At 70.3% G+C, this 56,516-nt stretch carries 51 protein-coding genes (1 of these 51 running past the window's edge); 32 read left to right on the top strand and 19 right to left on the bottom strand.

Annotation, left to right across the window (positions count from 1 at the left end; genetic code table 11):
* Positions 1–563: the final stretch of an acetyl-CoA carboxylase biotin carboxylase subunit family protein gene (locus ACFYOY_RS27395; RefSeq protein ID WP_388590228.1), read on the top strand. The gene continues 625 nt to the left of window position 1, outside the view; the window shows 563 of its 1,188 coding nt (coding positions 626–1,188); its start codon lies off the left edge, out of view; the stop codon is at positions 561–563.
* Between the two features lie 81 nt (positions 564–644).
* Positions 645–1,502 (top strand): class I SAM-dependent methyltransferase, encoded by an 858-nt coding sequence (locus ACFYOY_RS27390; RefSeq protein ID WP_388590226.1) that lies wholly within the window; start codon positions 645–647, stop codon positions 1,500–1,502.
* Positions 1,503–1,548: 46 nt separating this feature from the next.
* Here the strand turns inward: ACFYOY_RS27390 and ACFYOY_RS27385 are convergent, their stop codons facing one another.
* Positions 1,549–2,040, bottom strand: coding sequence for a GNAT family N-acetyltransferase (locus tag ACFYOY_RS27385; RefSeq protein WP_351901827.1), 492 nt, complete (start codon positions 2,038–2,040; stop codon positions 1,549–1,551).
* A 276-nt stretch (positions 2,041–2,316) separates the two neighbouring features.
* On the opposite strand from ACFYOY_RS27385, the gene ACFYOY_RS27380 reads away from it, so the two are divergent.
* Positions 2,317–4,098, top strand: coding sequence for a carbamoyltransferase (locus ACFYOY_RS27380; RefSeq protein ID WP_388590224.1), 1,782 nt, complete (start codon positions 2,317–2,319; stop codon positions 4,096–4,098).
* Positions 4,099–4,153: 55 nt separating this feature from the next.
* Here the strand turns inward: ACFYOY_RS27380 and ACFYOY_RS27375 are convergent, their stop codons facing one another.
* The 8 genes from ACFYOY_RS27375 to ACFYOY_RS27340 form a co-directional block, all read right to left on the bottom strand.
* Positions 4,154–4,582, bottom strand: coding sequence for a hypothetical protein (locus ACFYOY_RS27375; protein WP_351901823.1), 429 nt, complete (start codon positions 4,580–4,582; stop codon positions 4,154–4,156).
* A 31-nt stretch (positions 4,583–4,613) separates the two neighbouring features.
* Entirely contained in the window at positions 4,614–6,578 is a 1,965-nt protein-coding gene (locus ACFYOY_RS27370) for an aminotransferase class I/II-fold pyridoxal phosphate-dependent enzyme (RefSeq protein WP_388590222.1), read from the bottom strand.
* 22 nt (positions 6,579–6,600) lie between these two features.
* Entirely contained in the window at positions 6,601–7,557 is a 957-nt protein-coding gene (locus tag ACFYOY_RS27365) for an NAD-dependent epimerase/dehydratase family protein (protein ID WP_388590220.1), read from the bottom strand.
* 44 nt (positions 7,558–7,601) lie between these two features.
* Positions 7,602–10,340 (bottom strand): alpha/beta fold hydrolase, encoded by a 2,739-nt coding sequence (locus ACFYOY_RS27360; RefSeq protein WP_388590218.1) that lies wholly within the window; start codon positions 10,338–10,340, stop codon positions 7,602–7,604.
* Positions 10,341–10,611: 271 nt separating this feature from the next.
* Complete coding sequence (locus ACFYOY_RS27355; protein ID WP_388590216.1) at positions 10,612–11,781, bottom strand: acetyl-CoA carboxylase biotin carboxylase subunit family protein; 1,170 nt, start codon at positions 11,779–11,781, stop codon at positions 10,612–10,614.
* A gap of 382 nt (positions 11,782–12,163) precedes the next feature.
* Positions 12,164–12,931, bottom strand: coding sequence for an SDR family NAD(P)-dependent oxidoreductase (locus ACFYOY_RS27350; RefSeq protein WP_388590214.1), 768 nt, complete (start codon positions 12,929–12,931; stop codon positions 12,164–12,166).
* Positions 12,906–14,438 carry an MFS transporter gene (locus tag ACFYOY_RS27345; RefSeq protein ID WP_388590212.1) on the bottom strand — a complete coding sequence of 511 codons (1,533 nt, stop codon included), beginning with the start codon at positions 14,436–14,438 and terminating at the stop codon, positions 12,906–12,908. Before ACFYOY_RS27345 ends, ACFYOY_RS27350 begins: the two co-directional genes overlap by 26 nt.
* A gap of 90 nt (positions 14,439–14,528) precedes the next feature.
* Positions 14,529–14,798 carry an Atu4866 domain-containing protein gene (locus tag ACFYOY_RS27340; protein WP_388590210.1) on the bottom strand — a complete coding sequence of 90 codons (270 nt, stop codon included), beginning with the start codon at positions 14,796–14,798 and terminating at the stop codon, positions 14,529–14,531.
* A gap of 132 nt (positions 14,799–14,930) precedes the next feature.
* Between ACFYOY_RS27340 and ACFYOY_RS27335 the strand changes: the two genes are divergently transcribed.
* Entirely contained in the window at positions 14,931–15,782 is an 852-nt protein-coding gene (locus tag ACFYOY_RS27335; protein WP_388590208.1) for a helix-turn-helix transcriptional regulator, read from the top strand.
* Between the two features lie 76 nt (positions 15,783–15,858).
* On the opposite strand, the gene gap is transcribed toward ACFYOY_RS27335, so the two are convergent.
* From gap to ACFYOY_RS27320, 3 genes are all read right to left on the bottom strand, one after another.
* Positions 15,859–16,857, bottom strand: a complete 999-nt coding sequence (gene gap / locus ACFYOY_RS27330) for a type I glyceraldehyde-3-phosphate dehydrogenase (RefSeq protein WP_351901808.1) — start codon at positions 16,855–16,857, stop codon at positions 15,859–15,861.
* 121 nt (positions 16,858–16,978) lie between these two features.
* Positions 16,979–17,926, bottom strand: coding sequence for a GlxA family transcriptional regulator (locus ACFYOY_RS27325; RefSeq protein WP_093470917.1), 948 nt, complete (start codon positions 17,924–17,926; stop codon positions 16,979–16,981).
* A 63-nt stretch (positions 17,927–17,989) separates the two neighbouring features.
* Positions 17,990–22,555, bottom strand: coding sequence for a hypothetical protein (locus ACFYOY_RS27320; RefSeq protein WP_388590206.1), 4,566 nt, complete (start codon positions 22,553–22,555; stop codon positions 17,990–17,992).
* A gap of 154 nt (positions 22,556–22,709) precedes the next feature.
* Between ACFYOY_RS27320 and ACFYOY_RS27315 the strand changes: the two genes are divergently transcribed.
* The 7 genes from ACFYOY_RS27315 to ACFYOY_RS27285 all read left to right on the top strand — a co-directional run bounded on the left by ACFYOY_RS27315 (position 22,710) and on the right by ACFYOY_RS27285 (position 32,162).
* Positions 22,710–23,807, top strand: coding sequence for an alpha/beta hydrolase (locus ACFYOY_RS27315; RefSeq protein ID WP_388590204.1), 1,098 nt, complete (start codon positions 22,710–22,712; stop codon positions 23,805–23,807).
* Between the two features lie 11 nt (positions 23,808–23,818).
* Complete coding sequence (locus ACFYOY_RS27310) at positions 23,819–24,559, top strand: class I SAM-dependent methyltransferase (protein ID WP_351901802.1); 741 nt, start codon at positions 23,819–23,821, stop codon at positions 24,557–24,559.
* Positions 24,560–24,725: 166 nt separating this feature from the next.
* Positions 24,726–25,073 (top strand): hypothetical protein, encoded by a 348-nt coding sequence (locus tag ACFYOY_RS27305; RefSeq protein WP_351901800.1) that lies wholly within the window; start codon positions 24,726–24,728, stop codon positions 25,071–25,073.
* A gap of 983 nt (positions 25,074–26,056) precedes the next feature.
* A complete protein-coding gene (locus ACFYOY_RS27300; RefSeq protein WP_388590201.1) occupies positions 26,057–29,179 on the top strand; it encodes a CHAT domain-containing protein in 3,123 nt (1,040 codons plus the stop codon).
* Positions 29,180–29,182: 3 nt separating this feature from the next.
* Positions 29,183–29,623: a hypothetical protein gene (locus tag ACFYOY_RS27295; protein WP_351901794.1), complete on the top strand. Its 441-nt coding sequence runs from the start codon at positions 29,183–29,185 to the stop codon at positions 29,621–29,623.
* Positions 29,617–30,549, top strand: a complete 933-nt coding sequence (locus ACFYOY_RS27290; protein ID WP_351901792.1) for a hypothetical protein — start codon at positions 29,617–29,619, stop codon at positions 30,547–30,549. The genes ACFYOY_RS27295 and ACFYOY_RS27290 overlap by 7 nt, the downstream gene beginning before the upstream one ends.
* On the top strand, positions 30,546–32,162 hold the full coding sequence (locus ACFYOY_RS27285) for a type VII secretion system-associated protein (protein WP_388590199.1): 1,617 nt from the start codon (positions 30,546–30,548) through the stop codon (positions 32,160–32,162). The genes ACFYOY_RS27290 and ACFYOY_RS27285 overlap by 4 nt, the downstream gene beginning before the upstream one ends.
* A 305-nt stretch (positions 32,163–32,467) precedes the next feature.
* Here ACFYOY_RS27285 and ACFYOY_RS27280 read toward each other — a convergent pair whose 3' ends face one another.
* Positions 32,468–32,818, bottom strand: coding sequence for a winged helix-turn-helix transcriptional regulator (locus ACFYOY_RS27280; protein WP_388590197.1), 351 nt, complete (start codon positions 32,816–32,818; stop codon positions 32,468–32,470).
* A 61-nt stretch (positions 32,819–32,879) separates the two neighbouring features.
* On the opposite strand from ACFYOY_RS27280, the gene ACFYOY_RS27275 reads away from it, so the two are divergent.
* Both ACFYOY_RS27275 and ACFYOY_RS27270 read left to right on the top strand, forming a co-directional pair.
* On the top strand, positions 32,880–33,773 hold the full coding sequence (locus tag ACFYOY_RS27275; RefSeq protein WP_351901786.1) for an NAD(P)-binding domain-containing protein: 894 nt from the start codon (positions 32,880–32,882) through the stop codon (positions 33,771–33,773).
* Positions 33,774–33,850: 77 nt separating this feature from the next.
* On the top strand, positions 33,851–34,372 hold the full coding sequence (locus tag ACFYOY_RS27270) for a YceI family protein (RefSeq protein WP_351901784.1): 522 nt from the start codon (positions 33,851–33,853) through the stop codon (positions 34,370–34,372).
* Between the two features lie 44 nt (positions 34,373–34,416).
* Here ACFYOY_RS27270 and tpg read toward each other — a convergent pair whose 3' ends face one another.
* The 3 genes from tpg to ACFYOY_RS27255 form a co-directional block, all read right to left on the bottom strand.
* Complete coding sequence (gene tpg, locus ACFYOY_RS27265; RefSeq protein ID WP_388590195.1) at positions 34,417–34,971, bottom strand: telomere-protecting terminal protein Tpg; 555 nt, start codon at positions 34,969–34,971, stop codon at positions 34,417–34,419.
* 5 nt (positions 34,972–34,976) lie between these two features.
* On the bottom strand, positions 34,977–37,184 hold the full coding sequence (tap, locus tag ACFYOY_RS27260; RefSeq protein ID WP_388590193.1) for a telomere-associated protein Tap: 2,208 nt from the start codon (positions 37,182–37,184) through the stop codon (positions 34,977–34,979).
* A 213-nt stretch (positions 37,185–37,397) separates the two neighbouring features.
* Positions 37,398–37,637: a hypothetical protein gene (locus tag ACFYOY_RS27255; protein ID WP_014057972.1), complete on the bottom strand. Its 240-nt coding sequence runs from the start codon at positions 37,635–37,637 to the stop codon at positions 37,398–37,400.
* 580 nt (positions 37,638–38,217) lie between these two features.
* Between ACFYOY_RS27255 and ACFYOY_RS27250 the strand changes: the two genes are divergently transcribed.
* A complete protein-coding gene (locus tag ACFYOY_RS27250) occupies positions 38,218–38,409 on the top strand; it encodes a hypothetical protein (RefSeq protein ID WP_388590190.1) in 192 nt (63 codons plus the stop codon).
* Between the two features lie 90 nt (positions 38,410–38,499).
* Here ACFYOY_RS27250 and ACFYOY_RS27245 read toward each other — a convergent pair whose 3' ends face one another.
* Positions 38,500–38,991, bottom strand: a complete 492-nt coding sequence (locus ACFYOY_RS27245; protein ID WP_351901776.1) for an FBP domain-containing protein — start codon at positions 38,989–38,991, stop codon at positions 38,500–38,502.
* Between the two features lie 71 nt (positions 38,992–39,062).
* Between ACFYOY_RS27245 and ACFYOY_RS27240 the strand changes: the two genes are divergently transcribed.
* The 6 genes from ACFYOY_RS27240 to ACFYOY_RS27215 all read left to right on the top strand — a co-directional run bounded on the left by ACFYOY_RS27240 (position 39,063) and on the right by ACFYOY_RS27215 (position 44,171).
* Entirely contained in the window at positions 39,063–39,632 is a 570-nt protein-coding gene (locus ACFYOY_RS27240) for a TetR-like C-terminal domain-containing protein (RefSeq protein ID WP_351901774.1), read from the top strand.
* Between the two features lie 129 nt (positions 39,633–39,761).
* Entirely contained in the window at positions 39,762–40,949 is a 1,188-nt protein-coding gene (locus ACFYOY_RS27235) for a GDSL-type esterase/lipase family protein (RefSeq protein ID WP_351901772.1), read from the top strand.
* Between the two features lie 141 nt (positions 40,950–41,090).
* A complete protein-coding gene (locus tag ACFYOY_RS27230) occupies positions 41,091–41,555 on the top strand; it encodes a low molecular weight protein-tyrosine-phosphatase (RefSeq protein ID WP_351901770.1) in 465 nt (154 codons plus the stop codon).
* Positions 41,552–42,433 carry a fructosamine kinase family protein gene (locus tag ACFYOY_RS27225; protein WP_351901768.1) on the top strand — a complete coding sequence of 294 codons (882 nt, stop codon included), beginning with the start codon at positions 41,552–41,554 and terminating at the stop codon, positions 42,431–42,433. The genes ACFYOY_RS27230 and ACFYOY_RS27225 overlap by 4 nt, the downstream gene beginning before the upstream one ends.
* A gap of 220 nt (positions 42,434–42,653) precedes the next feature.
* On the top strand, positions 42,654–43,676 hold the full coding sequence (locus ACFYOY_RS27220) for an endonuclease/exonuclease/phosphatase family protein (RefSeq protein ID WP_388590187.1): 1,023 nt from the start codon (positions 42,654–42,656) through the stop codon (positions 43,674–43,676).
* A 123-nt stretch (positions 43,677–43,799) separates the two neighbouring features.
* Positions 43,800–44,171 carry a hypothetical protein gene (locus tag ACFYOY_RS27215; protein WP_351901764.1) on the top strand — a complete coding sequence of 124 codons (372 nt, stop codon included), beginning with the start codon at positions 43,800–43,802 and terminating at the stop codon, positions 44,169–44,171.
* 46 nt (positions 44,172–44,217) lie between these two features.
* On the opposite strand, the gene ACFYOY_RS27210 is transcribed toward ACFYOY_RS27215, so the two are convergent.
* Positions 44,218–44,643, bottom strand: a complete 426-nt coding sequence (locus ACFYOY_RS27210) for a MarR family winged helix-turn-helix transcriptional regulator (RefSeq protein ID WP_351901762.1) — start codon at positions 44,641–44,643, stop codon at positions 44,218–44,220.
* A 106-nt stretch (positions 44,644–44,749) separates the two neighbouring features.
* On the opposite strand from ACFYOY_RS27210, the gene ACFYOY_RS27205 reads away from it, so the two are divergent.
* From ACFYOY_RS27205 to ACFYOY_RS27155, 11 genes are all read left to right on the top strand, one after another.
* A complete protein-coding gene (locus tag ACFYOY_RS27205) occupies positions 44,750–45,391 on the top strand; it encodes an MBL fold metallo-hydrolase (RefSeq protein WP_388590184.1) in 642 nt (213 codons plus the stop codon).
* A 138-nt stretch (positions 45,392–45,529) separates the two neighbouring features.
* Positions 45,530–45,811, top strand: a complete 282-nt coding sequence (locus ACFYOY_RS27200; protein WP_351901758.1) for a hypothetical protein — start codon at positions 45,530–45,532, stop codon at positions 45,809–45,811.
* The gene (locus tag ACFYOY_RS27195) at positions 45,808–46,785 is read left to right on the top strand and encodes a D-2-hydroxyacid dehydrogenase (protein WP_388590182.1); all 978 of its coding nucleotides are present in this window, start codon (positions 45,808–45,810) and stop codon (positions 46,783–46,785) included. The genes ACFYOY_RS27200 and ACFYOY_RS27195 overlap by 4 nt, the downstream gene beginning before the upstream one ends.
* 35 nt (positions 46,786–46,820) lie before the next feature.
* Positions 46,821–47,300 (top strand): polysaccharide lyase family 7 protein, encoded by a 480-nt coding sequence (locus ACFYOY_RS27190; protein ID WP_351901754.1) that lies wholly within the window; start codon positions 46,821–46,823, stop codon positions 47,298–47,300.
* Positions 47,301–47,733: 433 nt separating this feature from the next.
* Entirely contained in the window at positions 47,734–48,651 is a 918-nt protein-coding gene (gene ltnD / locus ACFYOY_RS27185) for an L-threonate dehydrogenase (RefSeq protein ID WP_351901752.1), read from the top strand.
* 1 nt (position 48,652) lies between these two features.
* Complete coding sequence (otnK, locus tag ACFYOY_RS27180; RefSeq protein ID WP_388590180.1) at positions 48,653–49,933, top strand: 3-oxo-tetronate kinase; 1,281 nt, start codon at positions 48,653–48,655, stop codon at positions 49,931–49,933.
* Positions 49,930–50,604, top strand: coding sequence for an aldolase (locus tag ACFYOY_RS27175; RefSeq protein WP_351901748.1), 675 nt, complete (start codon positions 49,930–49,932; stop codon positions 50,602–50,604). The genes otnK and ACFYOY_RS27175 overlap by 4 nt, the downstream gene beginning before the upstream one ends.
* Positions 50,605–50,659: 55 nt before the next feature.
* Positions 50,660–51,967 (top strand): MFS transporter, encoded by a 1,308-nt coding sequence (locus ACFYOY_RS27170; protein WP_351901746.1) that lies wholly within the window; start codon positions 50,660–50,662, stop codon positions 51,965–51,967.
* A 34-nt stretch (positions 51,968–52,001) separates the two neighbouring features.
* Positions 52,002–52,796 carry a 2-oxo-tetronate isomerase gene (gene otnI / locus ACFYOY_RS27165; RefSeq protein WP_351901744.1) on the top strand — a complete coding sequence of 265 codons (795 nt, stop codon included), beginning with the start codon at positions 52,002–52,004 and terminating at the stop codon, positions 52,794–52,796.
* The gene (denD, locus tag ACFYOY_RS27160; protein ID WP_351901742.1) at positions 52,793–53,845 is read left to right on the top strand and encodes a D-erythronate dehydrogenase; all 1,053 of its coding nucleotides are present in this window, start codon (positions 52,793–52,795) and stop codon (positions 53,843–53,845) included. Before otnI ends, denD begins: the two co-directional genes overlap by 4 nt.
* A gap of 5 nt (positions 53,846–53,850) precedes the next feature.
* On the top strand, positions 53,851–54,606 hold the full coding sequence (locus tag ACFYOY_RS27155; protein WP_351901740.1) for a FadR/GntR family transcriptional regulator: 756 nt from the start codon (positions 53,851–53,853) through the stop codon (positions 54,604–54,606).
* 50 nt (positions 54,607–54,656) lie between these two features.
* Here the strand turns inward: ACFYOY_RS27155 and ACFYOY_RS27150 are convergent, their stop codons facing one another.
* Complete coding sequence (locus ACFYOY_RS27150) at positions 54,657–55,691, bottom strand: WYL domain-containing protein (RefSeq protein ID WP_351901738.1); 1,035 nt, start codon at positions 55,689–55,691, stop codon at positions 54,657–54,659.
* A 99-nt stretch (positions 55,692–55,790) separates the two neighbouring features.
* On the opposite strand from ACFYOY_RS27150, the gene ACFYOY_RS27145 reads away from it, so the two are divergent.
* On the top strand, positions 55,791–56,369 hold the full coding sequence (locus ACFYOY_RS27145) for a DinB family protein (protein WP_351901736.1): 579 nt from the start codon (positions 55,791–55,793) through the stop codon (positions 56,367–56,369).
* Positions 56,370–56,516: the final 147 nt, after the last annotated feature.

Raw genomic sequence — 56,516 nt, 5'->3', positions numbered from 1 at the left:
CGCTGAGCGCCGTACAGGGCGGCGTCCTGGCTGCCCACATATTGGACAGAAAGCGGTATTCATCGCTGTTCCAGCAAGCGGAGACGCTCGCCGGGCAAGCGCTCACAAGCCTCGACGCACCGGATTGCGTGTTCCATCTGGAAGCGTTTACGGAGGACTCGGGACTGACCTTCGGTGAGTGCGCCATCCGTCTCCCGGGTGCGCTCTCCCCTCAGGTCAACAAGCTGACATTCGGCGTCGATCTCTTCGACGTCGAAATCAGCCTCGCGCTCGGGGAAGAGGTGACCCAGTCACTGGACAGCGGTGACCCGGATCGCTTCTACGGCTACGTCCTTCTCCGTCGCCCGAAGAGCGGCAATCTGACGCAGAGCGATTTCGAACGCCGCTTCCTTTTCGATGAGATCCAGTATTCCTCGTCACCTGATGCCCCGGTCGGGCCGTATGGCCGCGTGGGGCAGGCGATCGTATCCGATGAGGATGAGCTGAAGCTGCAGCAGACGATCGAGGAAATCGTGCGATTCAACGAAGCCGGCAGCGGATATCCCGAGCCTCCGGGCGAGTAGTCTCCGACGGTGTCGGCGAAGCGGGAAACGCCGGACGCGTCGCGAGCGGCGAGGGCGCTTCCGGGAAGGAGAGGGAAGACCATGGCAGCCGAGCAGGCCAAGGCGCCGGACAGCACCGCCGTGCGGGTCGCCCTCTGGCGGGCGATGCATGTCCAGGTCGACCCGCCGCCGCACGTGCTCGACGACGAGATCGGCCTGCGGCTGGCGGCCCCCGACGACGGCTGGCGCCGCCGCCCCGATATGGATCCGCACGCCACCAGCGGGTTCCGGGCGGCCATTGTGGCCCGCGCCCGTTTCATCGAGGACCTGGTCGCCGAGCAGGCCGACCGCGGCGTCACCCAGTACGTCACCCTGGGAGCCGGTCTGGACACCTTCGCCCAGCGCAAGCCGGAGATCGCCTCCCGCCTGCAGCTCTTCGAGGTCGACCAGCCCGGCCCCCAGGAGTGGAAGCGCCACCGCCTGGTTGAGCTCGGCTACGGCATTCCCGACTGGCTGCACCTGGTACCGGTCGACTTCGAGGCAAGCGAGTCCTGGCTGGAGCGGCTGACCGCTGCCGGCTTCGACTCCGGCCGGCCGGCCGTCATCGTCTCCACCGGCGTCACCATGTACCTCACCGAAGACGCCACCGCGGCCACCCTGCGTCAGATCGCCGGGCTCGCCCCCGGCTCGACGCTCGCCATGACCTTCCTGCTGCCGGCCGAACTTCTCGACGACACCGATCGCCCTGGCCTCAGCGCGAGCAAGGAAGGCGCGCAAGCGGCCGGAACGCCGTTCATCAGCTTCTACACCCCGCAGGACATGCTGGCGCTGGCCCGCGAATCCGGCTTCGAGGACGCCCGGCATGTGCCGGGAGCTTCGCTCGCCGAGCGCTACTTCGCCGGTCGTACCGACGGCCTTCGTCCGTCCAGCGGGGAGGACCTGTTGCTGGCCACCACCTGACCTCTCGTCAACGCCACCCGCTGCTGCAGGACGACCGCGGGTGGAATCAGCGCGCCGCAACGAGCTTGCGGCGATAGCGCGTACCGGCGCGCCCGGCCACGGTGACGTCCCCCACGGCGGTGAATCCATTACGTTCGAGCACGGTCTGCGAGGCCACGTTGTCGAGGGTGGTGACCGCGGTGAGGGTGGAGAGGCGGTACTCCGTGGCGGCCAGGCGGCACACTTCTTGCACCGCGGCGGTTGCCACCCCACGGCCCGCGGCACGCTCGCCGATCCGGTATCCGAGTTCGGCGTCGCCTTCCTCGACGTCCACGAGATTGACGCGGCCGATCAACTCCCCCTGGTCGTCCACGACGACATGGAAGTGACACACACCGGCGTCCTGCTCGGCGAGCCGGGCACGGTGAAGGGAAGCGAACCCCGCAAAGTACGCATCCCCGCGGTCGGAGATCGACCGGGCGAAGTACTCGCGGTTCTCGCGCTCAAAGGCCAGTAGGGCAGGCGCGTGGTCCGCCCGGAGCCGTTCCAACTTCAGCATGACCCCAAGCATACGTACCCGTGGCCGCGTTCAGCCGTGGCCGGGCGCGCCGAGGAGGCAAACCATATGGAAACCGGTCCAGTTCCCCCCTCAGCCCCAAGAGCGCGCTGTGCGGATATCGAGCCGCAGGGCATTCGGTGGGGAATTCTCCCCGGGTGTCGCACCCGGGGAAAGAAAACCACACTCTGCCTGTGCATCACGCCTATCCCCCAAGTATGCGGGCCCAGTAGCCTGTTGTTCCTGACGCGACTGTCGTGCTTGGGAGGCTGAGAGCCAGTGATCGTACTCGGTTACAACGGATTCAGCAGAGGTGCGGAACTTTTCGGGCGTCTCTACGGGGCAACTGGTGTCGGCCGAAATCTCTTGGTGGGTCACGACGCCGCGGCGGCTCTGGTGATCGACGGCGAGTTGGTGGCGGCGGTCGAGGAGGAGCGGCTGAGCCGGGTCAAGAAGACCTCCGATTTCCCGGCGAACGCAATCGCGTGGTGTCTGAACTCCGCCGGCGTCGACATCGACCAGGTGGACGTTTTCGCTTTCCCCTGGCGGTTTTCGCCGGCCGTGGCCGGGCAGATGATTTCGGAGATATGCGACTCCGACATGCCGGTCACGGCCAAGTTCGACGCTCTGCGCAGCACGGGCGAGCTCTACACCGACATGCTCGGCCGGGAGGCGGTGTACAACGACTTCGTCCAGCGGACCGGGTACGAGCTGGATCCCAACAAGCTCACCCTGGTGCCCCATCATCTGGCGCATCTCATGTGCGGCGCCTACCTGGCCGGCGGGGGCGACGCCGCCTTTCTGGTGAGCGACGGCCGGGCGGAGACGCTGTCCGCCGTCATGGGCGAGCTGCGGAACGGTGTGGTCCGCCTGTTCGACGAGAGCGCGGTCCCCATGACCAGCTCGCTCGGGGTGGCGTTCGGGAGGATCACCCGGTACCTGGGGTTCGTACCGAACAACGACGAGTACAAGGTGATGGGCTTGGCCGCGTACGGCCCGCCGCCGCGCCACAACCCGCTGCTCGAACGCGTGGTGCGGCTGCACGAGAACGGCTCGTACACCATCTCCATCCCCCGGGATATTGGGGCCTACTACGCGCTGTTCGACAGCCTGTTCGGCGGCGACAGCGAGAAGCGCGAGCAGTTCGACTTCCGCGTGAAGGTCGCAGGGCTCGCCCAGCACATGGTCGAGGCCATCACCGCTCATCAGCTGCGGACGCTGACCGCGGCCTCCAGCCTGGACACCCTGCTCTTCGAGGGCGGTCTGGCGCTCAACTGCGTGGCCAATACGAAGATGCTGGAGAGGTCGCCGTTCACCGGTATGGAGGTCAGCTTCGGGGCCAGCGACCCGGGGGTCGCCATGGGCGCGGCCGTGTACACCGCCGGTCTCAGGAACCGGCCCGCCGACGCGGTCACCACCCCCTACCTGGGGCCTTCGTACGACGAGAGGCAGGTCCTGGACACCCTCGCGGAGTACGCCGACCGCGTCGAGTGGCAGGAGGAGCCCGACGCCACGTCGGTCGCCGACAGGACTGCGGAGCTGCTGGCCGGGAAGAACGTCGTGGGCTGGTTCCAGGGCCGGGCCGAGTTCGGGCCACGTGCCCTGGGCAACCGCAGCATCCTCGCCAATCCATCCTTCCCCGACATCAAGGACATCATCAATCTCCGGGTGAAACACCGGGAGCCCTTCCGCCCGTTCGCGCCGGTCATCCTCGAATCCGAGGCCCCGCGCGTCTTCGAGATGGGCAAGAAGACCTCGTCCCCCTATATGACGTTCGTCTTCCCGGTGCGAAAGGAGTACCAGGAGCGGATCCCCGGTGCCTGTCACGTGGACGGCACCGCGCGGACCCAGACGGTGAACGAGCGGCAGAACCCCGCGCTCGCTCGGCTGTTGCGCGCCTTCACGGCGCGGACGGATGTGCCCTGCCTCCTCAACACCTCGTTCAACGTGGCCGGTGAGCCCATCGTCTGCTCGCCGCGGGACGCGTTGGAGTGCTTCCTCGCCACCGAAATCGACTGCCTGGTCATCGACCGGTTCGTGGTCACCAAGAAGGAGAGCTGAGCGGCCGGCCCGCGGGAACTCACCTCCCCCGCGGGCCGCCCCCCCCTCACGCCATTCAGAGCTGAATGGGCTCGTTCGGTCCACCCTTTGTCTCGATGGTCAGGAACGACAGAACCTCATCGCCGATATTCTTCAAGTCATGAAGGTGGTATCGCCCATCGGGGCAGCAAAAATGCCGAGACTCTCCTCGGACATAAGAGATCTCGTGAGTGGTGCCGTCGCTTGAATGCTGGCGGGCCCGGCCGCTTGTGAGCGCTATCCAGAAGTAGTCCAGCACATGCCGATGGACGGGGATCCGCTCTCCCGGTTGAAGGGAGGTCTGCCAGATGCGCAGCGAATCGGTCTCCTTCACCAACGACTGGCCGATCCTGCCGTTCTGAGCGTTGTTGTCGAATTCCTTCCGCAGCTCCGGACTCCAGCGAGCAAACGCTTCGGCCACGACGGTGCTCGACAGGGAGAGACCGGAGCGAGATTCATTACCCACGAATCGGATCCTTTCGGCTGAACGATGTGGCTCACACGGCGGAGGAGAGTGCGTCGAGCAGGGCGGTGTTCGCATGCCGATCGCCGATGGTGATGCGGCAGGTGTCCGGGATCGCGCGCCCGGTGTCGGCGACGACTATCCCCGCGTCCCGAAGCTGCTCCATGACGCGCTCGTGCTTGTGCAGTCTGACGAACAGGAAGTTGGTCTCCGAGGGGAAGACCCGGTCCACCGCGGGGTGTTCGGCCAGCACCGAGGCCATCCGGTCACGCTCGGCGCGGATGCGCCGAATGCCGTCGAGCACCGGCCGCGAGTTGGTCAGCCGATCCCGCACGGCGTGCTGGGAGGCGTTGGTGAACCCGAAGGGCACCTGCACCCGCCGCAGCGCTTCGACGATGCCAGGCTGGGCCAGGGCGATTCCGCACCGCGCGGCGGCGAGTCCCCATGCCTTGGAGAGCGTCCTGAGCACGATGAGGTTGCCGTGTTCTTCGACCAGCCCGGCGTACGAGGGCTTCTCGCTGAACTCGACATAGGCTTCGTCGATCACCACCAGCCCGCGGCCCCGGACCACCAGGTCGAGTACCTGCTCCGGATCGAGCCTGGTCCCTGCGGGGTTATTGGGATCGCACAGGATGGTCACCCGTGGATCGGCCGCGAGGATGGCCTCGGTGTCGAGCCGGGACAGGTCGTCACCGCGCAGCGGCACGTCGACCACGGGCAGGCGCAGGAGGTGGGCGAAGTGGGCGTAGAGCGGAAAGGTGGGCGGTGTGACGCAGACGCGCTCGCCGGGTGACGCCAGCGCCGCCAGGAGGAGCATGACGCCGTCGACCGCGCCGCTGGTGAAGAGCAGGTGATCCGCGCTCAGCGCATCGACACCCTCGTGGCCGGGCAGCGTCGAGATCGTGCTGAGGTAGGTGTCGGCCAGCTCCGCCGTATCGAGGTGGGGATACTCGGCCGCGGCGCCCAGGAACGGACTGGTGTTGCTGGACAGGTCGATCGTGTCGAACCGCGGCACCTGGCGGAAGCGGGCCGGGCCCGGGACCGGTACGCCCGTGACGGGGGGAGCCGCGAACTCCGACACCGCCTGCTCCGCTCCCTCGGCCGCCGGGGCCGCGAGGCCGGGTGCCCGCAGCCAGTGGTCGAGGGGGAGGAACAGATCGGCTCCGAGAGGGCGCATGCCCTGGGCATCCCCCCGGCCGAGGTGGACCCAGTCCAGGCCGGAGTGCCGGGCGTGGCGGTACAGCTCGTACAGGGTCGCGACGTGGAGGTGGTGCCGCGCGGCGGGATCGTCGTGGTCAGTGGCCTGGGTGAGGTAGTAGAGACCCCGGCCGTTGTGGGATGTGGTGATGAGTCCGGCCTGGACGACGGTCTTCTCGCTACGGCGCACGAGCATCTCCGTGCGGTCCGCCAGCGCGCCGTGTGCGAGGGCGTCGAGGGCGTCGGCGTTGTACAGGTTGTCGTGGCCGTCGCGTTCCGTCCGGCGCCGGTGGAGTTCCACGAAGGCGTCTTTCGCCCAGGGATTCCCGTCGAGCTCGGTCAGCGGGATCCGCTCCCAGGTGATGTCACAGGAGAGCGCGTGGTGGTGGCGGCGGAGATCGTGGAGTCGCCCGGCACCGACGCGGGTCCGCAGGACCTCGTCCACCTCGCCGGGCAATCGGACGACACACTCGCTCTCGGTGGCGAGGGGTACGAGCCCTGCTGCCCGCAGCGCGCTGGTGTCCTCACTGCGGCGCACGTTGGGCACGAGGATCTGGGGCACGTCCAGTGCCTCGGCGCGGCGGGCCAGCTCATCGAGGGTGTGGGGGGCTGGGGCGGGGCTGGTCGGGTGGTACGGGGACCCGCCGCCCACCAGGGTGGGGCGCTCGAGCACGGCGGGGTCCAGGACGGCGAACGCGTGGGCGTCCCGGCCTAGTCGGGCCAGGGAGCACACCGGCTCGTGGGACCCGAGGGCAGCGGACAGCACCTGCTGAAGCGCGTCGATATCTGTGGACCTGCGCATGCTCGTTCTCCACTCCTCTTCGTCACTGGGATGTCTCGGCTCCGTGCGCATCGATGTAGTCATCGATGCGGTCGCGGTACTCCTCGAACAAGTCGGCCAGGGTGCGGGCGATACCGGTCTTCCAGCCGACGGAGCAGTCCCCGATCAGGTCGTGGCGGAGGCCGTGATCGAAGATGGCCGTCTCCCGGCTGTAGTCGCCGCGGTCCAGTTGGACCGGTACGCCGGTGAGCGCGGACATGTACTCCAGCAGATCGGTCATGCCGACCGCCTCGTCACCGCCCCAGTTCACGACCCGCGCGGGCGCCTGCGCCACGTCCCACAACAGCGGTACCTGCCGGACGACGTCATCGGTGTGCAGCAGGTCGCAGTAGTTCTGCCCCTCGCGGGGTACCGCGCAGGGCTGCCCCTTGCGCATCTGGTTGAAGAGGATCATGGGCACGCCGCCGTGGCCGTACGGGCCGTAGGCGATGTTGAGGCGGGCTATCACCGTCGGCAGAGCGAGTGCTTCGGCCAGACCGCGCGCCACCCCCTCGGCGGTGATCTTGGCGATGGGGTAGGTCGGCAGCCACGGCGCCGCCCCGCCGAGAGGATCGCTCTCCCGGTACCGGTGGGTTCGATCGGCCCGGTTGTAGACCACCCCGGACGAGACGTACACGAACGACTCGGCCGCGGCACAGTGTGTCATCAGCCTTGCGGTGCCGACGGCGTTGATGCGCGCGGTTTCCTCGAAGTCCTTGCCGTCGCCGCGGTGCACTGCCGAGTGCAGCACATGGGTGAAGTCGCGCGGCAGGCCCGTCAGGTCATCGGTGGCCATGTCCCAGACGGCGGTGCGGGTGCCCACTTCCTGGAGGGCCTTGCGGGCGCTGTGGTCGCCGAACCGGCCCAGGCACCACACCTCGTTGTCGGCGGCGAGCGATGCGGCGACGGGCCTCGCGACCTGTCCTGTCCCACCGGTGATGAGAATCTTCTTGCCTTGCATGATCGGCGGCTCCTGGTGGTGTCAGCGGTTGCCTTCTGCCCGTCTCAGCCGAGCGCGCGGGCCAGTTCCTGCCGCAAGGTCGCCTGGAAGGTCTGCACATGCTGCGGGCTCATCAGGGTGTAGTGCTCCCCGTCGACCTCGATGTAGGTGTTGGGGTCACGGGTGAACTGGTCCCAGTGGCTGAGCTGGCCCTCCAGCCATTCCTCTTTGGTGCCGCGCAGCGGGGTGCAGTAGAAGACCTTCACCTGGCCGACCGAGCCCGACGGTTCGTAGGTGCGGCCCAGGTGCACCATGCTCTGCGCGAGGTGTACCCAGGCGGTGAACCGTTCGACGGAGAGGTCCAGTTCGGTCAGGCGCCGCTTGGGCGCGTGGTCGATCAGATAGGCCAGCTGATCGGCCTCGGGCAGCGGTCGGAGGGTGGCGGTAAGCCGCTCGATGTCGGAGGCGTCGATCAGCTCGAGGAACAGCGCCAGGTTGATCGCGCCGTCGGTGAAGGTGATCTCGTTCATGCGGTCGGAGATCCGCGGCGGCAGGTTGAAGACACCCACGAAGTCGACTTGGTCGCCGTCGGCTTCCAACCGCTTGGCGATCTCGAACGCCACCGCCCCGCCGTAGGAGTACCCCGCGACGGCGTAGGGGCCGCTGGGCTGCGCTCGCCGGATGGCCTCGACGTAGGTGGAGACCATGTCGGCGAACGACTCGAAGTGGGTCTCGCCCTCCCCGAAGCCCCGGGCCCGCAGTGCGTAGAAGGGCCGCTCGCCGGTGAAGTACTTGGCGAGGTTGACGAACACCAGCACCTCCCCCAGGCCGGGATGGACGCAGAAGAGTGGCGTCCCGTCTCCGGTGACCTGCAGTGGCACCAGCGGATCGTAGGTGGCGTCCCCGGTGGCACCCTGTCCGGCGGTCAGGCGGCCGGCCAGCGCTCGTACGGCCGGGGCCTGGAGGAGCGTGGACATCGGTACATCCTCGATGCCGAACTCGGCCTGGATCTCCAGCTTGAGCCGCAATACGTCCAGCGAGGTTCCGCCCAGGTCGAAGAAGCTGGCGGTCGACGACACCGTCCTGGTGTCCAGGACGCGGGCGTAGATGGCGGCCAGTGCGGTCTCGACATCGCCCTCGGGGGCCACGTGGCCGCCGAGGAACCGGGCGGTCACCTCGTCCGACCGACGGGCCGCCTCGTCCAGGCTTCCGTCCTCGACGGCCGCGCGCAGCCGCGACCGCTGGATCTTGCCGAGGTTGCCGCGGGGGATCTCGTCCTCGGTGACGGGAAGGATCAGCTGAGGACGGAATCCCCAGTGCATCACCGTGGAGCTGCGGATCGCCACGATGGCCCGGTACACCGCGGTCTCGTCCGCGGGGCCGCCCGCCGGGACGAACGCGATGGCGAGCTGTTCGGTGTCGGCTCCCTCGGGTCGTATCGGGAACGCGGCGACCTGTCCGCGCTTCACCCCGTCCAGTTCGTCCAGGACCGCTTCCAGGTCGTGGCTGTAGTAGTTGACGCCGCTGACGATGATGGAGTCCTTGGTGCGGCCGACCAGCATCAACCGGCCCTCGGAGTCGAGGTGGCCCAGGTCTCCGGTGCGGAACCAGCCGTCCGGGGTGAACGCCTGTGCGGTGGCCCGCTCGTTGCCGAAGTAGCCGTCGAAGACCATCGGGCCGTGCAGCTGCACCTCCCCCGGCTCGGCCGATCCGGGCTGGTCGGTGGCGGCCAGCACCTTACCGTCGTCGTCGGTGATGCGAATCCGCAGGCCCCGCACCGGGCGGCCCAGCGGGGGGAACTCCGTCTCCAGGTCATGGGTGGCGAAGTCGCGGTTGAACACGCTGCCCGCACATGTCTCGGTCATCCCGAACGCGGGCACGATCACGTCTCCGCGCAACCCATAGCGGGAGAGCGTGTCCAGGAACGCCCGTACGGTGGCGGTCACGGTGGCCTCACCGCCGGAGATGATGTGCCGCACGTGTGACAGGTCCACCTCCTGCCGCGAGGCGGGCCGCCCGGCGAGGGCCTGGTTGATCTGCCCGAACAGGAAGTTGGGGGTGAACGTCACTCGCACCCGATGAGCCGTGAGCAGCCGGAGGAACTCCACGGGGTCCGCCAGCACCGTGGCCGGTGTCGTCATGACCTGGCCGGCGCCGTTGAACATCGGCAGCAGATGTGCCTCGATGGCGGCGATGTGATCGACCGAGATCCAGTTCAACGAGGTGTCGTCGGGCCCGAGTTCCAGCGCTCCCGCCTTACCGGCCTGGGCCGCCAGCAGATTGGCGTGGGTGAGCCTGACCGCCTTGCTCGATCCGGTGGACCCGGAGGTGAGCATCAGCAGGGCGAGATCGTCCGGGGCAGGCACATGGTGCTGATCGGGTCCGGCCACGGCATGGCTCAGCTCCTCGACCGTCACGCTCCGCAGCCCGGCATCGGGCAGGTCTCCGTGGGCCGTCTTGGACATGACCACCAACGGGTCGCCCAGGAGTGTGCGCAGGTGCCCCAGCTGAGCGTGCCACCGGGAGGGGTCGGCCGGCGGTGCGATCGGGCACGGCACGGCGCCGGCGAGTACGCACCCCCAGAAGGCGCGGAAGAAGGGCTCCGGATCGTTGGCCGCGATGAGTACCCGGTCACCCGGGACGGTGCCGCGGTCGCGCAGCCCCTGCGCGATCCGGCAGGCGCACTCCCGCAACTCCGCGTAGGACAGGACCGGGCCGCCGATGAAGACAACGCCTCGAGTCGTGTCGGATGCCGCGCGATCGAGCAGCTGCGGCAGTGTCGAGGCATGACGTTGATCCGGCATGGGGGAAGTCCTCCGATCAGAAGGGACGGAAAACCATGGCGAGCGGAGCTTGGGGCGCACCGCGCCGCAGAGAGGCAACCGGAGTCGGGTTCGCATATTTCGGGTTCGCACATCGACGCCGACGGGGGTGCGGATCCTGGGCGGGGCACGGTTGAATGCGGCTGGGGCGGGCGGAGCCAGGGGCGCCCGCAGCACGCGTGATGGAGACGACGCGATTCCCTTGGTGCCGGGGTATCCCCGGCCGGTGGCTCGGTCCGGACTGGCCGGAAGGTCAGATGGAGCCAACCTCGTTGAATCGCACGATGTCCTCGATGGTCTTCTGCAGTTTCAGCTCATCCGGGTCGGATAAGATGGCCTGCCCCACGCGGCCATACGGCCCGATCGGCGCATCGGGCGATGAATCGTAATCGATCTCATCGAAGAGGAAGTTGCGCTCGAAATCCTTTTGGGTCAAATCGCAGCCGTCGGGGCGGCGCAGCAGAATGTATCCATAGAAGCGCTCCGGCGCACTGTGGCCCCGCAGGGCTCCAGCCGCCCCCTCCCCCAGCGCGAGACTGATTTCGACGTCAAAGAGATCGACACCGAAGGTCAACTTATTGACCTGAGGGGAAAGCGCCCCCGGGAGGCGGATGGCACACTCGCCGAAGGTCAGTCCCTCTTCTTCCATGAACGCTTCCAGATGGAATACACAGTCAGGCGCGTTCAGACTGGTGAGTGCTTCCCTCGCGAGCGTCTCCGCCTGCTGGAACAAAGGCGAATGCCGCCCCCTGTCCAGTACGTACGCGGACAGGATGCCGCCCTGTGCGGCCGTGAGCGGTGAGGAGTGGTAGCTGCTCATGGACGACCATTGAAGGTCTCCGTTCTCCCAGACGCCGTCGAGGTAGACCTCCGGGGCACCCACGAAGGACTCGGCGACGATCTCGACATCCGACTGACCGGAGAACAGCGCCAGGGCCTGTGCGTACTCTTCCGGAGAGCGGATGATGTTCGTACGGAGAGCGCCGGCTCCGGTCGCCGGCTTGACCACGAAGACTTTTCCCAGGTCATCGGCGAGGTCGGTGAACGACGTACCTACGGACACATGCCGGCAGCGCGCTCGCTTCACCCGAGACGGCAGCTTGCTCTTCTGGAGATACTTGTCCCGGAAGTAGAGGGCCGTCTTTGAATCCGTGTTCCCGGGAAGGTTCAGCTGCTGCCGCAGATAGGTTGCCCCGAAGACGCCCATTTCATGGACGCTCAGCACCCCTGCCACATCGTCAAGGCGCGCGGAGAGCACCGCTCGGAATATCTCCTGGGCGTTCTCCATGTCGGCGACCCGAATGGACCTCCGGCCCTTCGGCGGGCTCGCGGGCGCCTGGACGATATAGAAGGGATCCACGTCTCGGCGCCGCAGTGCCTGATCGAGATCGTCTCTATATCCGATAACAATCATCGTTGGCATTGGCGCCTCCCCGTTACGGCTAGCCAAAACTTGAAGAAGTCATTTGCCGTACTGCCACCCGATATGGATTCGGGCGGTCCCGTGGATCGGTGTTGTCTCGCGATGATCTACTTCGTCGAGGCCAGCACCGATGCATCGTTTCACAGGGATACGAAAATGTGATCCATTGCGGCTGAGCTTGTGATGCAAGTCACAAGTTGCGCAATGGAGTTGAAATGGAATTGCTCATTCCATTCGTGTTCGCGGAGCGCATTCACCATGCCGGTCATGCCTCATATAGCACTACATGGAGAAATTGGGACCGGCCGTACGGTTCCCGCAATGGCGGTTGGGCGCTTATGCCGCTGCCGCTGCGTAAGCGCCCACTGTGCGGGGCCGCCGCTCAGATCGCGGTGAAGCCGCCGTCCGCCGCGACCACGGCGCCCGTGATGAAGCTGGAGCGCGGCGAGACGAGGAAGCAGAGCACTTCGGCGATCTCCTCGGGCTGGGCCACCCGGCCGAGCGGCTGGGCGTCGGCGAAGGACGCCAGGTACTCACGGCTGTCGGACCGGAACGTGTCGAGGAAGTCCGTCTCGATGACACCCGCGGCCACGATGTTCGCCCGGATGCCCAGCGGCCCGCCTTCGACGGCGAGGACCTTGGTCAGCTGAGCCAGGGCACCTTTGGAGGCGCTGTACGCGGCGCCGTGTGGCAGTGCGACGGTGCACGTGTAGGAACCCGTGCTCACGATGGCTCCACCACCGCTTTCCCTCATCGCGCGGAACGCCTCACGGGAGAAGAGGAAGGACCCCCGGGCGTTCACCGCCATCACGGTGTCCCAGTCCTCCGCCGTCGTCTCCGTGATCGGCTTGTTGAGGGTGCGCCCGGCGTTGTTGACCAGGATGTCCAGTCCGCCGAAGGCATCGACGGCCGACCGCACCGCGCGGTGGGCGGTCGCCTCCTCCGTGATGTCGCCGACCAGCGGGTGAACGCCCGGGAAGTCCTCGGCCAGTTCCCTCACCTCGTGGCGCTGGTCGACGGCGACGATCCGTGCGCCGCGGCTGTGCAGAAGCCGGACGGTCTCCTTGCCAACGCCGCGTGCCGCCCCGGTGACCAGGGCGGTCTTGCCCGTGAACGCCCGGGAATCAGCGGGATGAGTGGGTGTCGTCATGGCGCTGTCCTTCTTCGATGCCACCGCGGGAAGCGGCGGTGGCGGGGAGGGTGGTGTGCGCTCGGGCGTTGCGGATGAGCGTGGTGGCGGCCAGCCCCGCGAGGACGCCGCCGACGATGACCGCGGTGGCCGGGACGTATCCGGCCAGCGGATCCGTGCCGTTCGCCCGCTGACCGGCGTCGGCCACCGCGGTGACGACGGCCAGCACCACGGCACCGCCGATCTGCATGGAGGTGTTGAGCAGCGCCCCGGCGAGGCCCTGGTCCCGGTCGGGTACACCGGTGACGGCGCTCATGTTCAGGGCGGGGAACGTGGCGGCGGTGCCGAGGCCGTTGAGGACCATGACGGGCAGGACCACGGAGACGAAGGAGGAGTCGGGTCCGATCCGGAAGAACATCGCGTACGAGCCGGCCAGCAGCAGCATTCCGGCCGCGATCATGCGGTGGGCGCCGAACCGGGCCGCGAGACGCCCCGCGAAGGGCGCCACCGCGCCGTTGACCACGCCGAGGGGGACAAAGGCACCGGCCGTCTCCAGGGGTGTCCAGCCCAGCACGTGCTGCAGATAGAGAGTGGCGAGGAACGCGAAGGAGGTGTACGCGCCCCACATCGCGAAGATCGTCAGGTTGGCGCCCACGCTCTGGCGGCGGGTGAGGAAGGACAGGGGGACCAGGGGTGTGCCGGCCCTGGCTTCGATACGCACGAACAGGGCGAGCAGGATGGCTGTCGCCGCGAACAGGGCGATGGTGCGCACCGAGGTCCAGCCGTGCTCCGGCGCCTGTGCGATGGCATAGACACACAGCACAAGCCCGCCGGTGACGGTCAGCGCCCCGGCCACATCGACCCTGCCCCGCCCGGTCGGCGGCGGGTCAGGCGGCAGCAGACGGCTGCCCGCGATGAGCGCGGCCACCGCGATGGGCACCGGCAGCGCGAACACCAGCCGCCAGGAGACCTCGGTGAGCACACCGCCGAGTACCAGGCCGCCGACGAATCCGCACGCGCCCGCGGTGGCGTACCAGCCCAGGGCTCTGCCGCGCTCGGGGCCCTCCGGCCAGTTGGTGGTGATCAAAGACAGTGCCGCCGGGGCGAGGAACCCGGCGGCCACGCCCTTGACCAGCCGGGCCACGATGAGCGGCCCGCCACTGGGAGCGATCGCCCCCGCCACGCTGACCACCGCGAACACGCCGACGGCCGCCAGGAAGGTACGCCGGCGGCCGAGCAGGTCGGCCGCCCTGCCGCCCAGCAGCAGGAACCCGCCGTAGCCGAGGGCGTACGCGGACATCACCCACTGCAGGGACGCCGGTGACATGTCCAGGTCGTCCTGGATGACGGGCAGGGCGACACCCACGTCGGACAGGTCGATGGCGTCCATGAAGTGGGCGGCGCACAGGGTCAGCAGGGCGAGCGCGCCGGGCGTCGCACCGACGGGCCCGGCGGGCCGGGGACCGGTCCGGCCTTCGCGGGCCGGTGGGGTCTGTGCTGAGAGGGGGCCGCTGGCCTCCTGCATCATTCTTGCTCTCTCTTTCGATGGGGGTCGCCCGAGCCGAGTCCGTGCTCTGTGGTTCGGGGTCCGTGGTTCGGGGTCCGTGGTTCGGGTACGTCAGGAGCCGGGCCGCTCGCGGTACAGCACCAGGTGCTCGTGGTAGAGCACGCCGTCGCGTACGTCACCCGTCGCGGTGAAGCCGGTGTCGTCGACGTAGTCGATATGGCTGCCCGTGACGGAGTAGCGGCCGGTGAACGCACTGGCACGCCTGCCACGCGCCTCGTCGTACCGGCCGTCCGCACGCAGCTCCTGGCGGATGTGGCCGTCTGCGGTGACCCACATGCCGATGACGTCGATGTCCGGGGCGTCCGCCGAATCCGCGGTCATGGCAAACCTCTCGTTGGTGGGGTTGTCCTGCGCCACCGAGTCTGGGCAGTGCCCGACAGGTCAACCAGGACGCCTTCTGCCTGGGTGCGGCACACCCAGGCACCTGGTGGAGGCGCCACGTAGCCTGAGGTCATGGCTGACAACGACCTGGGAGATTTCCTGCGAAGCAGCAGGTCGGGGCTACGGCCCGAAGAGGTGGGGATGGCGAGCTACGGCACCCGCCGCGTTCCCGGGCTGCGCCGCGAGGAGGTCGCGGTGCTCGCCGGCATCAACGCCGACTACTACACCCGCCTGGAACAGGGCCGGGAGCGCCACCCCTCCGCGCAGGTGCTCGACGCGCTCAGCCGTGCGCTGCGCCTCGACGACGACACCCGGGCCCATCTGTACCGGCTCGCCGGCACGGTGCCCGACGACCCCGCCGGCCGCGTGCCCGACCAGGTCAGCCCCGGGTTGCGGCAGCTGATGGACGGCTATCCCCACACGCCTGCCTTCGTGCTCAACCGGACCCTGGACATCCTCGCCACCAACGCGCTGGCCGACGCCCTCTACTCGCCGTTCCGTCCGGCGGACAACCTGGCCCGCATGGCCTTCGCGGACCCCGCGGGCCGCACCTTCTACCAGGACCGGGACCGGGCGGCCCAGGCCACCGTGGCGAATCTGCGCCAGGCGGCGGGCTACGAGCCGGACAACCCGCGCCTGCACGGGCTCGTGGGCACTCTCACCGAGAACAGCGCGGACTTCGCCCGCCTGTGGGAAAGCCACGCCGTGCGCGGCAAGACCCAGGAGGCCAAGCGGTTCCTGCACCCCGACGTCGGCCCCCTCACTCTCAGCTACCAGGCGTTCGACGTGAGAGAGGCCCCGGGCCAGCAACTCGTCATCTACCACGCGGAGCCCGGCGGCAGCAGCGCGGAAGCCCTGCGTCTGCTCGGCTCCATCCACGCCACACGCACCCGGCCCTCCCCGCGCGGCGCGGACCGTACCTGAACGCGTGGCCGGGCACACGCCTCAAGGGTGAAGGGCCGGTCGATGCCGGCCCCTCACGGTCAGTCAGTCTGCGGGTTCAGTCGCGCGCGAGCAGTTCGAGCGTGTCGATGACGCGGTTCGAGAAGCCCCACTCGTTGTCGTACCAGGCCACCACCTTGATGTGCTTGCCCTCGACGCGGGTGAGGGCGGCGTCGAAGATCGACGATGCCGGGCGGCGCGTGATGTCGCTGGAGACGAGCGGCTCATCGGCGTACTCCAGGATGCCCTTGAGCTTGCCGTCCGCGGCGGCGCGGTAGGCCGCGAGCACCTCGTCGCGGCTGACCTCCCGTGAGACCGCGGTGTTCAGCTCCACGATCGAACCCACCGGGACCGGCACCCGGATCGAGTCCCCCGACAGCTTGCCGTCGAGGTTCGGCAGCACCAGCCCGATGGCCTTGGCGGCCCCGGTGGTGGTGGGCACGATGTTCACCCCGGCGGCGCGGGCGCGGCGCAGGTCGCGGTGCGGGCCGTCCTGGAGGTTCTGCTCCTGGGTGTAGGCATGCACCGTGGTCATGAAGCCGTGCTCGATACCGGCCAGGTCGTCCAGTACGGACGCCAGCGGAGCCAGTGCGTTCGTGGTGCACGAGGCGTTCGAGACGATCACGTGCTCGGCGGGGTCGTAGGCATCGGTGTTCACGCCATAGGCGAGCGTGACATCGGCGCCGGCGGACGGGGCACTCACCAGCACACGTCGGGCACCGGCGCGAAGGTGTGCGCGGGCGGCATCCGCCGCGGTGAAGCGGCCGGTGGACTCGAGGACGATGCCCACGCCGAGCTCGGCCCACGGCAAGTTGGCGGGCTCGCGCTCGGCGAGCACCTTGATGCGACGGCCGTCGACCACGAGGTCGGTTCCATCGACCTCGACGGAGCGGCCGAGGGGGCCGAGCGCGCTGTCGTACTTGAGCAGGTGCGCGAGGGACTCGGGGGCGGTGAGGTCGTTGATGGCGACCACTTCGAGATCGCTGTCGCGCTCGAGCAGGGCGCGAAGAGTGTTGCGTCCGATGCGGCCGAATCCATTGACGGCGATGCGGGTCATGGAGGTTCCTTTCGTTCCACCCCCATCGTCGGCATCCGGATCCGGAGCCGACAGCGGCCTGAACGCCACCGTACGCAAGGATCCCGCCAGCACTCATGTGCGGGCACGCCACTCGGGAAGCTCAGGCCGAAAAGGTGTGGCGGTACTCCGTCGGGGAGGTGCCGAGAATGCGGTGGAAGTGCAGACGCAGGTTCGCGCCGGTGCCGAGGCCGACTCGGTCGGCGATCTGCTCCACGCCCAGATCGGTGCGTTCGAGCAACTCGCGTGCCAGGTCCACCCGCGCCCTGAGCACCCACTGCATCGGCGTGTAGCCGGTGTCCTCCACGAACCGGCGGGAGAAGGTGCGCGCCGACACCCGCGCGTTGCGGGCGAGCGCTTCGAGGGTCAGCGGTTCGGCGAGGTGCGCCAGGGCCCACTCCCGTGTGCTCGCGAACAGGTCGCCCAGTGGCTCGGGCACACTCCGGGGAACGTACTGTGCCTGGCCACCGCTGCGATACGGCGCCGCCACCAGCCGTCTGGCCACGTGGTTGGAGAGCCCGACGCCCTGGTCGCGCCGCACCAGGTGCAGGCACAGGTCGATACCGGATGCCGCGCCCGCCGAGGTGAGCACATCGCCCTCGTCCACGAACAGCACGTTCTCATCCACCCGCACGAGCGGATGTCTCTCGGCGAGTGCCTTGGTGTAGTGCCAGTGGGTCGTCGCCCGCTTGCCGTCGAGCAGGCCCGTCGCGGCCAGCGCGAACGCCCCGGTCGAGATGGCCGCGAGCCGGGTTCCGCGCTCGTGGGCGGCCATGAGCGCGCTGACGACCGCTGCCGGCGGTTCCGTGGTCGCCGGCTCCCGATAGCCGGGGATGAAGACGGTGTCGGCGTGCTCGAACGCCTCGAGCCCCTCGGCCACGTGATACGAGAGGCCGTCGCCGCCGGTCACCAGCCCGGGCGCGGCGCCGCACACCCGCACCTCGTAGGGCATGCTCGGCCGGTTGGAGAACACCTGCGCGGGGATGCCGACGTCGAGTGGTTTGGCGCCTTCGAGCACGAGCACGGCGACATGGTGGTTCTTCCGGCTCATCGGGCTCCTTAGGCTCTCCCGCGATCGAACGGGCCCCGCTCACACCCGTGACCTCGATGACGACTACCGCAAACATCCTGCCACTGGCCGCCAGGGCATCTCGCCGTCCAGCACCCAGCCGAGGTCGTACTCGGTGTGTTCCCGCGACCGGGCGCTGAGCTGGTCGCTGATCCACATCTTGGTGGGCCGCGGCACCCGCGGATGGGCGACAAGTGCATCCAGATCCTGGCGGGTTGCCGCGTACGACCGGCGGATCGCGCAGCTCACCAGCCCCAGCGCGTACCGCTCCGGAAAGACCACGTGGTCGGCGTCGTCCTCCGGGCCAGGCTCCTTGAGGTGCTCCCACAGCGTCCGGTACACGGCCGGAGAACCGTGGTCGAAAATGCTGTCCATCGCGCCGCGGAGCGCCTTCGCGAGGTGGTTCTCCGCGGCGCGGCCCTGCTGGGAGGCCACGGCCGCGCCGATGACGCGGATCAGCAGCTCGGCGGCGGGTGCCGCGCCGTGTGCGGTGCTGAGCCGGCGCACCAGTTGGCCGAGCCCGCTGATCAGTCCGGCGTCGGTCGGTGGCGCGAAAGCCAGGTCGAGGGCCGTGGTGAGGGCCGATGGGGTGAGGGGGCCGGACTCGCAGGCGGCGTGGAGCAGGGCCTTGCGGGCGGCGTTCCGGGTACTGGCCGATGCGCCGTCGAGGCGGGGGATGTCCCCCGCGGCGTCGAACACCAGCTCCGAGAGGAAGGTGTGTGCCGTGGTGTACTGGGCGGGTTCGCACGCGGCGATGGCCCCCACCAGCCCGAGGAAGGCCGCCCGGGTCTTCTGGTCGGAGAAGGTGCCGTACCGCGGCAGGAGTTGGGCCAGCTCGGGCACGGGGAGAGTGCCGACCGACACGGAGCACTCCCAGAGCGTGAGTGCCTGGCGCTGCCGCTTTCCGCTGTTGCCCTCGGCGATCTCGTCCGCGATCAGCCCGGTGAGGGCCGGGGCCGAGGCCCGTAGCGCCCCCAGCACTCGCTCGTGGGCGAGGGGCGGCAGCGGGCCGGTGCCCTTCTTGGCCCGGCCGGTGGTGAGGGCCTCCAGGAGCACGGTGTCGGCGTCCATGAGCGACAGGTCCACCAGCAGGCCGATGTGGCGCTCGGTGTGCAGACCGGAGTCCGTGACGGCCCGGTGCAGGGAGCGGCGGACGAGGTTCCGGGCTGCCGCGGGGGCGGTCGCCGCCTTCTCGATCCTGCTCACCGCGGTGGGGTGGCCGCCGAGCGCGGCGGGCAGGAGGAGCGTCGCCAGGCCGTCCCGGGACAGCCACAGGTCGGAGTCGGCGTCCCAGCCGGAGTGTTCCAGGACCTGCCGGACGCGGTGCGGGGGAACGCCGCGGTGGGCGAGGATCCGGCGGGCGACCAGCGCTCGCCGCTGCGGGGGCGTGACCGGCTGGTTCTCGGGGCACGGCAGGGCCTTCAGCATGACCGCGAGCCGGTGTACGAGGCTCTCCGCGGCGGCGCAGTCGGTGCTGAGCAACTGGGGGAAGACCATCCCGTGTTGCAGTGCGTGGAGCGCTCCTTGCCCGGTCATCTCCAGACAGCGGTCGAGCGTGGCCTCGATGGCCCAGTGGCCGTGCGGCAGCGTGGCCAGGACCGCTGTGGCGGCGATGAGTCCGGCGTTGCCCGCGGTGTCGTGGTCGTCCGCTTCGAGCAGCGCCACTGCGTGGTCGAGGCGGTGCGTCCAGGGGTGGGTTCCGGTGGCCGGCCCGCCGTCGGCGGGGAGTCCGTGGGGACCGGAAGGTCCGTGGCGGCCGAGGAGTCCTTGGCCACCGGGGAGTCCGTGGTCGTGGGTCCACGAGGCGGCCAGCACCCTGGCCAGGGCCGATTGGAAAAGCTCGACGTCGTACGACTTCGGCGCGACGCGCACACGCTGGAGACGCTCCTGGACGGCGGCGGCCCACTCCGGCGAGCCCAGAGTCTCCCAATGCCGGGCCCACAGGGTCATGACGCCGGATGCCAGCTCCGCCAGCCCTCGGGACAAGGCGAAGTCGAGCATCTCCATGAGGCCCCTCCGGGCGGATGCCACATCGACGTGTGACGTCAGCACGAGCAGCCGAGGCAGGACCTCGATGCCCGCGCCGCCCGTACGGCGCCCGGTCAGTTCCCGTACGCAGCCCCAGTCGGCCAGGGCGGCATGGACCGTGAGCGAGTTCTGGGCGGCCAGCCGTTCCAGTGCTTCGAGTACGGCCTCCTGCAGGCTGGGCTCCTTCCTCTGCCACAGCCCGCGGAGCTGCGGCAGGAGGGCGTCGACGTCCGTGTCGCGTACGGTCGGGGCCAGGACCGCGTACCGTCGGGCGACGCCATGCGGCGCCGTCGCGAGCAGAGGCTCGACGGACACGCCCACGGCCGGGTTCCGCGCCGCGACGGCCACCGCGACGGTGTGCAGGATGACGGCGTCCGCGTGCGCAGCCATCCGCATCAGCGTGTCCCGTACCGGGCCGCGATACCTTTCGGCCCCGGCCGCGAGCATGAGGAGCTGTTCGAGGATCGCCCCGACGAAGAAGTCACGGGGATGGGACCCGACCCACTCGCACAGCGACGGCAGCGCTCGTGCCCCGGTGCGGTGCAGCAGACCGCGCGCGGCCGCGTACTCGAACACGGTCTGGTGGAAGAAGTGGATACCGTCCGAGGCTCCCCTGGCCAGCACGCCCCGGTCGATCAGCAGCTCCAGGGACGACCGGACGCGGGCCGGTTCGTACGGCCGCGAGGGGCGTGGGCCGCCGTGCGCCGAGGTGAGCCGCTCGACCAGCTCCTCGTGTGACAGCTCGGTCCGGCCGGCCGACATCAGCACGACGGCGATCGCACCGGTGATCGAGGAGAGGTCCTCCGGCGCCGTGGCGCTCTGGTTGCCGTGATGGCGGCGGTCGGTGACGACCCGGTGGTCCCAGTAGCGGCGGTAGAGGCCGGTGGCGTCGATCTCGGCGCTGGGGAACGCCCCGTCGTCCCGGGCGAGTTCGAACAGCAGCCGCAACTGGAGGGGGCTTCTGCACACCTCGCGCACCGGCAGTCCGCGGGCCACAGGCTCCATCAGCCTCCGTACCCGTGCCTCGTCGTCCCGGGGCACGGCGTCGGGGCAGTAGAGCGCGGCGTGTCCACGGATGGCGTGGGGGATCTCGCTGTCGTCGTACGGACCCAACGACATCCGGACGAAGCCGGTGCGCAGCCGGTTCGCCTCCTCCGGCCGGGAGGTCAGCACCAGGCGGACCCCGGCAGCGGCGAGATCCTCGCACAGGTCGAGCAGCGTCATCTCGTGGTGGTCGTCGTGCAGCAGCAGATCGGCGGTGTCGAGGAGCACGACCGGTGTACGCCCCCGTGTCCGGGCGTGCGTCGCCCCGGACACCACGGTCGCGGGGGTCAGCATGGGGGTTCCGGGGGCGCCACTCAGGGGCCGCAGCAGCCAGGCGGCGTTCACCAGGAACACCTCGGCGTCCTCCAGGGCGGTCAGATCCCGGGCGAGCCCCCACAACAGGCTGCTCTTGCCGTTCCCGGCGTCCCCGGTGACCAGGACCGCCTTCGGATCACCGTCGTAGAGGGCCTCCACCACCCGCTCCTGGACGGCGCGCCGCACATACAGCCCGCCGCTGAGCTGCGGCGGGGAGCCAGTGCCGCGGTCCGGGCGGGGGGAGTCCACGAGGTCCAGGTCGTCCGAGAACCTCCGTGCCCAGCGCAGGAGTTGGCGGTATGCCGCCGGGCCGGTGGCGTCCGGTGGGGTCCCCGCACCCGGATGCGGGAACGCGGCGGAGGGCGAAGCCGGAGCCGGAGCGGACGGCCCGTCCGGGAAGCGTTCCGGCGCCGGGCCCGTGGGATTCGCCGGTCCGGGTGGGGCCGGGTCGCCGCCGGGCGGCAGTTCACGGAGGACGGAGAAGGCGAAGGCGGCGGCGTTGCGGGCGGCGCGGGACTGCCAGCCCTCGGCATCGGCGTCGTACTTCTCCCCGTCGGCGCGGTCGCTGATACCGCGGACGATCAGGGCAGGCAACGCGGCGTTGAGGTGGGCGGCCTGCGCGACGCCCGCGCCCTCCATCTCGATGGCGGCGGCGTCCTGGTAGTTCCGGCGCAGTTGCCGTTTCAGCGGCGAGTCCGCCGAGTTCAGGACGACCTCCCCGGCGGCCACGGGCTTGAGGTGGACGGCCGGATGGGAGGCGCCGGGCGGGCGTTCCGGCAGCAGCCCGGTCCAGGAACCGGACCTGCGGGCGAAGCGGGCGAGCTGGTCGAGTTCCTGACGCACCGGCCAGACCCTCGGGCGGGAGTGGAATTCACCGTCCTCGTCCTTGCCACCGTGGTACGCGTACACATGCGTGGCCACGACGACGTCCCCGAGCTCGATATCGCCCTTGAGCGCCCCGGCCACCCCGACGAATGCCACGGCGCGCGGGCGGAACATGGCGATCGCCCGCTCGGTCAGCACGGCCGCCCCCTGGTTGCCGTCGCCGAGCTCGGCAAGCGCCACCCGCCACGGCGTACCGTCGAGCCGTCCCACCTCGAACAGGGTGCCGCTCGGGTGGAGTTGGGGCCGCGGATCGACCAGGTGTGCCCGAACCGCCTCGTACTCCACGTCCAGTGCGGTCAGCACGACAAGCGAGTCGCTGTGATACCCGGTGCTCTCCACGTTTCCCCCCGGCCACGGTCGATCCTGGTGCGGCCTGCGGGCGAAATGCTACCGTCCGCCGGACTCCGGGGCTGGGACCAGCGGGAGTGGTGGACCGCGACGGGAGTACGAGTCGCCGGTACGCCGGTACCGCCGGGCGGCCGCGGATGCTTGGATGCGCGGTATGGATCTGTCCCGTACGGGCGCTTCTGCCCCGAGGCCGACGGCTGTGCCTCCCTTCGATCCCGAACTGACTGCCGCGCTGGAGTCCTTGGGCAAGGGGCCCAGAGAGCCGGTCACTCCCGCGAATCTCGCGGCCCGGCAAGAGCGGGACACCGCGACCCGGCCCAGGCCGACGGCCGAGGACCTCCGGGCCGATGGCCGTTTCGAGGTGGCGGAGCTGACCGTTCCGGGGCTGCGGGACGGCCCCGATGTCACGCTGGTGAGTGTGCGGCCCGCCGGGCGGGAAGGGCCGCTGCCACTGCTGTACTACATGCACGGCGGCGCGATGATCATGGGCAACGCATGGTCGGTGCTGCCGCGGATTCTTCGCGAGTGGGTCCTCCCCCTGGACATGGCCGTCATCTCGGTCGAGTACCGGCTGGCACCGCGGACGCGGTACCCCGGACCGCTGGAGGACTGCTACGCGGGACTTCTCTGGGCCACCGGGCACGCCGCCGAGCTGGGCATCGACGCGGACCGCGTCATCATCGGCGGGAAGAGCGCCGGCGGCGGGCTCGCCGCGGCCCTCGCCCTGCTGGTCCGTGACCGCGGCGGTCCTGGCATCCTCGGGCAGTTGCTGCTGTGCCCGATGCTCGACGACCGCGGGCGCACGTTCTCCAGCCACCAGATGTCGGGCCTCGGGATGTGGGATCTCATCTCCAGTGAGACCGCCTGGAAAGCACTGCTGGGTGACCGCTACGGCGCGGCGGACCTGTCGCCCTACGCGGCCCCTGCCCGCGCCACGGACCTGTCCGGCCTCCCTCCGGCGTTCATCGACGTCGGCTCGGCGGAGATGTTCCGCGATGAGGACGTGGCGTACGCGAACACGATCTGGCGGGCCGGTGGCCAGGCCGAACTTCATGTATGGCCCGGCGCCTACCACGGTTTCGACGGCTTGGCGCCGCGGGCGGCCATCAGCAAAGACGCACGTGACGCCCGTACCCGCTGGCTGAGGCGCCTCCTCGCTCACTCCAGGAGCACAGAGCCGGGGCCCGAGGGGCCCCCGGGCCCCGGGGGCAAAAACAGTGGACATCGCGTACCCCAGGGGTGAATGGTGACGCTATGGACCAGGAGGAGATCTGGGACGTCGACGCCGCCCAGCGCTACGACACGCCCGGCACGGGCATGTTCGCGCCCGAGATCTTGGAGCCGGCCGTGGATCGCCTTGCTGAGCTCGCGGGCGGCGGAGCGGCGCTCGAATTCGCCATCGGCACCGGCCGGGTGGCTGTCCCGCTCGCCGAACGAGGGGTCCCTGTCACCGGGATCGAGCTGTCGCTTCCGATGGTCCGTCAACTGCGTACCAGGGCGGACGAAGCGACGATCCCCGTGGTCGTGGGCGACATGGCGACTTCCGTGGCTCCCGGGGAGTACACGCTCGTCTATCTCGTCTACAACACCATCTCCAACCTGCTCACCCAAGCCGAACAGGTGGAGTGCTTCCGCAACGCCGCCCGCCACCTCGAGCCCGGTGGCAGGTTCGTGATCGAACTCTGGGTGCCCGAGCTGCGCAAGCTCCCGCCGGGCCAGACCGGCACCGTCTGGCAAACCGAGCCCGGCTATATCGGGCTGGACACCTACGACGTACTGCGCCAGCACGTCGTCTCGCACCACTTCCGGTTCGACGACAGCAAGCAGGCTCGGCTGACCCGCAGTCCGCACCGGTACATCTGGCCGGCCGAACTCGACCTCATGGCTCAGCTGGCCGGATTCGAGTTGGAGACCAGGCATGCGGACTGGACCGGCGCCGAATTCACCGCCGAGTCGCGCTCTCATGTCTCCGTCTACCGCATCCCGCCGAACTGAGCGTGTGGAACGGGTGAGGCCGATCGCTTCCTCGGTACGGGAGTTACGGGAGTGGCGTCGCCCATGGGTCGACTAGCCTTCTCGCCGGTGTCCGGGCCACGGCCAGGCCGGGACCGGGCCCAGGCCCAGGGCAATCGGCGATCAAATCCCGCCATGAGAGTCAGATGTGACCGCTCCGCACAGCGACGACTTCGAGCGTCGGCAGAACTTGGCTCCGCGGTGGCAGACGGCCACCCCTCGCGAGCGCCGCGCCATGATGCGCGAGGACAGCAAGAGCCCCGCGTCGACCCGGAGCAGTTACGCCTTCGTGGGCGTGTTCTTCATGGTCGCCGCGCTCGTGCAAGCGGTCAGGGCGGTGGCCCAGCACCAACCGGCCATGGTCATCGGCATTCTCCTGGCGGCCAGTGTGCTCAGCGGTGCGATGGCAGAGCTGAGCCGTCGCGGCCGTACACGGCTCGGCTTCTCCTTGTTGGTCGTCGGCATGATCGCCCTCGCTTTCGCCGAGCTCCTCTGAGCCGGGGCTGACCACTCGTCCGGCGTGACGCCCACCACCCGTCCGCCCAAGCCCTGATGTGTGGCAGCCTCCTGTCCCGCGACAGGAGGCTGCCGTGTTGATGCGGTGCGGGCCGATGGGAGGTTCCCTTCTCCAAGGCCAGGGCGAACAGACGGGTGACGTCGTCGACATGGACGGGCCTGTAGATGTTCAGGCCCTCGCCGACGTAGCAGGCCGCGCCCGTCGCGGCCACCGACCGGTAGACCATCAGCAGATGCCCGTGGTCCCCGGGCCCCCGGATCAGACTGTCTGGCTCCCGGCGCCCGCGGTGCGCTGGAGAAACACACCGCTGCCGGAGAGGAACACCAGTGTCCTTCCGCTGCCGACGCCGCGTCGTGCAGTGCTACGAGCTCGTGGACGGGCTCGTGGAGTCGGCCAGGGACTCCAGGGCGGGCAGCGCGGTGTACAGCGCCCGCCGCTCCTCGGGGCTGAGCTCTCTACAAGAACGACGGCTCCCCGGTGGAGGAGAACCCCTGGCGGCACGGCAAGGAGGGCCGCACCCGCACCACCAGCGTCTCCGTCGGCCCCGCACCCCTTCGCCCTGGCGCGAGGGTGCGGGGGCGTCGGTTTCCGCCCGGCCACCCCGGTCCGGCGCCCTTCCCTGAAGGAGAAGCACGAGCATGACCACCATCACCCGGCGCGGCCTGTACGAGCGTGTCCGTGAGACTGTTCGGCCGTCGTATCGCCTACGGCAGCACCACAGCGGTCAACGAGCGGCTGGGACGGGCGATGTCGCACAGAGGGCAGACCAGTGGGTGGCCGGTCGGGCTGAGGTGGGTTCGACCAGGTGCCCGGCATCCTGGCGGACGTTGTCCGGGATCCGGCCTCGTGAACCCGCGCGCAGCCGGTAGCGTCGTGCTGGGCATGACCGTCCGGTGCCGGCCGGGTACGCCGCCACCGGTCGGACCCGACAGCGGCTTATGGGGGAACCGAACGGGGGAAGCATGACCGGCACCGACTACGCGCAGCACTTCGATCGTGGCGTGCGGGCCCTGGAGACGTACGCACGCGAGGGCAGTCCTGAGCAGGCTGACGTCGCGCAGAAGGCCTTCACGTACGCCCTTCGCTCCGTTCCCGCGGATCTTCCGGAGGCCGAGCGTGACCATTACCGTGCTGCAGCTCTGGGAAACCTGGCCGGGGTCTGGTACACGCGGGGAGCGCGTACCGGCGCCGTGCACGCGGTGCACCAGGCGATGCGCCACCTGAACGAGGCGTTCACGCTGTTCGACGAGGAATCGGCTACGGCGAACCTGGCATCGGTCCTCCATCTCTGGCAACGCCTGCTGCCGAAGCACGATCTTGGCGAACTCACCGAAGCCCTCAACTTGCTGCGGGAATTGAAGGAACGCGGTGCCACCCGAGGTGGCACCCTGAACTTCGACACCACGGTCGCTCTCCTCTTCACGTACCAGGAGCGGCTGCGCAGACGCGAGCACGAGGGGGACCGCCTTGCCGTGGCGGAGATCGCCGAGGAGACGGCGCGGATCGCGGTGGAGCAGGACCGGGAGGACGCCGCGGGCTTCCTGAAGACCGCTGCCGTGCACTTCCTGGACCTGGCCGATCACCCTGGTGGGGGATACGCCCGGAAGGCTCTGGATCTGGCGGCGGACGCCCTCGCCCGCTGCGAGCCGGGATCGGACGATCATCACCTGTATTCCTTCGACTGGGCGCTGACCGCGCTGATGTGCCTGAGCAAGAACGAGAACCTCCCCGAGGAGCAGGTCGAGCGCATGCTGCCGCTCCTGCACGAGAGCGTCCGCCACAAGGGGGCCTCCGACGCCGGTTCCCGTCTTCCGGAACTTGTGACGCCGCTGCTGGTGCGGTGGTGGGAGGGCAGCGGCAGAACGGACCGGCGTGCGGCACGGGCAGCTCTCGCGCACGCCGAGGCAGAGCTCGCGACGCTCACCGAGGACAGCCCTCGTCAGGTGCCCACCCTCCATACGATCGGGATCCTGCTGCAGCATCGGTATGCCGAGGAGACCGGTTCCGTGGCCGATCTGAGGCAAGCCGCCGTCTGCTTCCGGCGCATCACCGAGCTTTCCGCACAGGACTCGCCCGACCACCGCGACGCTGCAGCGCACCTGATGGCATGCCGTCTCGCGTCCCCGGGCGACGGCCCCGTCCTGGACCTGGTCCACCCCGACGACTTCGACGAGCCGGATCCCCAGGCCGGCCCGGCGGAGGTGATGGCCGCCGCCCAGGGCCTGCTGGACAGCGCCCGGGGCATCTTCGAGAAGGAACTGGTCGCGCGTGCGCTCACCCTGCTGGACCGGCTGGGGGCCGGGGACGGCCTGGATCCCATCATGGCCGCCAACCACGCGTTGGTCCTGGCGTCCGCGCTGCTGAGGGAGTTGCGGCACCGGCCCCACTCGCTGGCGCTCGGGCGTGCGATGGACGTCCTCGAGCGGGCGGCCGCGGCACAGCCGGAGGTTGGCACTCGACATGCGGTACTGCTGGCGAAGATCGCCGACTGCTGGCATGCGCGGTACGACAGCAGCGGCAGCCCGCTCGATCTGGAGGAGGCGATCGAACTGGCCCGCGGCGCGCGTGACATGCTGCCAACAGGGGGACGTCACCACCGGGACAGCACCCGGCAGCTGGGCCTTCTGCTCCTCATCCGGGACAGGCGCTCGGCGGAAGGGCTGCGGCTGATCCGCGAGTGGGCCGCTCCGGAAGACCCCGAGGGGTCCGCGGAGGCCGCCGCCGACTGGTCCCGCAGCGCAGCCGGCACGGGCGCGTGGGAGGAGGCGTCGACGGCGGCGCAGATCGCTCTTCGGCGGGCCCTGACCGGTCTGGAGGCCACCGGCGGCAGTCTGGAGGATCGTCTCGCGCGAATCCATGACGCCGACGTCATCGCGGTCCAGGCGGCCCTCAGCGCGGTCCACGCCGGCGACCTTGCAACAGCGCTGCGCAGTCTGGAAACAGTCGGTTCCGCACGTGTCCCGGGGCCGGGGGAAGGTCCGGACCTGCGGCCGCCTCCCGAGGGATGCGCCGTCGTCCACCTTTGTGCCTCGCGCGGGGCGAACGTCCTCGCTCTGGGCATGGACGCATCAGGCCGGACCGAGGCCCTGTGGCTCCCCGTCTCCGGCGAGGACGTGGACAGCCAGGCGGGCCTCTCGGGACTTACCCAGGGCAACACCCCGGACCCCGCCTGGTACCGGCAGACCGTGGACGTACTCGCCGGCTGGGCGGGCGAGCATCTGGTGAAACCCGTGCTGGAGAAGTGGCCCACCTCCTGGCTCTGTGTGATTCCGCACGGCACGCGTCTCGGATCGTTGCCCCTGCATGCCGCGTGGTGGCCCGACCCCACGCTGCCGGAGGGACGACGCCATGTCCTGGACGCGGTACTGGTCACCGTCGCCAGCGGCTCCAGGCGGCCGCGAGCGGGCGAACCGCACCCCGACGAACCGGGCAGCATCCTCGCGGTCGCCGATCCTGAGCCCATGCGTGAACAGCCGCTGCCCGCAGCCCGCCGCGAGGCCGAAAGAGCGGTACTCCACTTCGCCCGCGCCACGCTGCTGACGGGCACCGACGCGCGCCGCAACGCGGTTCTCGCCGCCCTCCCGGGGGCCGACGTCGTCCATCTGGCCACCCACGGCCGCACCGACCCGCTCCGCCCCCTCGTCAGCGGGCTGGTCCTGGCCGACGACGAGACCCTCAGCCTGGCCAAGCTGCTGGAGCAACCCCTGTCGGGCACCCGCCTGCTGGTGCTCTCCGCGTGCTCCCTCGGTCAGGGAGGAATCTTCTTCCTGGGGCCCCGCCCGACGGGCTCGCTGGTGCAGGCCCTGCTACGCACGGGCCTGGGCGGCGTCATGAGCAGCATGTGGCGGGCACCTGACGAGAGCAGCAGCCTGTTGATCGACCGCTTCTACCAACTGTGGCGTTCCGGCTCCTACCCGCACCCCGCCGAGGCACTGCGCAAGGCCCAGCTGTGGCTCCGCGACGTCACCAACAGCGAACTGGGCGGCACGCCACCCACCTCACCAGCCGCGCGGCACTTCTGGGAGACAACCCGCCCTTATCAACATCCCGTCCACTGGGCGGCGTTCGGGTACGCGGGAGTGTGAGAGATGACGTCCACCGACGAGTCCGACGAATCCATCGAGTCCGACGAGAGAATCCTCGAATGCGCGCGGGCCGTCCGCGCGGAGCTTCCTCGGCTCATCGGCCCGCTCGCCGCCGAGCGCAGACGGGAACTGGACACACGTCTGGCACAGGCCCTGGCCCGCCCCGGCGACACCGGCACCGTCGAGCGGATCCTGATGGCGCTGCAGAGCGAACCGGAACTCCGCACCTGGGCGGCCTACTTCCTAGAGACCGGGAACCCGCCCCGGTACACCGAGCGGGGGGACTACCAGCCACTGCCCGGCTCCGGCGAGGCCGTCCCGGCCACCCGATACTCCTGCCCCGAGCGCGACTTCGCCTGGTACCGGGCCTTCCTCGACGAGCCCCCGCCCCGCTGCCCGACCCACGGTCAGCCCCTCGTACGTGAGGACCCTCCGTCGTGCTGAACCGCTTCCTGGATGCGGTGGCGGGCCGCCTGGCCAAGGAATGGCTGGTGGTCGGCACCCAGTCGCTGGTCTTCTGGGCAGGCGGCTTCGCCGCCGTGGCCTGGGGCACCGGCCGTTCCCCCGTCGACCGCCTGCGCTCACTCACACCAGGCACTCAAGCCCTCGTCGTAGCCGCGGCACTGCTCGCCTTCGCACTGTCCGGGGTCGCCGTCCGCCGGCTGACCCCCGCCGTCCTGACCTTCCTGGAGGGATACGGCTGGCCCGGCCAGCTGCGGCGCTACGCGACAACACGTCAGGAAGCCCGCCGACACCGGCTGCGGGAACGCTGGGAGCGACTGCGCGCCGCCCTGGGCGACGCGGCGGCGCCCGTCGCCCCGGACACGTACGACGCCTTCGTACGGACTGATGCCGCCCTGCGGCGCATCCCCGGTGCCCCCGAACGGCAGTTGCCCACCTGGGTCGGCAACACCCTGCGCTCTGCGGAACTGCGGCCCTACCAGAAGTACGGCCTGGACGCGGTGAAATGCTGGCCACACCTGTGGCTGGTGCTGCCCGCCGAGGTCCGCGACCAGATCGCCCGGGCCCGCGCCGCGCTGGACTCCGCGGTCTCCGCGCTGATCTGGTCCGCCGGATTCGTCGTCTGGACACCATGGGCCGGATGGGCGGCGCCCGTCGCCGCCATAGCCGCGGCGGCGGTGTACCGCGGGGCTCTTCGCGGCCCGTGCGCCGCGCTCGCGGACCTCCTCGAGGCATCGTACGACCTGCATCGCACCGCCCTGTACACGGCACTGCGATGGCCCCTGCCCACGGACCCGGCGCACGAGCGTGAGTCGGGCAAGCTCCTCACCGCCTATCTGTGGCGAGGCTCGGACGCGCCAGTTCCCGTCTTCACCCCGCCGCCCGACACACCGGAGCGCCACCGATGACCGAGGAGACGTCACCGTCCCGGAGGGGCCAGCAAGGGGCCCGTACGCCGGAGGAATTCACCTTGGTCCACGAGCGCGTGCTGCGCGCGCTCGGCGACCACACCCAGGCGGACACCCTGCTGCGCCAGCTGGCCCAGTCTCCGAACCCGCGCACCCTCAGCTCCGTGGGCGAGAAACTGCTACGGCAGGGACGCCCGGAGGAGGCCACGCGGGTACTGCGCGAAGCCCTGCGCCTGGCCAGCGACGAAGCACCCTCCGCCGAGACCGTCACCAACCTGGGCGTCGCACTGCTCATGTCGAACCGGGTGGACGAGGCCGAGGCCGTCCTACGCAGAGGCGCCGAGCTGGGCAGCCCCCTCGCGGCCGCCAACGTGGCCGCCCTTCTCCTGCAGCGCGGGGACCACCAGGGCGCCGAACGCCTCTACGCGAGAGCTGCGCAGACCCGGGACCTCAACTCCGTCCTGAATCTCGCCACCCTCCTCCACGACACCGGGCGCCATCACGAGGCCCACGACCGGCTGCGCACATCGGCCGAGAACGGCGAACGGTCGGCCGCCGCACTGCTGGGCTCCTTCCTGGCGGAAGAGACACCCGCGCAGGACCTGCCGGCCGCACGGCACTGGCTCACCATGGCGGCACGCTCGGGCGACACCGACAGCGAACTGCGGCTGGGGCGGCTGCTGGCCTCGACCGGTGACCGCGAACAGGCCCGGCGATGGCTCACCCGCGCCGCCGAGAAGCTCGACAGGCAGGGAAAACCCGGCAACGGCATGGGGCAGGAGGGCAGCCCGCTGCCGACCCGGGGCGATGACTTCATGATGCGGACGCCCGGGCCTTCCGGCTCCTCGCCGTCAGCGCAGGCCGCATATCTCCTGGGCCGGCTTCACGGCGAGGATGGCGACACCGAGGAGGGCCTGCGCTGGCTGCGCCTGGCCGCCAGGGCTCGTGTGCCCGAGGCCGTTCTGCGAGTCATGGACCTCGACGAGGAGGAAGCCCGGAACGACGAGGACACGATGTGGGCCGGGCTCACCGAGGCCGAACCCGGAGCCGCACACCAACAGGACCCCGCGACCGCGTCGGACGGGAGCGGTCCGCCCCTGTCGGACGCGATCCGCCAGGGACAGTGGTACATGCTCCCGGAGCAAGGCCTGGCACTGCGGGGACCATCCGAAAACCGGGACCTGCCCACGGACCTGATGGTCGGCGGGTGGCCGCTCGACGAGGACGGGCGCTGCGGGCCGTTCGAACCCAATCCTCACTACGTGCCGGACAGCGCGGCGAAGCCGACCGATCCGACGCACGCGCTGCTGCGCCTCTTCGTCAAGGGCCAAGGCCAGGGCTCCGTCGACCGGTTCCTCGCGCTACTGCGCCATACCGTCCTTGAGGTCGCCTGCGACGAACAAGGCCAACCGCTCCTGATATCCGCCCCGGACGGGACGCCGTGTCTGCCGGTCGTCACCGCGGCCCTCCACACACGGCGCCTGCCACCCGCTCGCTGGGAGCGCGTACTGGGGAGGACTCTGCCGGAGATCGCGCCCGCAGGCGTGGACATCCTGCTCAACCCCGGTGACAGAGCACAGTTCCGCCTGCTGACCGAGGGACTGCGCCGCTGACGGAAGGCCGGGTCAGGCTGGCCCGCCTGGACGAACGAGCCCACCTCCATGACCGGTCTCCCACACACGGAGGTGGACACGGCCTTGGCCCAGGAGCTCCGCTCCGGCACGAGATCGACGTGGCGGTCGTACGGCCCTGCACACCGGTGCGCGGCCTGCGTATCCGGCCAGCCCCGCCGCTCCCCTGGCGTCCGTCCGCCGTACCCACCTTTTTGTGGGTACTTGGCAGCGACGGACGACGGAGCGAATCTTGTTGCGGGCGGTCGGAGGGCCGCCGGATCGGATGAGACGGAGGTGGCGTTGCGTCAGGGGCTCGACTGGGCCTCGGCCAGCTTCTCCAGGCGGCGGTGGCCCCAATCGGACAGGGGGGCCAGCGCCTCGGAGAGGTCGCGGCCGAACCCGGTCAGGGAGTACACGGTCTTCAGCGGCAGCCCATCGTGCACATGCCGGTGCACCAGCCCGTCCGTCTCCATCTCACGGAGCGCCTGAGTCAGGACCTTCTCGCTGAGGCCCGGCAGCCGCCGACGCAGCTCGCCGGGGCGATGCGGTCCGGACTCCAGTGCCCAGAGCAGGGCGGTCTTCCACTTGCCGTCGATCACGGCGATCGCGGCGGTCACTCCGCAGACATTCGTGTCCTGAGCACGACTGCGTGTCATCTTCGCTCTATTCCCTCTGAGTTATGAGTTACGCGTATATCCGTATGGGAGTTGAAGTTTCATGTCTACACACTCCGAACAGTCTGCCGTCACCGTGCTCGGTCTGGGGCCGATGGGCCGCGCCCTGGCCGGTGCGTTCCTGGACGCCGGGCTGCGGACCACGGTCTGGAACCGGACGCCGGGCAGGGATCGGGAGCTGATCGAGCGGGGGGCGGTCGGCGCGCGATCGGCGGAAGAGGCCGTCGCAGCAAGCGAGTTGACCGTGGTCTGCGTGGTGAATTACGACGCGTCGGACGCGATCCTGCGGCGCGATGGGGTCACCGATGCGCTCAAGGGGCGCGCCGTGGTGAACCTGACCGCGGACACTCCGGACCGGGCCCGGGACACCTCGGACTGGGCGGCCGGGCATGGCATCCGGTACCTCGACGGTGCGATCATGACGCCGATCAACACCATCGGAGCGCCTGCCGCGGTGTTCATCTACAGCGGCCCGGCGGAGCTCTACGAGGAGCACCGGCCCGTGCTGGACACGCTGGGCGGTACCCATACCCATCTCAGTGCGGAGATCGGCCGGGCGGCGGCCTACGACATCGCCCTGCTCGACATCTTCTGGACGGCGATGGCGGGCTATGCGCACGCCCTGGCCGTGGCGCGGGCGGAGGGGATCAGCGCTCGGGAGTTGGCGCCCTTCGCCCAGGGCATCGGTGCGATCCTCCCGCCGCTCTTCCAGGAGACCGCGGAGGAGGTGGACCGCGGCACCTTCGCCGGTGAAGGCAACCCGATCACCTCGGCGGTGTCGTCCATGTCCCATATAGTCCACACCTCCGAGGGCCATGGCATCGACGCGGGCGTGATGCGCGCGGCCGAAGGCATGGCCCGCCGCGCCATCGGGCTGGGCCACGGCACGGACGGGTTCATCCGCGTCGCCGAAATGCTGGGCCGCAGCGGTAAGTGAAGGGGGCTGGTGCAGCCACCGCGTGTGCGAGATCCTCGTCAATTCGAGAGGGACTTCAGCAAACGGAGGCTACGAACATGGCGATTTCCAGCGCTGCGGAGCTGTCCTTACCAGCAGCAGGCACCTACGAAATCGATCCGGCCGCATCGACCGTGCGCTTCGCCACGCGGGCCTTGGGGCTGCTCCCGGTCCATGGGACGTTCAGCATCAGGCAGGGCCGGATCACCATTGCCGAGACGCCGGAAGCGTCGTCGGTGGACGTCGAGATGGACGCGGCCAGCTTCGCGTCCGGCATTCAGCGTCGCGACGACCACGTCAGGTCGTCCGACTTCCTGGACGTGGAGCGACACCCCACGATCCAGTTCCGGGGCCACAGCCTGGATCAATCCGCCCAAGGAGCCTCACTGCGAGGGGAGTTGACCGTCTGCGGAGTGACCCAGCCGGTAGTCGTCGCGATCGGCAGCATGGTCGGCGAGGGCAAGCGCATCACCGCCAACGGCACCGTCTCCATCGACCGCTACGCCTTCGGTGTCAGCAAGGCCAAAGGTATGGCGGCTCGCCGCCTGAAGATCACCTTGGATATCGTCGCCAGCAGCTGAGCACGTCGATCAAGCCCGGGCACCCGGGCGCGTCAGTCCGCTCCTTACAGGTCGACCTCGATGTAGTCGATGTCGGTGAACTCCACCAGCAGGCCCTGGGCGCGGCGGCCGCGGTCCTTGAAGTAGATCTCCTGCAGGCCCTCGGCCGCGATGTCGAGCAGTTGCTGTTCGGCGGCGCCCTGTTCCTGGGCGTCGAAGAGGCGGGCGGCGTACTGCGGCGGCAGCGCCTGGGTGATGTGGCGCAGCCGGGCGTCGTCGGTGGTGCCGGGGGCGGCGGTGTAGCCGAAGCGGGCTCGGGTGTCGAGGACGATGCCGCCGGTGGTGGCTGCCTGTTTCTTGGCCCTGGCGCGGATCTGCGGCTGCCACCGCTTTCTCACCTCGCGGTCTATGCGGGTGGCGAGGGGCTTGCGGGGCCGCTTGAGCTGGTCCTTGACATACCGCTCGACGGTGCGCTGGGAGATGCCGAGCAGGTCGGCCACCGGCCGGGTGCCCTTGAGCTGTCTGACCAGATAGCGCATCTGCGCACCGGCCGACTTGGGGACGGGGCGGGTGAAGGTGCCTTCCACCGCCTTGTCCAGGCTCTCCGCGAGCTTGCCCATCGTCTCTACTCTCCGTTGTCCGGGGCGGTGACGTGGCCGTCCTTGATGTACCGGGCGAGGTTGAGGTCATCGCCGTACTCCTCGCGCACGCCCTCGGCCCACAGGGTGGTCTGGGTGCCTTCGTGCTTGACCATCCCGGGACTCACGCCGATCCGGAAGCCGCCCGGCAGCGGTTTGCCGTCCTTGTGGGGCAGGAAGTCCAGCGGGCTGGGCCCGTCGGAGGGGTAGACGGCGCAGTCGGAGAGGACCGCCACCGGGTACCGGCCGGTGGCCGCCGCCGTCTTGAGCATCTTGCGGTGCATATTGACCCGCGCCTTGGAGATGACCGCGGCGCGGATGTCGGGCCGCCAGGTCGGGCGCTGGAGCGCGGGCCAGGGCTGACCCGGGCGCCAGCCACCACCGCGGGGGCGTTCGCGCAGCTTGCCGATACCGCCCTTGACGGTCGCCTTGATCGCGGAGAGGACGATCGCCATCCGCGGATCGACCCGCCGGTGGCCGTCCATCGCGGTCAGGAACTCCTGCGGTCCCATGCCGGCGGTGACCCCCAGGTCGGCCATGGTGGCGATATAGGCGTCCCGCAGCCGGGTGTACCAAGCGTCCAGGTAGCGGCCGTTGTCGGGGCGGAGGTACGCCTCGATGGGGGCGACGCCGTAACCGAGTTCGGCGGCGTAGGCGACGGTCGGCGTGGCATACCAGGCGGGTCCCGCCGGCCGCTCACCGGTCGGGGTGAAGGGGCTCGGCAGGCGCGGATCCAGTTCGACGTGGGAGAGGTCCACCAGCCATGAGCCGGGGATCTTCGGGTCGAATGGCGGCTGCTTGACGTGCACGGGCTCACCGAGGCCGACGACGGTGCCGTTGGCGGCCGCGGCGAACGCCATGTTGACGTCGATGCCCACCACGTAGCGCTTGGCGCACTCGTCGTCGGTGAGCGGGCGCGCCCAGTCGTATGCCTCCTCCACCAGCACCTCCTCGGGGGTGCGCTGGTGGAAGCGCGGCAGATGTGCCAGGAGCGGATGGCCGTCGGGGGCCTCGGGCGGGGCGCACTGCACCGGCTCGGTGCCCAGCGAGCCGGGGTTGTGCTCGCTGTGTCGCCGGCCGCCGCCGTCCGGCTCACCGGCGCGCGTGGGTGGGTGCAGAGCGGTCATCAGCTCCAGGCCGGTGACGGCGGTGGAGCCGCAGGGGGTCATGACGCGGTCGGCGTAGATGCCCAGCAGGTGCACCAGATCGGCGGGCGGCAACTGCGCGGCCTCGCCCCAGGAGCGCGTATCGAGGGCCTCCCAGCCCAGGACGCACAGCTGGACGCAGGCCCGTCGCGAGCCCTCGGCGGGGCGGTAGATGCGCGCCCACGGGCCGAGCCCACGCCGGGTGAGCCGCCAGTCGGCCCGCTCCAGTTCCTTGAGGACCTTATGGCCCTCGGGCAGCCTCCCGGCCCGCCGCTCCTCGTCGGTCAGCCGGGCCGGGAGGCCGAAGCGCACCGCGGCAGCGTCGGTGAGCACCAGAACGGGGTCGGCGTCCCTGCCATTACGGTTCAGCCGCGGCGCGCCCAGCCGCGCCTCGGTCAGAGTCCACTCCACCAGAGGCGGGAGGGACTTGGCCGGGATGTCCAGGACCAGGCCGCCGGGGCAGTACGCCCAGACCTCGCCATCCACGACATCCACGACCGCCAGCGGGCCGTTGGCGAAGCGCGGGTCCGCGGCGGGGGTGGCGGCGGGGGTCCCGGCCGCCCCCGCTACCCGCGCCATCGCGTCCGGGCGCCGCGATGCGGACGGCCGGGGCGGGCGGGCCCGCTGCGCCGGGGCCGTGGCGAGTTGCCGTGTCGTGTCCTGTGCGGCGGTCGCCCCGGGCCGCTGGGGACTCCGCTCCGGGGAATGGCTCTGACCGGGGGGCGGGGTCTGCGTCGGTGTGGGCTGGGGGGGAGGCGACGGCTCGGGGGCGGTGGGTGCCGAGCCCGCGGCGGGGGCGGGGAAGCGGGCGGCCAGGCCCTTCAGAAGCCGGGCGTAGGCGGCACGCTTCGGCTGCCGCGGCTCGGTCTTGCCGGATTCCCAGTTGCCCACCGCTTCCCGGCGGATGTCCAGCGCCTTGGCGATCCCGGCCTGGCTCAGCCCCGCGGCCTCGCGCAGCCTCTTGCGCTCCGCGGGTGGCGGCAGATCGTCCTGGGCGACCTGCTCCAGCAGCGCGTCGACGGCGCTGAACAACTCGTCCTCAGCGGGCACAGGGCTCACCTCCGGACAAACCCTATCCCCATCGCTCTCCGCAGCGCACACTTCATCGCGCGCTCAATCACTCCTGTCGCGAACGCGGTGGGAGTGCGGAGGCTGGGGCCGTTCCGGACCGGGGAGTTCCGGCCCAGAGAGTTCCGGCCCGGGGCGATGGCGGGTCGACCGAAAGGCACGGCCGACCCTGCGATCGAGGCGAAGACGAGCTGATTAATCGTCAACACACTTGGGGTACTTCGAACCCCGGTTGCAGTCGTGATAGTCGTACTTACTGACGCGGAACTTCTTCTCGTCGCCCCCCTTGGCCGGATCGACGACCAAGTAGAACTTCTTTCCGTCCTTGACCTTGTCGGAGACCGTCCCATCAGGGCCGCGGTCGAAATCCTGCGCGCAGCCGGCGAGCGAGGCAAAAGCGGTCATTACCAAAAGGGCGGCGGCAAGGCGACGCATAGGGGCGCTCCGATCAACTTGGGGACCGGCACAGTCTAAGAGAGACGCACCATCGCCAGAACCGCCGGGGACGCCCCCACCCAGCAACGACAGCCCGTCCAGCGAAAGCACCGAAGAAGCACCAGAAAACACCCCCATCCCCTCCACCAAAACACCACACCACATGCCCGGTCTACTCGCGTCAGCAACAGGAGGGGCCGCGGGAAGCTGAACGGGGGGCACGCGCGGTATGCCGCTTCAAGGACACAGGTTGCAAAGAGTTCGATATCCCTTCCACTGGTCGCTCGGTGACCGTCAGCCCCTTTTCGGCTGACGTTTCCTGCCCGAGCAGTCCACTCCCGTCCCCGGGTTGGCACCGGCGCGTAGCCCAAGCCGCCGTTACGCGTGGGTGACAGTGCGCACAGAGCCCTCATGGCGGCCTCGCCCGGGGCCTCCGCGACCGCCTCGCGCGTCGCGCACAACGGCGCCTGCGGCTCCGGCTTATACGGTCGTCAACTCCACCGAGGTCGGGGACAAGGGCACGGCGTATCTCACCTACAGCTCCGCCACGGGCAAGAACTGTCTGGTCGCGATCCGGAACGTGGCCGGCGAGCCGGTGCCGATGACCATCTACCTCTCGCGGAGCGACACGGAGATCCACGACATCTACGACAGCGGCGACTTCCGCTCCTACGCGGGACCCATCTACGTGAGCACACGAGGCACCTGTGTGGACTGGTGGGGCTGGATCGACGGTGTGCGCTTCGAGAAGGCCGAGACCAACTGCGGCTGACAGCCCGCGGTTGGCACCCACCGAACCGGTGCCCCGCACGCGATGGCGCGATGGCGTGCGGGGCACCGCTCTGCGACCGGGCGGTATGGGCTATGCGGTCACCTTGGCGAGGAACGCCGCGACGTTCGCCACGGTCCGCTGGATCTTCTCCTCCAGGGTGAGCGACTCCTGGGGCCGTGAACCGGCGCCCGCGTCCTTCTTGCCCCGCACATAGAGCGAGCAGGCGAGGTCGCTGCATATGTAGTCGCCGACCGAGTTGCCCTGCTGCCTGGCCTTCCCCGCCTTCGACGCGACCATCAGGGAGACGCCGCCCGTGTGGGCGGTCAGGCACATCGAGCACATGCTGCGCCGCGCCTGCCACGAGGCGGGGCCGGGGCAGCGCAGCGCGACGGCGATCGGGCGGGCGTCCAGTTCGGTGACCAGGTAGGCACGGTCGGGTGCCTGAGGATCTCGCCAGCCGAGGAAGTCCAGGTCGCCCCAGGGCCGGTCGGCCAGGTCACGCGGGACGGACAGGCGCTTTGCCTCGCCCTTGCTGCAGTTCACGAACGCGGCACGGATCTCTTGCTCAGTCAGCGGCTTCATAGAACGCAGGCTAATTTGCCTAAAGAGGTTAGGCAAATGCATAATCAGTTCTGCCGAAGGAGAGGAAGGGTATGGGACGGGTAGGACTGACCACGGAACGGCTGACCCAGGCCGGGGCGGAGCTGGCCGACGAGCTCGGCTTCGACCAGGTGACCGTCTCCGAGCTGGCCAGACGGTTCGACGTCAAGGTCGCGAGTCTCTACTCGCACCTGAAGAACGGGCAGGACCTCAAGACCAGGATCGCCCTGCTCGCCCTGGAGGAGCTCGCCGACCGGGCCGCCGAGGCCCTGGCCGGACGGGCCGGAAAGGACGCCCTGACCGCCTTCGCCAACGTCTACCGCGACTACGCCCGCGAGCATCCCGGCCGCTACGCCGCGGCCCAGCTCAGGCTCGACCCGGAGGCGGCGGCCGCCGGCGCCGGTGTCCGGCACTCACAGATGACGCGGGCGATCCTGCGCGGCTACGACCTGGCCGAGCCGGACCAGACACACGCGGTCCGGCTGCTGGGCAGCGTCTTCCACGGCTACGTCAGCCTTGAGTCGGCAGGCGGATTCAGCCACAGCGCCCCCGACAGCGAGGAAAGCTGGTCGCGGACCCTGGACGCCCTCGACGCCCTGCTGCGCAACTGGCCCGCGCCCTGACGCGGTGGCACGGCAGCACTCAGGAGCGCGGCAGCGTGCCGGAGGCGGTCAGCCTCGCGGCGCATCGGCGCAGCCGATCCATCCGCCCGCCCCCACATCCATCCATCTGTGATCAACAGGCTGGGACCCATGCACACCACTGAGCACGACTGGATCACCACGCCCATCACCGCGGACATCCTGCGGGGCGCCCTCGACCTGGAGCACACCGCACACGGGGTGCTGCCGCACCGGCTGCCCGCCTGGGCCCGCGCCCAGTGCGCCGACGGGCAACTCGCCATGGCGGAGGCCCAGCCCTCCGGCGTACGGCTGGTCTTCCGGACCCGGGCCACCGCCGTCGAGCTGGACACGCTGCCCACCAAGCGGGTCTACGCGGGTGCCCCGCCCCGCCCGGACGGCGTGTACGACCTGCTCGTCGACGGTCGCCTGGCCGGGCAGTCCGTGGTGGCCGGCGGCAACACCCTGGCCATCGACCTGGCCACCGGGACCGCCGAGAGCCACCCGGGCCCGGTCGGCACCCTCCGCTTCACCGATCTGCCGGACGGCGTCAAGACCGTCGAGATCTGGCTGCCGCACAACGAGACCACCGAACTCGTCGCCCTGCGCACCGACGCCCCCACCGAGCCCGCACCGGACCAGGGCCGCAAGGTGTGGCTGCACCACGGCAGTTCGATCAGCCACGGCTCCGACGCCGCGAGCCCCACCGCCATCTGGCCCGCGCTCGCCGCCTCCCTCGGCGGCGTGGAACTGATCAACCTGGGCCTGGGCGGCAGCGCCCTGCTCGACCCGTTCACCGCCCGCGCGATGCGGGACACCCCCGCCGACCTGATCAGCATCAAGATCGGCATCAACCTGGTCAACGCCGATCTGATGCGGCTGCGCGCCTTCACCCCGGCGGTGCACGGCTTCCTCGACACGATCCGCGAGGGGCATCCCACCACGCCACTGCTGGTGGTCTCCTCCATCCTGTGCCCCATCCACGAGGACACGCCCGGTCCCGCGGCCTTCGACGTAAGCGCGCTCAGCGCCGGAAAGCTGCGGTTCCAGGCCACCGGCGACCCCGCCGAACGCGCCGCGGGGAAGCTGACGCTGCGCGTCATCCGGGAGGAGCTGTCCCGGATCGTGAAACAGCGGGCGGCCGACGACCCCCACCTCCACTACCTCGACGGCCTCGACCTCTACGGCGAGGCCGACGCCGACGAGCTGCCGCTGCCCGACGAGCTCCACCCGGACGCCGCCACCCACCGCCGTATCGGGGAACGCTTCGCCGCACTGGCCTTCGCCGACGGTGGTCCGTTCGCGGACCACCGCGCCTGACGCCGGGCTCCGGCCAGCATGATGCCGGGCTCCGGCCGGTACGACGCCCGGCTCCGTCCGGCGCGACGAGCAGGTCCGGCCGCTCTGGACGGCCAGCCCGCCCCCTGCGCCACCGGGGAGCCAGGCCCTACCCTGGTGGCCGTGCACATCTGCTTCGTCTGCAGCGGGAACATCTGCCGGTCGCCGTCCGCCGCGCTGGTCTTCGCCGAGCATCTGCGCCAGGCCGGACTCGATGGCGCGGTGCGGGTCAGCAGCGCCGGTATCGGTCCCTGGCATGCCGGTGAGCCCATCGATGAGCGGGCCGGCGCACTGCTGGCACGGCACGGCTACCCGGTCGAGCATGTCGCGGCCCAGATCGGCGCCGAGCACAGGGATGCCGACCTGTTCCTGGCGATGGACCGCGGCCACGAGAAGGCGTTGCGCCGACTGGTCGACGATCCGTCCCGGGTCAGGATGCTGCGGTCCTACGACCCGGACGCGACCGGTGATCTGGATGTGCCCGACCCGTACTACGGCGGCCCGGACGGGTTCGACGAGGTGCTGGCCATGATCGAAGCCGCGATGCCCGGTCTGCTGGCCTGGGTGCGCGAGCGCCTCGGCTCATGAGTGCCCGTCCGGCGGCCGGGACGGGCGAGGATCCCGGTGCCGCGGCGGCCCGCCTCACCGGCCGTCCGGTGACCGGTCGGCGGCCGCTGTCCGCAACGCTCACCGAAGTCATCCTCGACGGCGGGCAGACGGTGATGGTCAAACGGGGCGACGGTCCCGGCGCGGCACCGGCCGAAGCGGCGGGGCTGCGCTGGCTGGCCGACGCGGGCACGGTCCGCGTCCCGGCGGTGCACGGCCACGACCGGCACTGGCTGGTGACCGACCAGGTGCCGGTCGGCCGGCCTAGCACCCGGGCAGCGGCCCGGTTCGGCCGCGACCTGGCCACCCTGCACGCCGTCGGCGCGCCCGCGTTCGGCGCTCCGCCGCCCGACGGCCCCACGGACGCGTACATCGGACCGGCCCCGATGCGCAACGTCCCGGGCTCCGAGTGGCCGCGCTGGTACGCCGAACACCGGGTGCTGCCCTATCTGCGCCGCGCCGTCGACGACGGTACGGTGCGCCACGGCGAGGCCGAGGTGATCGAGCGCGCATGCGAGCGGCTGCCCGAGCTGGCCGGACCTGCCGAGCCACCCGCCCGGCTGCACGGCGACCTGTGGAACGGCAACGTCCTGTGGGGCGCCGACGGCCAGGCGTGGCTGATCGACCCGGCGGCGCACGGTGGCCACCGGGAGACCGATCTGGCGATGCTCCACCTGTTCGGCTGCCCCCATCTCGATCAGGTGCTGGACGGCTACCAGGACGTGGCGCCGCTCGCCGAGGGCTGGGCCGACCGCATCGGACTGCACCAGCTCTTCCCCCTGCTGGTGCACACCGTGCTGTTCGGCCGCGGCTACGCCGGGCAGGCACTCACGGTGGCCCGGGCGGCCCTGGCGCGCTGACCTGCCGCAATTTCGCGTGGCGGCTCGCCGTGGGTGGGCACCCATTGCGCGGCGACGGCATGCCCGATGGCTTCGTCACTGATGAAGGAGGGACGGGAGAGCACAGGATCCGATCCTAGGAAGCATGCGGGCCACGGTCACCGGAAGTTCACGCCCCGCACCAGAAACCGATGCGCCTGGTGGCTCGTCTTGGGGTGCGGAATCGAACGGACGGAAAGCCATGGTGGAGCAGGTGGACAACGGTGCGGCGTCGCCGGTGCGGGCAGCGGCGCCCCGGCGGGCGGGGCGCTGGGTGGCACGCTGGGCTCGGGGCGGGTCGCCTTGGACGCGGGGGCGGGTGCTCGCCGGATTGACGGTGCTGACGGCCGGGCTGCTGGCGTTCCACCGGGTGGTGCCCAACTCCGTGGGGCGCCTGGGCAGTTTGCTGGAAGCGTTCCTGCCGTGGCTCGGCCTGGTGGTCGCGGTGCTGCTCGGCCTGGCGCTGCTGCGCCGTTCGGCCATCGCGCTGGTGGCCCTGCTCCTGCCGGTGGCGGCCTGGACGTACCTCTTCGGCGCGCTGCTCCTGCCCGGGGCGAAGCCCGGCCCACAGGACCTGATTGTGGTGCAGCACAACGTCAGCGATGAGAACACCGACCCCGCGGGCACAGCCCGCACCCTGGCCGACGCCGGGCCCGATCTCATCGCGCTGGAGGAGCTGGTGCCCACCGCGCTGCCGGTCTACGAGAAGACCCTCGCCCCGGACTACCCGTACCACGCCGTCCGTGGCACCGTCGGACTCTGGTCGAGGCATCCCCTCACCGACGCCCGGCCGTTGGACATCAAACCCCGGGGGATCACGGAGGCATGGAGCCGCGGGCTGCGGACCGTGGTCCACACGCCGCGAGGCAAGATCGCGGCGTACGTCGCACACCTGCCGTCGGTCCGCGTACGCGCGAGTGGCCTCGCGTCCTCCTGGCGTGATGAGAGCGCCGGCCTGTTGGGCAAGGCCATCGCCGCCGAGAAGCGGAATCGGCTGATCCTGCTGGGCGACCTCAACGGCACGGTCGACGACCGTGGGCTGGCCCCGCTGACCTCACGGATGAACGTCGCGGAGCGGGGCTTCGCCTTCAGCTTCCCCGCGGGCTTCCCGCTGGCCCGGATCGACCAGGTCATGGCCCGTTCGGCGGCTGTCGGCCACATCCGCACCCTGCCCGCCACCGGCAGCGACCACCTGCCGGTCGCCGCCCGGATCGCGCTGGGTTGAAGCCGCCCGTCGAGCTGTGGCAGCCGTGGTAGTGACGGCGGCCGGGCACCTCCTCGGGAGCGGTCCCAGGACCCGCGGGTTAGAAATGCCGCGCAGGAATCCCCGACACAGGAGGTCCAACTGATGGGTATCGGTATGCGCTGGACGACCGCGACGGCCGCCGCGACCATGACTCTGGCGGGCACACTGGGACTCGGCCTGATGGCGCCGGTGGTGCAGGCCGCCGCCCACGGGCCCTGCTACGACGGACGGTGCAAGGTCACCGTGTCGAGGCCCACGAATATCACGGTCGACAGCCACCGGTTCGGCTTCGGGAAGCTGCGGATCACCCACATCAGCTCCCGGTCCGTGAAGATGTCGGCCACCACTACGGGCGGCGCGCGCCTGAGCGGCAGCACCAGTCCGGGCGGCACCGTCAGGCTCAACAGCCTGAGCATCCGGGTGCAGTCGGTCAGCGGCCACAAGGCCAAGCTCCTTCTGACACGGGCGTCCTGACACACACGTCCTGAGGCGAGCGTCCCGAATTCCCGTCCAGCCACGATCACTTTCCGGTGATGCGGGTGGTCAGGCGGGTCAGCAGGGGCACACAGTCGCGCAGCCGCCGCTGTTCATCCGGGCTGAGCGCGTCGCCGATGGCGGCGCCCAGCGAAGCGGCGCGCTGCGCGCGTTCTTGCCGGAGGCGAGCGCGGCCGGTGTCGGTGATGTCCAGCAGGAGCTTGCGGCCGTCGCTGGGATGAGGTTCGGCGCGCACCAGGCCGGCGCCGAGCAGCTCCTTGACGGACTTGGCGGCCGACTGGTGAGTCACGCCGCGCCGGTGCGCGAGGTCGGCCGTGGTCTGCGGGCCGCCGCGGTCGAGGTGGCCGAGGATGGCCGCTTCACCGGAGGGCATGGTGTCGGCGGCCCGCACGGCACGGACGAGTTCCCCGATTGCCTGCCGCAGGTCTTCAGCGAGTGCGTCGTCTGCCATGACCCCACCCTACCCATGTCGTGAACTAAAGTTGTACAACCTCGTTGTACAGTTAAGTTGTACAGACAGGTTGTACAGTTTCAGGAAGGGATCAAGGGGACCCACTATGCGACTCACCAAGTTCGGCCACGCCTGTGTCCGCATCGAGAAGGACGACCGCCGCCTGGTCGTTGACCCTGGCGGCCTCACCGAACCGCACGCGCTGGACGGCGCGGACGCGGTCCTGGTCACCCACGAACACTTCGACCACTTCTCCGAGGAGACGCTCCGCAAGGCCGCGGAGAACAACCCGGCCCTGCACATCTGGACCAACACGCCCGTCGCCCGGCAGTTGGACGGCCTCGGCGCCCGGGTCACCGCCGTCGGCGAGGGCGAGACCTTCACCGCAGCCGGTTTCGATGTGAAGGTCTACGGCACGTGGCACGCGGTCATCCACCCCGATATCCCGCCCATCGGCAACATCGGATTCCTCATCGACGACACCCTCTTCCACCCCGGAGACGCGCTCACCGTCCCGGACGCCACCGTCGGCACCCTGCTGCTGCCCGTACACGGCCCCTGGTCCGCCACCGGCCAGCTGATCGACTACGTACGAGAAGTGGCCCCGCAGGACACCTACGCCATCCACGACGCTGCCCTCAACGACGTCGGCACCGCCATGGTCGGCGGATTCCTGGGCGACAACGGCCCCGGCATCGGGGCCCGCTACCACCGGCTGGCGGCAGGCACCTCCATCGACATCACCTGACGCCGAGATCCCCGCCCTCGGCCCGGCGATACCGCGGGCGGCACGGTCGACGCCGAAGGCTGCCGCGGCCTCGAAGGCCCGGATACGTTCCGCATTGGCCCGGGACGCTTCGGGACCGCTCAGGTAGGCCACCCGGCGATGGCCGAGCCGGGTGAGGTGACCGCAGACGCGGTGCGCAGCAGCGCACGGCCGGTCATCGCCAATGTGTCCGTGCTGGAGGAGCACCCCGCCCAGCTCGCCGGACGGGTGGCGCGGCTGCCAGCCGCTGGTGCTCAGCGGATTCTCTACTACCACGCGGGCCTGGCCTCGCCTGCCCGGCTCCAGGCGCTGCGCGCGGCCAACGCGCAGAAAGCCAACGCGCAGAAAGAGGTGATAGCTATGACGGGAACCACGACACAGACAGCAGAGGGAGCAGCATGACCACAGCCACCTTCACCCTCGTCATGGTCCCCCCACTGCCGGACGAGACACGGTCCTGGCCCGACAGGCTCGTGGAGGCCGTTCCCGGAATCGAGGTCCTCTGCCCCGAGGGACCCGAGGACGTCGGCGCCGCGCTGGGCCGCGCCGCCGCCGCGTACGGCACACTCACTCCCGAACTCCTGGAGCTGGCAGGGGACTTGCGATGGCTGCAGGCTCCTCAAGCGGGGCCCCCTCCCGGCTTCTACCACCCCGCGCTCGTGCGTCATCCGGTGCAGGTGACGAACATGCGGGACACGTACACCGACCATGTCGCCACACACACCATGGCGCTGGTCCTGGCTCTGGCCCGGCAACTCCCCCACTATGCGCGCGCGCAGGCAGCCGCCAACTGGGCACCGGACTGGTCGGACGGCGGGGTCCTTCCGCTCGGTGAGGCGCGTGCGCTCGTCGTCGGTACGGGTGCGGTCGGTGCCGAGACCGGGCGGCTGCTCGCCGCGTTCGGAACCCGCGTGGAGGGCGTCGATGCCCGGGTCACCGAGGCACCGCCGGGTTTCGACCGGGTTCTGCCCGCCGACCTCCTGGATCACGTCCTTCCTGAGGCGGACATCGTGATCCTGACCGTGCCGCACACTCCGCGGACGGAAGGGCTGATGGACGCCGCCCGTATCACGTTGATGAAACAGGGAGCCTGCCTCATCAACGTCGGCCGCGGTCCCACCGTCCAGCTCGACGACCTGGTCACGGCGTTGGACACGGGGCGTCTGCGGGGCGCCGCCCTCGACGTCATGGAGCAGGAGCCGCTGCCTGCGGACCATCCTCTGTGGCATCACCCCAGAGCACTGATCACCCCCCATGTCGCGGGGGCCGGACCGCACGCCGCGGAGCGACGGTTCGAGGTGCTCGTGGACAACGCGCGGCGGTTCGCCGCCGGGCAGCCGTTGATCAACGTAGTGGACAAGTCGCAATGGTTCTGAACGCCGTCGGCTGACAGCCTGCCCGCCGTGCGCTGATGAGGTCAGCGCCTGAGCGAGGTCCGGCATCGGCCTCGCCGCCTCGCTGTGCCTGTTCGCCGCCGTTCGCCGCACCGGCACTCGCCGTCGGCGCCCTGGCCTCGGCACAGAGTGCGTCGGCCGCTCCGGCGGACGCCGCCGCCTGCCCCGCACCGGCTGCGGCCATCGGCCTGAGCACCGGCTGGAAGCTCCAACTGCCCACCCCCAACAGCTCCGGCTCTCCCCAGGAGATCAAGCAGCCGGCCCTGTCGACGTACGACAAGGCACCGTGGTTCACGACCACGTCGGGCTGCGACGCGGTCCTGATGCGCGCCGCCGTCAACGGCGCCACCACCAGCAACACCGGATACCCGCGGTCGGAGCTGCGCGAGATGACCGCTGATGGGTCGGCGACCACCAGCTGGTCGTCCACGAAGGGCACCCACACCGTGGTCGTCGACGAGGCCACACGCATCTCCCCGCGGACAAGCCGCAGGTGATGGCTCCACGCCGTGCGACAACGCGCACTACGGCGAGGTCGCCCTGTACGGGATCACGGCGAAGCACAGCTGAGCACCATGCCGTGCGGCCGCGGTCAGTAGGAGGATGCCGGATTCCTACTGGCCGCGGCCGCCGTTCCGGCCGTGCACCTGACGCGGGACCCGTCTCACAGGCGGGTCCCGTACGTATGCCTGCCACACCTCATGCGCCTTCCGGCACCCCTTGCCGCGAGGGCCCGCCATGCCCCGCCTCGCCACATCCCATCCGACTTCACCCCACCCCATGTGACGGACGTCACGGTATGCGGGAGCTACGTCTTCAGGTCATCATATGACCCGATCGCCGCCAAGGTCGGAGGCCGATTGCGCCTTCGGCCGGCACAGCAGGGCGGCGGCGCTCCCCCATAGGGCACGGCAAAGGACGAGGAGGGGCATGAGCGACCAGGACAGGCCGGCACGGCCGCGCGTGGGCGTGGTGGGGCTCGGGGCCATGGGACTCGGCATGGCTCGCAGCCTGCGGAAGGCGGGCTACGAGGTCGGGGTCCACGATCTGCGACCGGAGGTGGCCGAGGGCTTCGCCCGCGACGGCGGGACGGCGTTCGTCTCCCCCGGCGACCTGGCGGCCGCGGTGGACGTCGTGGTCGGCGTCGTGGTCAACGCGGCGCAGGTCGAGTCGGTGCTGTTCGGTGCCGACGGAGCCGCCGCCCGGCTGAGCCCGGGGGCCGTCTTCGTGATGTGCTCCACGGTCGACCCGGGCTGGTCCGCGGAGCTCGGGGGCCGGCTGGCCGAGCGGGGTGTGCTCTACCTGGACGCCCCCATCTCCGGTGGTGCCGTGCGCGCCGCGGCCGGAGAGCTGACCATGATGACGTCGGGCTCCGCCGCGGCGTACGCGGTCGCCGATCCGGTGCTCGAGGCCATGAGCGCCACGGTCTACCGCCTGGGTGAGCAAGCCGGTCTCGGCTCCAAAGTCAAGATCGTGAACCAGTTGCTCGCGGGTGTGCACATCGCCGCGGCGGCCGAGGCGATGGCCCTGGGCCTGAAGGCCGGTGTTCCGGCCGAGGCGCTCTACGAGGTCATCACGCACAGCGCCGGCAACTCGTGGATGTTCGAGAACCGGATGGCGCATGTGCTCGCCGGTGACTACACGGCCCTCTCCGCGGTCGACATCTTCGTCAAGGACCTGGGGCTTGTCCTCGATTCCGCCCGGCCGGAGCGGTTCCCGCTCCCCCTGGCCGCCACGGCTCATCAGATGTTCCTCCAGGCGTCGGCGTCGGGTCTGGGTGCCGAGGACGACAGCGCGGTCATCAAGATCTTCCCCGGGATCGACCTGCCCCAGCCGACGGGGGCCTGAGATGGGAATCCGACTCGGCTGCATCGCCGACGACTTCACCGGCGCCACGGACCTCGCCAACAACCTGGTGCGCGCGGGCATGCGCGTGGTCCAGCTGATCGATGTGCCGCCTGGCGGCGCAGAGCGGCCGGTGGACGCGGACGCCGTGGTCATCGCGCTCAAGTCGCGGACGGCTCCGGCCGCCGACGCCGTCGAGGCGTCGCTGCGGGCCCTCGCCTGGCTGCGGTCCGCGGGCGCCGAGCAGATCTACTTCAAGTACTGCTCCACCTTCGACTCGACGCCGGCCGGCAACATCGGGCCGGTCACCGAGGCCCTGATGGACGCACTCGGCACCGACTTCACGATCGCCACGCCCGCCTTCCCCGACAACGGGCGCACGGTCTTCAAGGGCCATCTCTTCGTCGGCGACGTACTGCTCAGCGAGAGCGGCATGCGCCATCACCCGCTCACTCCCATGACCGACCCCAATCTCGTTTCGGTCCTGGGTGCGCAGACCACACGAGCGGTCGGCCTGATCGACCACACGGTCGTCGGCAGCGATGCCGAGGCGGTCCGGGCCCGGATCGACGACCTGCGCGAGCAGGGCGCCGGGATCGCCATCGCCGACGCCGTATCCAACGACGACCTGGTGCGTCTCGGCGCGGCGGTCCAGGGGCTGCCCCTGGTGACCGCCGGCTCGGGCCTGGCCATCGGGCTGCCCGCGAACTGGGGGTTCACGCCGTCCCACGCCGCCGCACAGCTGCCACCGCCCGGCGGCCACCGGGCCGTCATCTCCGGATCGGTCTCCACCGCCACCAACCGCCAGGTCCTGGAGTTCCTGCGCGCCGGCCGGCCCGCGTTCAGCGTGGATCCGCTGCGTATCGCGGCCGGTGAGGACGTGTCCGGCCAGGCCCTCGCCTTCGCCGAATCCCACCTGGCCGACGGCCCTGTCCTCTTCTACTCCACCGAGGCGCCCGAGGCGGTCCGCACCGTCCAGGGCAAGCTCGGCGCCGTCGAGGCCGGCGAACTGGTGGAGCGGACCCTGGCCCGGGTGGCCCAGGGCCTCGTGGAGCGGGGTGTCCGGCAACTCGTCGTCGCGGGCGGCGAGACCTCGGGAGCAGTCGTCCGGGCGCTCGGCATCACCGGGCTGCGGATCGGACCGCAGATCGACCCCGGTGTGCCATGGTGCGCGGCGCCGCTTCCCGGCGGGGACACGCTCCACATCACGCTGAAGTCCGGCAACTTCGGTGGCCCCGCGTTCTTCACCGACTCATTCGCCCTGCTCGACCGGGAGGTCTCATGACCGAGTTCCTCGACGCCACCGTGGACGAGGTGCGCGACGAGATCGTCCGGGTGGGCACGAGCCTGTTCAACAGGGGCTATGTGCACGCCAGCGCCGGGAACATCAGCGCCAGGGTCGGCGACGGCCATCTGATCACACCCACCGACGCCGCTCTGGGCTTTCTCGAGCGCGACCGCCTCGCGCTGGTCGACGCCCAGGGTGAGCAGATCGCGGGCGACCGCGCGAGCAAGACCCTGACGCTCCATCGACGCATCTACGCGGCCGACCCCACGGCCCGATGCGTCATCCACACCCACTCCACCCACCTGGTCGCGCTCACCTTGGCCGGTGTGTGGAGCCAGGACGACGTGCTCCCGCCCATCACGCCCTACTTCGTGATGAAGGTCGGGCACGTCCCGCTCATCCCCTACCACCGGCCCGGCGACCCGCGCGTGGCCGACCTGGTGACCGACCGGATCGCCGACCGCCAGGCGAGCCACACGCCGATCAGGGCCGTTCTGCTCGACCGGCTCGGCCCCGTGGTCTGGGGCCCGGACGCGGCCGCCGCCCTCGCCGTCCTCGAAGAACTCGAGGAGACGGCACGCCTCTGGCTCCTGACCGACCGTCGACCGGAGCCGCTCACCACCGACGCCATCGACGAACTGAGGGCCACGTTCGGCGCCGCTTGGTAACCCGTCTCTCCCCTCCCCGTTCGCAGAATCCCCTGAGCCGCACAAAGGATTCGTCATGCCCATGCCCACAGTGGCGGCCGAGACCCCCGCGCTCGCCCGCGAGAACACGGTCTACCGCAAGGTCGTACGCCGCATCGTCCCCTTCCTCATCCTCTGTTACGTGGCCTCCTACCTGGACCGGGTCAACGTCGGCTTCGCGAAGCTGCAGATGTCCGACGACCTCGGGTTCAGCGAGGCGGCGTACGGCCTGGGGGCGGGCCTGTTCTTCATCGGCTACTTCATCCTGGAGGTCCCCTCCAACCTGATGCTGCAGCGCGTCGGGGCCCGCACCTGGATAGCCCGCATCATGATCAGCTGGGGCCTGGTCTCGGCGGCGTTCATGTTCGTCACCAACGAGGCGATGTTCTATGTGCTCAGGTTCCTGCTCGGTGCCGCTGAGGCGGGGTTCTATCCGGGAGTGATCCTCTACTGCACCTACTGGTTCCCCTCGTACCGCCGGGCCCGGGTCATCGCGATGTTCATGTCGGCGATCCCGGTGGCGGGCATCTTCGGCAATCCGCTCTCGGGCTGGATCATGGACCACTTCCAGGGCGTGAACGGCTGGCAGGGCTGGCAGTGGATGTTCCTGCTGGAGGCCGTCCCCGCGCTCCTCGTCGGTGTCGTCACCCTCTTCTACCTGGACGACGACGTACGCGCCGCGAAGTGGCTGACCGATGAGGAGAAGTCCGTCGTCGAGCGGGCCGTCGCCGACGACACCGCGCACCGGACGGTGGACGGCCGGGTCTGGGACGCCTTCCGCGAGCCCAGGGTGTGGCTGATGTGCCTCATCTACTTCTGCTTCGTGATGGGCCAGTACGCCCTGACCTTCTGGATGCCCTCGTTCATCGAGTCCACCGGCATCGAGGGCAACTTCACGATCGGCGTGCTCAGCGCCGTGCCCTTCCTGGCCGCGCTCGTCGCGATGAACCTGTTCGGCCGCTCGGCGGACAAGCGCCGCGAGCGCCGCTGGCACCTGGTCATCCCGAGCCTCATGGGCGCCCTCGGATTCTCGCTGTCCGCCGTCTGGAACGGCTCGACCGCGCTGTCCCTGACCGCGCTGTCCATCGCCGCGGCCGGGGTGCTGACCTGCGCTCCGCTGTTCTGGTCGCTCCCCACCGCGTTCCTGAGCGGCACCGCCGCCGCGGCGGGTCTTGCCATGATCAACTCGGTGGGCAACCTCGCCGGCTTCGTCAGCCCCTACATGATCGGCGCGCTCAAGGACGCCACCGGCTCGGCGTCGATCCCGATGCACGTCCTGGCGTTCAGCCTCGTCGTCGGCGCCGCCGCGGTGCTCACCACCAAGAAGCACATCGTCAACCGCTGACCGGGACGGTCCCGGCCCGAACGCAGGAGCCAGCATGCCGAGGTTCGCCGCGAACCTGTCCATGATGTACGCCGAACACGACTTCCTCGACCGCTTCGCCGCGGCGTCGGCGGACGGCTTCGAGGCCGTCGAGTACCTCTTCCCGTACGCGTACGACGCCACCGAGCTGCGCCGCCGACTCGACGACCACGGCCTGAGGCAGGTGCTCTTCAACGCGCCTCCCGGCGCATGGGAGTCCGGCGAGCGCGGGCTCGCGGCGCTGCCCGGACGGGAGGCGGAAGTGCGCTCCGGGATCGACCGGGCACTGGAGTACGCGGCGGAGCTCGGCTGCCCACGGGTGCACATGATGGCCGGGCTGGTGGGGCCCGCACAGGACCCGGCCAAGCACCGCGACACCTACCTGGCCAACCTCGCCTGGGCCGCGGAGCGGGCCGCCGCGGCGGGCGTCGACGTCCTGATCGAGCCGATCAACGGCCGCGATATGCCCGGGTACTTCCTGAGTCGGCAGACCGAAGCGCACACCGTGGTACGGGAGGTGGGAGCCCCGAATCTCAAGGTGCAGCTCGACCTCTACCACTGCCAGATCGTCGAGGGCGACATCACCACGACCCTGCGCCGCGACCTGCCCACCGGCCGGGTCGGCCATCTGCAGATCGCGGGCGTACCCGATCGCCATGAGCCCGACCGGGGCGAGCTCGACATCCGCCACCTGTTCGGCGTCATCGACGACCTGGGCTTCGACGGGTGGATCGGCTGCGAGTACATCCCCCGCGCCGGCACGAGCGAGGGGCTCGGCTGGCGAGACGACTACCGAGGAGACAACGCATGAGGATCGTCATCACGGGTGGCTTCGGCTTCCTGGGACAGCGGGTCGCCGCCGCATTGCTCACGGCACGGACATTCCGCGGTGTGCCGATCGACCGGCTGGTGCTCGCCGACCGCGTCGTGCCGTCCGGTTCGGCAGCGGCGGACCCCCTCGTGGACGTCGTACAGGGCGACCTGGTCGACCGGCTCGACGAGGTGTTCGCGGAGCCGGTGGATGTGCTGATCCACCTCGCCTCCGCGGTCTCGGCCGAGTGCGAGGCCGACTTCGACCTCGGCATGAGCGCCAATGTGGACACCACGCGTGCGCTGCTCGAGGCCGCGCGGGCCCAGTCGGCCGCCGGGGGTCCGACGCCGCGGGTGGTGTTCTCCAGCAGCGTCGCCGTCTACGGTTCCGACCCCGCGCTGCCGCTGCCGCCCGTCGTCAGCGAGTCGACCCTGCCCACACCGCGGTCGAGCTACGGGATCCAGAAACTCGTCTGCGAGCAGCTGATCGCGGACTACACCCGCCGCGGCTTCCTCGACGGGCGCGTCGCCCGCCTGATGACCGTCTCGGTGCGGCCGGGCAAGCCGAACGCGGCCGCCTCCGGCTTCCTGTCCGGCATCATCCGCGAGCCGCTCGCGGGCCTCCCGGCGACCTGCCCGGTCCACCCCGAGCTGAAGGTGGCCCTGGCCTCGCCACGGCGCACCGTCGAAGGCATCCTGCGCGTCGCGGAGGCCGAGCGCGGGGCCGGGCCGGGCCGGATCGACGGCGGGGTTCCGGTCAACCTTCCGGCGCTCACGGTCTCGGTCGCCGACATGCTGAGCACGCTGCGGCAGGTGGCCGGGGACGCCGTCGCGGACCTGGTGACGATCGCACCCGATCCCGGCGTCGAGGCCCTCGTGGGGTCGTGGCCCGCCGCGTTCGACAACGCACGCGCCACCGCGCTCGGGCTGGAACCCGACCCGGACTTCGCCTCGGTGGTGCGCGACTACCTCGAAGACCACGCCGACGCGGTCGTGGACGGTGCGCACCCCTGGCGGCCGGGGCGACCGGGGACGGTGCCGATAAACTGAAGACCATGTTCTCCAAGGTGAGCGGTCCCGTGCGGCTCGCGGATCGGGTCGCGGCGATACTCTCGGAAGAGATCGAGTCCGGGCGGCTGGCCGAGGGCGACAAGCTTCCGACCGAGGTGGCGCTGGTCAAGCAGCTGGGCGTCAGCCGCACCGTCGTACGAGAGGCAGTCTCGCGGCTCCGCAACGCGGGCCTGGTCGAACCCCGTCAGGGGCTCGGTGTGTTCGTGATGCCGCGGCGCACCCGGCCGCTCGACCTGGAGGCCGAGACCGCCGAGGACACCAAGTCCAAGGTGCGGCAGATCGTGGAGGTGCGCCGCCCCATCGAGGGCGAGGCGGCGTACCTCGCGGCCACCCGGGCCACCCCGGCCGGCCTCGCCCGGATGCGTCAGGCCCTGGAGGCCATCGACGCGGCGGTGGCGGCCGGGGGCGACGGCGTGGACGAGGATCTCGCCTTCCACCGCTCCATCGCCGAATCGACCGGGAATCCGGTGATGCTCTCGACGCTGCGCTACCTCGGCGAGGTGCTGCGCAGCGGAATCCGTGTCACGCGTGCGAACGAGGCGCGGCGCGGCGACTTCCTCGAAGCGGTCCGGCACGAGCACCACGCCATCCTGGCCGCCATCGAGGCCCGCGACGCCGAGGCGGCGCGCGACGCGGCGCTGCTCCACCTGAGGCACGCGGCGTCCCGGCTGCAGGACGCGGACGAGGGGTTCTGGACCGAGGCCGAGAACCTCGAGGTGGATCTCGACGCCGCCCCTTGAGACGCGCTCCTGAGGCGTGTCCCTGAGACGCAATGTGCGGCGCGGGTCGCTCATCGGCTCGGCGGTCGCGTGGTGGGCTCGGTGGGTCCGTCGGCCGCGGCTCGTGCGTAGCGGCGGGCCAGGTGGGCGAAGGCGTCCTTGAGCTCGGTCGGCCCGATGACCTCGATGTCGGCGTCGAACCTGCCGATACTGGCGGCCAGTCCGGGCCATGACCACGCGCCCAGGACGAGCCGGCAGCGGTCCGGGCCGAGTTCTTCGACGACCCCGTCCCGGGTGTAGGTGGACACGACGGACGCGGGGAGGTCGAGGATGACCTCGCCGCGGCAGGGCCAGCCGCCGGTGCCGTCGGAGCCCTGGAACCTGCCGGCGACGAAGGCGGCCACGTCCCCTCCGGGCAGTTCGCGCGGGGTGAAGCGGGGCCCCGTGGGGGTGCGCGGGGTGATCCGGTCGACGCGGAAGGTGCGCCAGTCGTCGCGGACGAGGTCCCAGGCGACGAGGTACCAGCGCCCGCCCCGGGTGATGAGGTGGTGCGGCTGCACCCGGCGCGGCGCAGTCGCGGCGGCCGGGTCGGCGTGGGCGTCGGTTCCCGGTGGGGAGACGGGGACGTAGTCGAAGCGCAGTACCTCGCGGGCGCGGACGGCCGCGCTGAGGGTCATGAGAACGTCCGGGGCGACCTGCGGATGCGGCCGGGACCCGGCGCCGTCGACGGCGGTGACCTGAAGGGCGTCGACGCGATGGCGCAGCCGTGCGGGCATGACCTGCCGGACGGTGCTCAGGGCACGCACCGCCGCCTCCTCGATGCCCGCCCCGGTGACGGTGGCGGTCCGAAGCGCCACGGCGAGGGCCACGGCCTGGTCGTCGTCGAACAGCAGCGGCGGCAGTTCCATGCCGGCGCCGAGCCGGTAGCCACCGTCGGGGCCCTTGATGGCCGCGATGGGATAGCCGAGCTCGCGCAAGCGGTCGACATCGCGGCGCACCGTGCGGGGGCTGACCTCCAGCCGCTCGGCCAGCAGCTGCCCCGGCCAGTCCCGGCGTGCCTGGAGCAGGGAGAGCAGTGACAGCAGTCGCGCTGATGTCTTCGGCATGACACCCATATTGCCTCGAGAAGCGGCCACACCCTGTCCTCTGCCCCTGCGACCGTTGTCTCTGTCAGACAACGGGAACGACAGAAGGACCCCATCACCGTGACCGCCACCACCACGCCCCCCACCACGCTCGACGGCGAGCGAGCCGATCTGCTCGCCGAGCTCGTCGCCGCACGATCCGCCCTGACCACCACGGTGCGCGGGCTCGCCGACGAGCAGGCCGGCGAGCGCCCGACGGCCAGCGCACTGTGTCTGGGCGGGCTGATCAAGCACGTCGCGGCCATCGAGGAAGGATGGCTGCGCTTCGTGCTCGAAGGCCCTTCGGCGCTGCGTTACGACCTGCCCGACGGTGTCACCTGGGCCGACCTCGCGGCCGGTACGGCACGTGAGATTCCGCAGTGGGCGATCGACAACCAGAACAACTTCCAGATGCTGCCCGGCGAGACGCTGGCCGGGATTCTCCAGCGCTATGAGCAGGTAGCCGCCCGGAGCGAGGAGATCATCACCGCCGTCCCCGACCTGTCGGCGACACACCCGCTGCCGGAGGCGCCCTGGAACGAGCCGGGAGCGGCCCACAGCGTGCGCCGGGTGCTGATGCACGTCATCGCCGAGACCGCCCAGCACGCCGGGCACGCGGACATCATCCGCGAGTCGCTCGACGGGCAGAAGTCCAGCTGACCGCTGCCGGATCTCCCCTGGAACCGGGGGGGGGGGGGGCCCCCCCCCCCCCGGGGGGCCCCCCCCCCCGCGCGGGGGGGGGGGGCGCCGGGGGGGGCGCGCGGCACGGGGGTGGGGGGGGGGCGGGGGGGCGGGGGGGGGCCCCAG

Source organism: Streptomyces sp. NPDC007875, assembly GCF_042868035.1.
GTDB lineage: Bacteria > Actinomycetota > Actinomycetes > Streptomycetales > Streptomycetaceae > Streptomyces > Streptomyces antimycoticus.
This window is presented reverse-complemented; position numbering and strand designations above follow the sequence as displayed.

Coding starts and splice junctions, on each gene's coding strand:
- ACFYOY_RS27150 (WP_351901738.1), bottom strand. CDS start 55,691: ATGCCGAAGACATCAGCGCGACTGCTGTCACTGCTCTCCCTGCTCCAG.
- ACFYOY_RS27195 (WP_388590182.1), top strand. CDS start 45,808: ATGACCACAGCCACCTTCACCCTCGTCATGGTCCCCCCACTGCCGGAC.
- ACFYOY_RS27285 (WP_388590199.1), top strand. CDS start 30,546: ATGACCGAGGAGACGTCACCGTCCCGGAGGGGCCAGCAAGGGGCCCGT.
- ACFYOY_RS27370 (WP_388590222.1), bottom strand. CDS start 6,578: ATGCGCAGGTCCACAGATATCGACGCGCTTCAGCAGGTGCTGTCCGCT.
- ACFYOY_RS27300 (WP_388590201.1), top strand. CDS start 26,057: ATGACCGGCACCGACTACGCGCAGCACTTCGATCGTGGCGTGCGGGCC.
- ACFYOY_RS27170 (WP_351901746.1), top strand. CDS start 50,660: ATGCCCATGCCCACAGTGGCGGCCGAGACCCCCGCGCTCGCCCGCGAG.
- ACFYOY_RS27365 (WP_388590220.1), bottom strand. CDS start 7,557: ATGCAAGGCAAGAAGATTCTCATCACCGGTGGGACAGGACAGGTCGCG.
- ACFYOY_RS27350 (WP_388590214.1), bottom strand. CDS start 12,931: ATGACGACACCCACTCATCCCGCTGATTCCCGGGCGTTCACGGGCAAG.
- ACFYOY_RS27240 (WP_351901774.1), top strand. CDS start 39,063: ATGGGACGGGTAGGACTGACCACGGAACGGCTGACCCAGGCCGGGGCG.
- ACFYOY_RS27155 (WP_351901740.1), top strand. CDS start 53,851: ATGTTCTCCAAGGTGAGCGGTCCCGTGCGGCTCGCGGATCGGGTCGCG.
- ACFYOY_RS27280 (WP_388590197.1), bottom strand. CDS start 32,818: ATGACACGCAGTCGTGCTCAGGACACGAATGTCTGCGGAGTGACCGCC.
- tpg (WP_388590195.1), bottom strand. CDS start 34,971: ATGGGCAAGCTCGCGGAGAGCCTGGACAAGGCGGTGGAAGGCACCTTC.
- ACFYOY_RS27190 (WP_351901754.1), top strand. CDS start 46,821: ATGAGGTCAGCGCCTGAGCGAGGTCCGGCATCGGCCTCGCCGCCTCGC.
- ACFYOY_RS27275 (WP_351901786.1), top strand. CDS start 32,880: ATGTCTACACACTCCGAACAGTCTGCCGTCACCGTGCTCGGTCTGGGG.
- ACFYOY_RS27310 (WP_351901802.1), top strand. CDS start 23,819: ATGGACCAGGAGGAGATCTGGGACGTCGACGCCGCCCAGCGCTACGAC.
- ACFYOY_RS27235 (WP_351901772.1), top strand. CDS start 39,762: ATGCACACCACTGAGCACGACTGGATCACCACGCCCATCACCGCGGAC.
- ACFYOY_RS27295 (WP_351901794.1), top strand. CDS start 29,183: ATGACGTCCACCGACGAGTCCGACGAATCCATCGAGTCCGACGAGAGA.
- ACFYOY_RS27255 (WP_014057972.1), bottom strand. CDS start 37,637: ATGCGTCGCCTTGCCGCCGCCCTTTTGGTAATGACCGCTTTTGCCTCG.
- ACFYOY_RS27390 (WP_388590226.1), top strand. CDS start 645: ATGGCAGCCGAGCAGGCCAAGGCGCCGGACAGCACCGCCGTGCGGGTC.
- otnK (WP_388590180.1), top strand. CDS start 48,653: ATGGGAATCCGACTCGGCTGCATCGCCGACGACTTCACCGGCGCCACG.
- ACFYOY_RS27200 (WP_351901758.1), top strand. CDS start 45,530: ATGGCCGAGCCGGGTGAGGTGACCGCAGACGCGGTGCGCAGCAGCGCA.
- ACFYOY_RS27325 (WP_093470917.1), bottom strand. CDS start 17,926: ATGAGCCGGAAGAACCACCATGTCGCCGTGCTCGTGCTCGAAGGCGCC.
- otnI (WP_351901744.1), top strand. CDS start 52,002: ATGCCGAGGTTCGCCGCGAACCTGTCCATGATGTACGCCGAACACGAC.
- ACFYOY_RS27335 (WP_388590208.1), top strand. CDS start 14,931: ATGGCTGACAACGACCTGGGAGATTTCCTGCGAAGCAGCAGGTCGGGG.
- ACFYOY_RS27360 (WP_388590218.1), bottom strand. CDS start 10,340: ATGCCGGATCAACGTCATGCCTCGACACTGCCGCAGCTGCTCGATCGC.
- ACFYOY_RS27205 (WP_388590184.1), top strand. CDS start 44,750: ATGCGACTCACCAAGTTCGGCCACGCCTGTGTCCGCATCGAGAAGGAC.
- ACFYOY_RS27210 (WP_351901762.1), bottom strand. CDS start 44,643: ATGGCAGACGACGCACTCGCTGAAGACCTGCGGCAGGCAATCGGGGAA.
- ACFYOY_RS27245 (WP_351901776.1), bottom strand. CDS start 38,991: ATGAAGCCGCTGACTGAGCAAGAGATCCGTGCCGCGTTCGTGAACTGC.
- ACFYOY_RS27215 (WP_351901764.1), top strand. CDS start 43,800: ATGGGTATCGGTATGCGCTGGACGACCGCGACGGCCGCCGCGACCATG.
- ltnD (WP_351901752.1), top strand. CDS start 47,734: ATGAGCGACCAGGACAGGCCGGCACGGCCGCGCGTGGGCGTGGTGGGG.
- ACFYOY_RS27270 (WP_351901784.1), top strand. CDS start 33,851: ATGGCGATTTCCAGCGCTGCGGAGCTGTCCTTACCAGCAGCAGGCACC.
- ACFYOY_RS27345 (WP_388590212.1), bottom strand. CDS start 14,438: ATGATGCAGGAGGCCAGCGGCCCCCTCTCAGCACAGACCCCACCGGCC.
- ACFYOY_RS27175 (WP_351901748.1), top strand. CDS start 49,930: ATGACCGAGTTCCTCGACGCCACCGTGGACGAGGTGCGCGACGAGATC.
- ACFYOY_RS27385 (WP_351901827.1), bottom strand. CDS start 2,040: ATGCTGAAGTTGGAACGGCTCCGGGCGGACCACGCGCCTGCCCTACTG.
- ACFYOY_RS27225 (WP_351901768.1), top strand. CDS start 41,552: ATGAGTGCCCGTCCGGCGGCCGGGACGGGCGAGGATCCCGGTGCCGCG.
- gap (WP_351901808.1), bottom strand. CDS start 16,857: ATGACCCGCATCGCCGTCAATGGATTCGGCCGCATCGGACGCAACACT.
- denD (WP_351901742.1), top strand. CDS start 52,793: ATGAGGATCGTCATCACGGGTGGCTTCGGCTTCCTGGGACAGCGGGTC.
- ACFYOY_RS27220 (WP_388590187.1), top strand. CDS start 42,654: ATGGTGGAGCAGGTGGACAACGGTGCGGCGTCGCCGGTGCGGGCAGCG.
- ACFYOY_RS27355 (WP_388590216.1), bottom strand. CDS start 11,781: ATGCCAACGATGATTGTTATCGGATATAGAGACGATCTCGATCAGGCA.
- ACFYOY_RS27315 (WP_388590204.1), top strand. CDS start 22,710: ATGCGCGGTATGGATCTGTCCCGTACGGGCGCTTCTGCCCCGAGGCCG.
- ACFYOY_RS27340 (WP_388590210.1), bottom strand. CDS start 14,798: ATGACCGCGGATTCGGCGGACGCCCCGGACATCGACGTCATCGGCATG.